The following is a 57,671-nucleotide window of genomic DNA, read 5'->3' as shown; positions in this document are numbered from 1 at the left end:
GTTTTCTCGGACTTCTTCGACCATCCGGCGGAAACGGTTTCCGCACTTTCGCGAATGAGTTCCGCGCGGCACGATGTCGTCGCATTCCAACTTTTCGACCCCTACGAACTCGAACTCCCGGCCAGCGGAGACTTCGAAGTCGAGGACGCGGAAACCGGGCAAATCCTCCGTCTCAGCGCGGCCGATGTCCGCACCGCCCACACTGCGGCGGTCGCGAAATGGCGTGACGATTTCAGCAAACGCTGCGCCGGCGCGGGCATCGAACACTTCACGGTCACCACCGACACGCCGATCACCTCGACGCTCGTTAGATTTCTGGAAGGAAGGAAAATCCGGTGATCATGCGGCCGGTTACCATCGCGCTGATTCTGGGAATGACCGCCTGCAAGGGGCAGGTTCGATCGACCAAAAGCAGCGTCACCACCTCCAAGGATGATGTCCGCGTGTTTGACACGGAATCGGGCAGTCCGATGCCTGCGGCACAGGCGTTGAAATCGATGAAACTGCCGGAAGGTTTCACGGCCACGCTTTTCGCCTCGGAACCGCTGGTGCGCCAGCCCATCGACATGAAGGTGGACGCGCGCGGCCGGGTCTGGGTGGCGGAGGCCTATTGGTATCCTAACGACAGCGGATCCATGCAGGATCGGATCACCGTGCTTGAAGATACGAATGGTGACGGAGCCGCCGACAAACGCACGATTTTCGCCGAAGGTCTGGATGGCATCACCAGCATCGAAATCGGCTTCGGAGGAGTGTGGGTTCTCGCGCCGCCGGCGCTGGTTTTCTATCCGGACGGTGATGGCGATTTGAAACCGGACAAAGCGCCGGTCCGTCAGATCAGCAGTTGGAACACCAGCGGCGGATGGAACATCGCGAACGGACTGACATTCGGTCCCGACGGCTGGCTTTACGGACGACAAGGGCAGATGGGGACATCGTCGCCCATTTCGGCACGCGGCTCGTCGCCCGGAAGATTCAGCAGCGGGATCTGGCGCTATCACCCGCCTAGCGGAAAACTGGAAATCGTCGCACAAGGCATGACCAACCCGTGGGGACTGGACTGGAATGACGACGGCGAGTTGTTCGCTTCGGGGAATTGCAACGGCCACCTCTGGCACATCATCGGCGGTTCGCTCTACGATTGGGGATTCGGTGCCCGCGAATTTCCCTCCGAATACGGCCGCACGCTGCCGATCGAAGCCGCTCCTCACTACGCGCCGGGCAAGGATTGGTGGGCGTCCTGGCAGGAACGTTTTGAAATGGCTGACGCCAATGACGCGTTCGGCGGCGGGCATTCGCACTGCGGACTGTTGATTTGCAATGGCAACTCGTGGCCGGAAACCATGCGCGGCCACACGCTGATGTCTAACATCCACGGTGGCCGGATCAACGAGGACACGATCGAAGCCGCCGGATCGAGTTATGTCTCCCATCGGATCGGCGATCCCATCAAGCCCGCTGACCATTGGTTCCGTGGCGTTTCCGTCGTCGCGGCACCGGATGGCGCGTTCTTCGTTTCCGATTGGTCGGACACCGGCGAATGCCATGACAAGAGCGGAATCCACCGCAACAGCGCCCGTATTTTCAGGATGGTACCCGCGCCGCTCCAGCCGGTGGCCGCAATCGACACGATGGATGACGCGGCCTTGCTCGATCTCCTAACAAGGGATCGCGAGGAACCCGCGAGAGACGCGCTGCGGACTCTCCAGCACCGGTCATTGCTGAAAAAGACCTCGCCCGAGACCATCGCGAAACTTGGGAAAATGCTTTCCGACGCTGATTTCAAAATCCGACTGCGCGCGCTGTCCACGCTCCAAGGTGCCGACCTGTTGGAAGACGCCCAGCTAACGGCCGCATCGCACGATGCCGACGAACGGGTCCGCTCGATGGCGGCGCGCTATTGGGCTGATCGGAAAGCCCCGGAAGCGACCGCCGCCCGATTTCTGGAAATGGCGAAAACGGATGCGTCGCCGCGGGTAGTGCTCCATCTCGCCTCGGACACCCGCCTTCTGTCCGCCGAAACACGCGATAATCTAACTACCGCTTTGATCGGCCGCGAGACCCGCCCGATCGATGCCCGCACCGCCCAACTGCTGTGGCATATCCGGATCCAGAACCCTGACTTCTCCAGCAGCGATGCGCGGAAACTCATTGCCGGTTGCAAGTCCGCCACTTTCGCCACGTTCCTTGCCCGCTACCTCGTCGAGAACGACGGGAGCGAAGGGCTCGATGCGATTTTCACCATGGCGGCGGCACAGGAAAATCCCGTGGCCATTATTTCGGCGGCCATCGAAACCGCCCGCAAGGGAAACAATTTCATGGCCGCTCCGAAAACGTGGCCGGAGTTGCGCAAAAAATGGCTGGCCTCCAGTGACAATGCCGTGCGCGGTCTCGCGCTTTCCGCCTCGGTTCTGTTTGGCGACCGTGAAGCCCTCGATGGATTGAGGGACCAGATCAACGATCCACAGGCATCGCTGGCGGACAAATCCGTCGCACTGGAAACACTCGCCGCGGCTCAGACCAGGGAGTCCATCGCGATTGTCAGCCAGGCTTTCCGCGACAAGAAACTGCGGATCCCGGCCATCCGCGCGATGCGGTATTTCGACCAACCCGCCATCGCTTCAAGCTTCATTCAGAACTGGCCCAATTACGACGAGGCCGAACGCCATGCAGTGATCGACACCTTGGTCACCCGCAAGGAATGGGCCTTGCTTTTGCTCGACGCGATTGGGGAAAAAACTATCAAATCCGATTTCCTAACTTCCGCCCAGGCACGGAATCTAGCCGAAAGCGGTGACGCCGCTCTCCATGCCGCCGTTCTCAAATCCTGGGGCGATCCCGCGCGCACGCAAACGCAGAAGGAAGCCAGCCTCGCCCGCGCCACCAAACTCCTCGCCGCGAATCAACCCGGCGATCCTAACAAAGGTCGGATCCTGTTCACCCAGAGTTGCGGCATCTGTCACACGCTTTACGGCGAGGGCGGAAAACTCGGACCGGACCTAACCGGCCGCAACCGCGCGGATCTTCCATCATTGTTGCAGTCCATCGTCGATCCATCGGCCCAGGTTCCGGAAGAAGGACGCCTGTCGATCGTCACCCGCAAGGATGGCACCATTGTCAGCGGCATCATCATTTCGAAAAACGCCTCGGGCCTCGTGATCCGCAGCCAGCAGGGCGAACAGCCGATCAAGAATGACGCGGTCGCCAACATCCAGACGCAAACGACGTCGCCGATGCCGGAAGGCCTGATCGACGGACTAACCGACGAACAGTTGAACAACCTTTTTGCCTATCTCCGCGCCGACCAGGCCGATCAAAAATGACAAGCCGCATCCTCATCTCCGTTCTCGCACTTTCCGGCGTTTCTCCTGCCGGAGAGATTTACACCGCTCCGTTCGGCGCCGGTGGCACGTGGAATATCTATCAGCTCGTCGGCAGCTTCTCCACTTGGGATGAGGCCAAACGTCTTGCGGAAGAGATGAAGGCGCCCGCCGGTGATCCGTCGCTGGCAGGACATCTCGTGACGCTCTCATCCATCGCGGAAAATCAATTCGTCCGGGAGGTCGCCAACCGCCAGTCCGTCTGGTGCGGGCTCACCGACGACGAGCGCTTCGGCGGCCATGAGGCGGGCGCGCACCCGCGCGACGGTTGGAAATGGATCACCGGCGAGCCGCTGACGTTTTCTAACTGGAAACCCAGCGAGCCGGACGATTGGTCCGCCGCAGGCGAGGACGCGGTGTTCATCGAGCGCTACGGCCACTGGTGCGACACCGGCAACGGCGTCGGACAACAGGCACCCACCAACCTGGGCTTCGTCGTGGAATGGGAAACCCGCTCGCCGAAGCCGGTGGAGGGAGCGATCGCGCTGCAGAAAACGTGGCCCGAAGGTGTGGTGATGCCGCCGCGTGTTTCCGGAAAATGGAATGCGACGTGGAAGTATGCCAGTGAGAATTCAATCTCCCGAGCTGCGAGGAGTCTCAACGGAAAAGCAGATGCAGATCCTTTTGCCGATCCGGCCGCCGATGCATCTCCTAACGAAAGCACTGCCTGTTTGCTTCAACCATGGCTGTGGACCTCAACGCCCGACGTCAACCGCCAAGGCTGGCTGATGTCGGATGGAGCCGCGCAACTTGGTAATTTTCCGGACTTCCCGCGAAGCAGCCCTTTCATCGCAGCCGTCGTCGGGAAAATCCATGTCGAGACCGCAGGCACCTACACTCTCGCCGTGTCCGCTGAGGATGCCTTCGCCCTTCGTATCGGCGGGCTGAAATGGAAGGCCGCACATGGCGACGGATTCATCGATCCGCTCGACCCGCTGACTCTCACCCAGCCTAACGGAAATTTCAGCACCAAGGCATTGGGCGTCATCGATCTACCCGCCGGCGACCACATCGTCGAAGGGATGTGGATGACCCAGACGGCGGGTTCAGAATTTCATGTGCTATCGGCTGCCGGAGTTTATGAAACCGAGGGCGCGACCACCGATTGGCGGCCGCTGGGCCATGTTCCTTCGGCGGAACCGGTGCCGGCGCTCGGTCTAACCGCCGCAGGCTGGACAGTCGATGCCTCGCTGCCGCGGGAAAAGAAAAAGGGCGAGCAGGAAATGAGTTTGCAGTCGGGATTGATGGAACTCGAACTCGATCTGGGCTGCGTTTCCGTGAGCGGCCTGCCCTCACTAAATTTCTCCGATGCGCCCGAGGTCAACACGACGCATTTCCCCGCCGCGCTGCCGTTTCCGAATCAGAAAGGCAAGCCCAAGGGCGGAGATTGGCCGCTGCGGGCGAAGGCCCGGCTGGTCGTCCCGAAAACCGGACTCTATCAGATCGGCATCCACGCCGCAGGCCAGGCGGCGCTGCGCATCAACGGCGGCGAAATCGCGGGCGTCGCGCAGGATGCGCAAGGCAACCGCGACTTCCACCTCAAGTCCGACTCCTTCGATTTCAACGGCCGGACCAACACCAATTTCGAGCCGAAAATCGTCACGACGTGGATGCTCGAGGAGGGTGAACACGACATTGAGGTGTTTTACGTGAAACAACTCGGCCCCGGATCCCTCGCCGTTTTCAGCAGCCCGGTCGGCCCCTACGGTCCCGGCCTGCTCGCCGCCGGCGGAGCAAAGCTTGCCAAAGATCTTCCCGGCCTCCCCCACGCCCGCTAAACCATGTCCTTCATCCACGCAGCATTTCTAGCAGCCGGACTGGCCGTCGCCGTTCCGTGGCTGCTGCATCTGACGAAGAAGCGGAAATACCTTCGGATCCGGCTGGGCTCGCTGCAGTTTCTCGATCCCATCGTCCGCGACCGCCACCGGATGAGCCGCATCGAGCAATGGCCTTTGCTGATCGCGCGGTGCCTTGCCATTTTGCTGTTAGCCTTCGTATTCGCCCGGCCGTTTTTCCCGAAGCCCGCGCCCGTGCCGCCGGCCGCCGGAGAATTCCTGGTCCTTCTCGACGCGTCGGGATCCATCACTCTCCAACAGGCGAATGTCATCCGCAAGCAGGCTCGGAAAACCATCGAGTCGCTGCCGAAAGCGACCCGTCCCGTCATCGCCGCGGTATCGGACCAAGTAACAGTCCTCAGTTCGCTGGACGACTACAAGCCGATCCCCGGCTCTCCCAGCGGATTCAGCCCGGCGGTGGACTGGATCGTGGACCGTGCTGCATCGGCTCCGGATGCGATGGCCGGCGTCCACTGGTTCACCGATCTCCAGCGCTCGCCTCTACCCGCAGCTCCGTCGCGCTTGTGGCCGTCCGGACTGAGCGTGGAAATGCATCCGGTCCTGCCTCCGACTGATAGAAATGTGGCGGTCGAGCAGGTGGATTTGCTCACCCCTTTCGGCGGCGACCATTGGGAAATCGAAGCCCGCGTCCATGTTTACGGAATGCCGGGCAACGAGCCGCTCAATCTTCTGCTCACCTCAGCGAATGGCAAAATGGTGACCGCCACCACACCCGCCGACGGCGGGAGTGTTAGGTTCATCTGGGATGGCGATGCCAAGGACGGGATTCTGGCAGGCGATGTCTCGGTGGTCCGCGCCGGGGATTCATGGCCGGCGGATGATCGACGTCCGTTCGCGTTTCAAACCTCACAACCGAAGCGGATTGCTTTGGTTGACGGTGATCCGGGAGACTCGCCGTTTTTGAGTGAAACGTATTTCCTCGAAAAAGCCCTGCACGCCTCCGCGGCGGGTAAAGCGCTTTCGCCGTTCCGCGCGACGGTTTCGACTTCGATCCCCTCCGCCGGTGAGCGCATCGATGCGGTCGCGCTTTGCAACATGCAGGGACTGTCGTCCGCCGAAGCGCGTTTGCTTCAGACGCATCTCGACCAAGGAGCGGGGCTTGCGATTTTCCTCGGCGACCGGACGGTGCCCGCCGAGTGGTCGGCCGCGGCGACTCTCGGAATTTTTCCTAACGGCTTACGTGCGTTTGTGGAACCGGCCCCGGCGTTCCTGCGGCGCAGCGATCTCACTCATCCCGGACTTGCAGGACTCACGCAGGAATCCGCACGCGGTCTGGGATTGGTCGCACTGATGCGGCGTTTCACCTGGCCGCCGGATGCCGGATGGAAATCGGCGATGGAGTTCGATGACGCGTCGCCGTTAGTGGCGTTTTCCAACAAGGGGAAAATCGCCGTGGTCACCCATCCGATGAATCGCGAGGGATCGGACCTGCCGCTGGATCCATCGTTCGTGCCGTTCGTGCAGGGGATTTTCGGTTACCTCGCCCGTCCGCCCGCAGACGGTGGACACGCCCGGTCGGTCGCCAATGTCACGCCGGGCCACGAGGAAATCCGCGAGCCGGGCATTTATGAAAACGGGACGGGAATCACGCTGGTCACGGCCGACGTGACGGAATCCGACATTTCAAACTCCGACGAAAAATCCTTCCGCGAGGTGCTCGGACTTCCCGCCTTGAATGCGCCGCCGCCGGAGATTGTTTCTCCCGCCGCCGAGGCGGACTCATCCCACCTGCGGGAGGGAGAACTCTGGCCTTGGATTCTTGCCGTCCTTTTGGCACTACTCACCGTGGAAAGTGTGCTTGCCGCCCGCCGTATCCGTCAAACCGCAACGCCTGACGTCCATGTCAACTAACATTCCCCCGCCGCGACCGTCCGGTCCGACTCCCCCACGCACCGCTTCGCTCGACGAATCGCCGCTTCACTCGCTGGTCGCAGCCACCCGGCGCTGGGTGAGACTGGCCGGGATCGGGCGGATTTTCGTTTGGCTCGGTCTGGTCGTTTGCGCGGCCATCGCGATCGATCTAACATCCAGTTTGGCTCCAACCCAGCGCGCGTCCGCAGGCGGTGTGATCCTCTTCGGTGTCGCACTGCTCGCGATCTGTTATCTCTGGCTTCGTCCGGGAAAAGTCACCGCCAACACCGCGACGCGGCAGGTCGAATCCGCGCATCCGGAATTCGGACAAATGCTGCGCACCGCCCGCGACGCATCGCTTTCCACGCCCGCGGTTTCACCCGTCCTGAAGAACGAGCTTTTCCGCCGCGCGGGCATCCATCTCGCGGGTTTGGATTTGAAAAAAATGCTCCCACGCAGCCCTGCTAGAAAATGGCTGGCGGCCGGGGCGCTGGCGCTGGCAGGGTTCGTGTTTTTCCTATCAAGCAACCGCGAGGCTCCCACGGCATTCGCCCGGCTGGTTTCACCGTTTTCCGGCATCACCTACACGCAGGTGAAAAACATGACGCCGGATTCCACGTTTGACCGCAACCGCCTTCCCCGCGCCGAAGCGCTGGTCACCGGCCGCACCGTCACGAATGTCACGATCCACGTCCTCCAACCGGAAGGCAGCGACCTTGTCTATCAGATGAATCCGTTGGGTGCCGGGCGTTATGACATCACGCTGCCTGCCTCCGAGAGCTCGTTCGATTTCCGGATCGAGGCCGGCGACAGCAAGCCCGCGCTCGGAACGATGGAATGCGTCGATCCCGCGGTATTTGTTTCATCATCCGCCGAGGTCGCGCTTCCCGAATACACCGGCCAAGCTCCGACCAAGCAGGAAACGGCGGACATCAATGCGGTCGAAGGGACCCGTGCGACGCTTCATTTCAAAATGAGCGCGCCGATGGCGAGCGCCTCGCTCAAGCTTCCCGGCGGCTCGCAGATTCCGCTCACGGTGGATGGCAGCGAGCTGACCACCACGTTGGAAGTCATGATCGGCGGCGATGCCGCGGAGCTCACCGGCACCGATGCTCGCGGCCATCAGATCGAGCCCACGCAGTTCGGTCACAAGGGATTTCCCGATACCTTGCCGGTTGTCGAGTGGATCGAGCCGACCAAGGACATCGATGCCACCGCCGTGGCCGAGCTTCCGCTTCGCCTCCGCATCCGCGACGATTTCGGAATCGCCTCCTACGGCGTGGTGCTTCAGGCACAGGGTGAATCGAAAGACATCCTGACCCGCACCGTCGAGGCCCGCGACCTGCGCGACCTATCGGAAATGACCGCCGCCGCGCTGGAGGCATTTCCTCTAACGATTCGCGACAACGTCCGCCTCTTCGCGTGGGCCAAGGATTACAAGCCGCGCGGCGACGCCCGTGCGGTCAGCCCGTTCCGCGGCGTGGACATCCGCCCGTTCAAGCGCAAATGGCAGATGCTGACCGCCGAGGAATCCGAGGGCATGACCATTCCGGAAGCCGATCTGATGGACGTCGAGAAACTCATCAAGGCCCAGCGCGAAATCCTATCGGACGCCTTCGCCACCATCCAAGGACCGACAGCTGCCAAGGAAACGATCACCGCATTGGGTGGTAGGGAAACCAAACTCCAGCAGGACGGAGCCGAGCTTCACACCAAGGTTGAGGATGAAGGGAATTGGCCGAGCGACGATGTGAACCTGCTGGGCGCGGCTGTAACACAAATGGGCGAGTCCGCCGCCGCTTGGTATGGCATCAAGCCACAGCCCGGATTCGACCGCGGCGATGCGGCGCTTTCCACTTTGTTAGAGCTGCGTAAGAACCTGATGACGTTGTTGCTCAAGGCGAAGGGGAAAGGCCTCGAAGCCAAGCCGGAGGAAGTTCCCAACGAACTAACCGATCTCGCGAAGGAAGCCGAGCGCCTCGCAGCAGAGGAACGCGATGTCGCCAAACAGTTGGGCTCTTCCCCGGACACCGACCGGCTCAACGCGATCCGCCGCCAGCAGGAAGTCGCCAATTCAGACACCGGCGAACTTCACGCCCGGCTGATGGACCACCCCGAGTCCACGCCCCTGATTCTCTCCCACATGGCCGACGCCGAAAAGCTCGTCCGCGAAGCCACCGGTTCCACCCGCTCCACCGATGCGGTAGCCGCCGCGCCGCCTGACTTGGCAAGCGCCGCCGACGCACTCGATGCCGTGGCCAAACACCTCCGCGCCCTCGATGAGGCGAACATGGACCAAACCCTGGCGGACATGGCGGAAGAAGCGAAGAAAGCCGCCGAAGCCGCGAAACCCGAAGACAAGGGAGACAAACCCGCCGAGGAGCCCAAGGAACAAGCCGGTGAAAAACCGGGCGACAAACCTGCGGACAAACCCGGAGCTGGCGAAAAGCCCGGCGAGAAACCTGGCGACAAACCCGGTGCCGGCGAAGGTGAATCCAAGTCCGAACAAGCCGACAAAGGAAAAGGCGAAGGCGAAGGCAAGGGTGAGGGCGAAGGAAAATCCGAGCAGGCCGGAAAAGGTAAAGGCCAGGGCAAGGGACAAGGCGAAGGCCAAGGTCAGGGAGAAGGCGCGGGACAGGGCGAATCGAAATCCGAGCAAGCGGGTCAAGGAAAGGGCGAAGGCAAGTCCGACCAACCGGGCGAAGGTGATTCAAAATCCGAACAGGCGGGCAATGGCAAAGGCCAAGGCCAATCACCCGGCGGAAAGAACGGAGATTCTAACGGAAAAGAACCCGGCCAAGGCGGTGGCAGTGGCGAAGGCGATCTTGCCAACAACGATCCCAACGCCGGGAATACTTCCGGCACCGGCGAAAAAGCCGATGGGAAACCGGGCGATGGCCCCGGCGCGAAACCCGGAAATGAGCAACCCAAGGATACCGCGACCGAGCGCAAGGAGGCACTGGAGAAAGCCGCGCGCCAGGCCGCGACCAACGACGACATCCTGAAATTTTTCGCCGACCGCGAGACCGAAGCCGGCAAAGATTCGAGATTCGACGAGCTGCGCAAGGAGACCGGCTCCAGCGAGCTTGAGAAAAAACTCAACAACGCGGCTAACGGAAAAACGGATGGCAAGGAAACCGCTGAAGATCTCAAGGCCCTCGCCGCCGCGCTCGAACAGGAACGCGAACTTCGCCGGCAAAGCCGTCTCGAAGCCCTGGCGAAAAACCGCGAGCAGGCCGCCGAGTTGAAAAAAGAAGCCGAAGCCCGCCGCGACGCCGGACGCAAGGCCGCTCAGGAACTCGCCAAAGCCAACGACGGCGGCTTCTCGTTCGATATCCCGAAAAAAGTCCTCGAAGACGCGAAGAAAGCCCAAGGCAAAAACGGCAAGGGCGGCGACAAGCCCGGCGAAAATGGTGAAGGCGCCCCCGGCAATGGTCCGGGCCGGCCTACCACCAAGGCGACCCAAGACCTTGCCCGCAACATCGACGCGCTCAAGGATCCCGAGCTTTCACGGATTGCCCGGGAACTGGAGAAAGCCGCTCCCAATACCTCCGACGTGAAGCCTCTCGCCGATGCGGAACGCCGTCTCGCTGACATGATCGCCGAAATTTCCGGCCTCGCCCGTGGCAATAACAGCGAGGGCAATGTGCCGCCCGCTTACCGCCGCGCCGTTGAGGATTATTACCGCGCGCTTTCCGACGACTTCGGCGACGAGGCGGCTCCCCCACCTTGATCCACTGTTCCCATGTTCCGCCCTAACTATTTATCCCTGCTCGCCGTCGCCCTCGTTGGTTTCGTTAGAGCGGAAGATCCGCCGTTCACCATCGACACGAACCCGCTTCCTGTTAGCGCGGAAACGGAGATGCTGGCCAAGGTCACTCCCGCCATCGTCAGCGTTTTCCCGGGACGTCTCGCGAAGGTCACGGAGAAGGACGACGACTCCGCCGAATCGCCGATGGACCGCTACTTCCGGCCTGACGAGGAGAAGGAAAAAGACAAACCGGTCATCCAGGGCGTCGGCTCGGGTGTGATCGTCTCCGCCGACGGGTTGATCATCACCAACCACCACGTCGTCACGCTGGAAACAGGAAACGCCGCGGACTCGATCACCGTCGAGCTAACCGACAAGCGGCGTTTCACTGCGAAGCTGATCGGCAGCGATCGTCTGACGGACATCGCGCTGCTGCGGGTTGATGCGAAGGACCTGCCGATCCTGCCATTTGCGGACAGCGCCAAAGTCCGTGTGGGCGATGCGGTGTTCGCCGTGGGGAATCCGTTCCGCGTCGGCCTCACCGTCACCCGCGGGATCGTTTCCGCACTGGACCGCTCCGGCCTCAATGTTGGCGGCACGAATACCTTCGAGGGATTCATCCAGACCGACGCGCCGATCAATCCGGGCAACTCGGGCGGGGCTCTAACTGACACGCTCGGCCGTCTCGTCGGCATCAACACCGCGATCTACTCGCAGGGCGGCGGAAACATCGGCATCGGATTTTCCGTCCCCTCCAATCTCGCACGAGCCATCGCCACCCGTCTGTTGCGCGATGGAAAAATCAACCGCGGCTTCTTCGGCGCGCGGAGTGAATCGGTGGACCAGGACATCGCCACCAAAGCCAAGCTTCCCGCCATCTCCGGAGCACAACTCGCGGAAGTGGTCGAAGGCGGTCCGGCCGACAAGGCGGGTTGGAAGAGCGGCGACGTGATCACTTCGATCAACGGACAACCGGTATCCGACCGAGGCGTGTTCCGTTTGATCCTGTCTCTATCATCTCCAGGCGAGGTCGTCGCTTGCGGCGGTTTCCACGAAGGCGCGGCGGTCGAACACCCGGTGACGTTGGCGGATGAAAACACCACCGCTTCCGGAGATTTTGAAATCACCGAAATCCCCGGGCTGCGGATGAAGTCCGTGGAGCAGGGATTGGAAATCACCGAAGTCACGAAGACCTCTCCCGCTGCTAGAAAATTCAAACCCGCCCAGATCATCCTTACCCTCAATGGTGAGAAGGCCACCAGCGCTCCCGCTTTCGAATCAGCCATCCGCAAGGGCGTAAACACCTTCACCGTTCTCGCCGACGGCAGCGAGATCACCGTCATCCTCCGTCTCGAATGACTTTACCCAATCTTCCCGGCCTGGATTGGCACCCGTCTCTTCCCACCCCGGTCATCTGGACGCTCGCGGGCCTCGCCGCCCTATCAGCCGTCGTTTTCATCCTGTTCGCCCGCAATCTGCGGGGCTGGGCGAAGCCGCTGGTGCTGGTCCTGCGCTTCGCCACGATCGCCGCGCTTTGCGCGATCGCGCTGAATCCGGTCGCCACCGAGAAAGCTCCCGAAACGCAACGGTCCGCCGCTATTTTATTAGACACCTCCACCAGCATGGCGCTTGGCACGCGGATGACGGATGCGGCGGAGTTTGCCGGCTCCAGCGCGAAGGCATTCGGTACCGGCCCGCTTCAGCGCTACAGCTACGGTCCGGAAACGAAAACCCTCGGCGCCACCGCCACACCACCCGCGCCCTCCGGACACAACACGTTGTTAGGAAACGCCATCCGCCGCGCGCTCGACGCCCAACCACCGCCGGCTTCATTGTTAATCACAGGCGATGGCGGCAGTGACGATCGCAATGAACTCGATGCCGCTGCCCGTCTCGCGAAGGCCCGGGGCATTCCGATCCATGTTCATCCCGTCGGTGGAAACGATCCGGTGACAAATACCTGGATCGCGGGAATCCGGGTTGCCCGCTCGGCGCGCCCGCAGGCCAAGGTGCCGGTGCAGGTGTGGGTAAGCAGCCGTGGTGTTTCAAAACCGCTGACTCTTCGTTTGCTCAACGCGACAGGAACCACGCTCGCCAGCACCAAGGTCGAGGCTGCCGACGAACCGGTGCCGGTCTCTCTCGATTTCACCGCCGGGATCCGTGCCGAAACCTTCAAGCTGGTGTTGGAGAAACCCGACGAGGACATCATCGCCGAGGACAACGAACTTACCTTCCAGTTAGAGGTGACCAGTCCAAAGATCCGCGTGCTCTACATGGAAGGCACCCACATTTCCCACCCCGTTTACAGCGCGACGCAGACGGCGGTTTGGAACACGATGGAACTCAAGACGCGGGCATGGGACGCCACCGGCGAAATCGAAACCGACATGCTCAGTCCGATCACGCAGTATTCCAGCTCGAAGAATTTATTCAAAGTGCGCCGCTTCCTCGGTGGCGGCATGGAGTACGATATAACGCACGGATTTCCGAAATCCCGCGACGAGCTTTTTAACTACGACGTCGTCATCTGCGGTGACGTCCCGCGCGGAAATTTCACCGATGAGGAAATGCAGTGGGTCGTCGATCTCGTCACGCGGCGCGGCGGCGGCTTCTGCATGATCGGCGGCTACACGTCCTTCGACAGCGGCGATTTCGACCAGACGCCTTGGGAGAAAATCACGCCCGTTGACATGGTTGAATACGGCCACGGCTATTCTAACAAAGCCACCGAACTGCTCATTCCGGAAGCAGCCCGCACGCATCCGATCTGGCGGATCGTTCCGGACCCGACGGAGAACGAGGAAATCATCACCAATCATCCGACATTTTACGGATACCACGACATCCGCCGCGCCAAACCCGGAGCGACTAACATCGGGCTCCACGCCGACGGCGGCGGACCGCTGATCACCGTGCAATCTTACGGCCGCGGGCGTTCCATGGCATTTCTCAGCGACACCAACGGCGGCTGGGCCAAGGACTATATCCATTGGGGCGAGGAAAAATCAGGAGCTCACATCGGCAGCACTACCGAACTCGGCCATGGCCCGGAAATCCTCCAAAGCACGGCCGGCATGACGGACGCGGACGCAGTTCCCGCAGGCATGATCCACCCGTCGCCCTATTTCGGCCAATTCTGGGTCAACACCGTGCGCTGGCTTGCGGAAAACAGCATCCGCCGGCTGGGCGAGGGCATCAGCGGTCGGCCGGCGGATTCGGTCGCCCGACCGGGTGCGGAACTCGCCATTTCCGCAGAGATCACCGCCGGAGTTTCCGCCGAGGAAATGCCCGGCCTGCCGGTGACTGCACGGCTGTTGCTTCCCGGCAGCAAAACCCAGCGTCTCAAGTGGAATCGCGACCGCCGCGAATTCACCGGCTCGATTAAAATTCCTGCGGAGATCGATGCGAAAAACATCGGACTCATTTTCGAATGCGAAACCAACACCCGCACCATTTCGGACCGCGTCAACCTGCCGGTACTCTCACTGAATCCTGAAATCGAAAAGGTCGAAGCCACACCCGACCTGCTTCGTGACCTTGCCGCAGCGACGGGTGGACGCGAGGTTTCCACGCCACAGGACGCTGCCGACGCCCTTCGCGCCGACATTGACCGCAGCGAAAAGTCGGACGTTATCCTGCTGCGCCCGGCATGGGATCGCCCCGTTTTCTGGGCCGCCCTGCTGGCTTTGCTGGGCGCGGAATGGCTGATCCGCAAGCTGGCCCGCCGCGTCGCCTGAGGATTTCGTGGAAAATTTCGCCGCCGCCTGAAATCTGGCGATTCTCCGCCCTTGCCACGGGGCGGATCACCGCATTGACTTCCCGCCACTCTATTTCCTCACCGTGAAAGCCCACGAACTCTACACCGCCGTTGACCCCGCCATTGTTACGCAAATCCTCGATTGGTTCCGCGCCAACGACCGGAATGTTTATCGATCCGCCGTCGCCACCCTTGCCGGAAACCGCAAGCTCCGCCCCGTTTTCATCGAGAAAAAATCCATGGTCGAGCAATACGCCTGGATTCACAAAACGCTGAAACTGAAAGCCTGTGACACCATCGGCGAGCACATCCTGCAAGCCTACCTGATGGCCGGTCAGCAATCCCTGCTCGCCATGTTTTGCGACGGCATGGGAATCGCGCACGATGGCAAGGGCTCCGTCGTCGGCGACCTTCCGAAGAAACTCGATCCCGAGCGCCTCGCCACCACCATCGACCGCCTCGCCGACGTTTTCGAAAACAAGCTGCTCAGCGTTTACCTCCATTGCTTCAACATGCAGGTGGACGGCGGCTGGCCTTCGCTCAACGAAAAGCTGGAGTCCGACGAGCGGCTCAAGCTGGCTTGAAGAAAGTTGAGAGTGGATGGTTGAGAGTTGAGAGTCGTATAAAGACTCCGGCTCTTCTCTTCCAACTCTCAACTCTCAACCATCCACTTTCAACCTCTCCAAATGCCCAAAGTTTACGTCAAAACCTACGGCTGCCAGATGAACGAGCGCGACTCCGAACAAGTCGCGAAAATGTTCAGCGAGGGCGGCTACACGGTGACCGCTGACGAAAACGAAGCCGACGCCGTGCTCATCAACACCTGTTCCGTTAGAGATCAGGCGGAGCAGAAGGCGCTCGGCAAGATGGGCACGATGATGCACAGGGGCCGCGACCGGAAACACGTGGTTTACGGCTTCATGGGCTGCATGGCCCAGTCGCGTGGCGAGGAGCTTTTCAAATCCGTGCCGAACCTTGATGTCGTCGTCGGCACACAGAAATACCACAAGGTTTTCGAATACGTGGACGGCATCCTCCAGCGTCGGTTGGAGGCACGGATGGACGATCCGACTTACTCGCTGCGCGGCACAACGGTTTGCGATACCGCCGAGGAGGAAGGTTCGCAAAACACCATCCGCGACCACGTCCCCAAAGCCCGCGAGGCATCGTCGTTCGTCTCGATCATGCAGGGCTGCAACATGCGTTGCTCGTTCTGCATCGTCCCCGACACCCGCGGGAAAGAACGCGGACGGCCCATCGCGGACATCGTTGGCGAGGTCCGGCATCTTGCGGCGCACGGGGTGAAGGAAATTACGCTGTTAGGCCAAATCGTCAATCTCTACGGGCGCACCGAGTTTCCGAAAATCGACGGCAAGTCCCCTTTCGTCCAGCTCCTCGAAGCCGTGCATGAAGTCGAAGGCATCGAGCGCATCCGTTTTACATCGCCGCATCCGATCGGCTACCGGGACGACCTCGTCGCGGCCTTCACCTATCTGCCGAAACTTTGCTCGCACATCCATTTCCCGATGCAAAGCGGCTCGGACACCATTCTCAAAGTGATGCGCCGCCCGTATAAGAACGAGAAGTTCGTCGAGATCTGTGAGAAAATGAAAGCTGCCCGGCCCGGCATCGCCATCACCACCGACATCATCGTCGGCTTCCCCGGCGAGACCGAAGAGGATTTCCAAGCCACCATCGACACCGTCGAACGCCTCAAGTTCGACAATGCTTTTGTCTTCCGCTACTCGAAGCGCCGGAATACTCCCGCCGCCGAGATGGACGGACAACTCGATGAATCCGTGAAGGAAGAGCGCAACCAGCGCTTGCTCGCCGTGGTCGATCGCCTCGCCATTGCCAGCAACGCCACGCTCATCGGCACCCGCCAGCAAGTCCTTTGCGAAGGTCCGTCGAAGAACAACGCGGCAAGACTCACCGGCCGAACGACACAGAACAAGATCGTCATCTTCGACGGTGATCCAGACCGGCTAACGGGACAGATGCTGGACATCCAGATCGAGCACTCGACGGGGTTCACGTTGTTTGGGACCGCGTGTTTGGAGGGCTGATATCAATCTCCCGCCGCACTTCTTCACATTGGCCAATGAAACTCAATAGATGGCTAAAGTTCCCGCCGTTTAGTCTTTTGCGACGATTTCACACCATTGAAAAATGTCCTTCTGACCACGAATACGCGAAGGAACTTCTATCGCCCAATTGGGAAGCAGTTGAATCCCACTACGGGACAAGCGTCCCCCAAATATGGAAGGATTTCTATCTGGATCCCAAAAAGATCCTGCAAATGGATTTTGAGCTGGCGGTCAAAACTTCAGAGATCCCGGAGGGAATCCATGTTCAGTTCTTTACTCCGATATCCGAACTGGCGGTCGATGGGTTTTTCGAAGGACTGGAGCAGTATATCGATTTCGCCTCCGACGGCGGAGGAGGCCGGTACGTCATCGATATCAGGGAAGTGGATCCAAAGGTCTACATGCATTGTTACGACATCGGGCGTTTCAGATTTACCGGTTTCACGCTATCACAATTCCTCACGACCCGATATCTCAAGGCATTGCCATTTGATGAGTTTGACGGGTGATCATGTTTCACCCCAATCCCTGTGCGAAAGGTTCAATAAGGCGATCACTCCTCTAAACATTTTACCAACCCAATGCCCCACGTCCTCATCATCCACGAAGTCGCCGATTACGGGGCTTGGAAAATCATCTTTGATAACGCCGCCGGAATTCGCAAGGAAGCCGGTGAGCGCAGCTATCAGGTCCTGCGTTACGAGAGCGATCCGAACAAAATCGTGCACTTCTCCATCTGGACCTCGACTGCGGACGCCCGCGCCTTTTTCGAATCCCCGCGTCTGGTGAAGATCCGGGAGGAAGCCGGTGTGAAAGCCCCGGATTTCATTTATCTGGAGGAACTGGCGGCAGGGATCTTGTAAAGGCCGCCCCTCCGCAAAAGATTTCCGACTGACTTCCGGCAATTTCCTGCTTAGATTCCGGCCATGAGGATTGCCCAAGTGCTTGAGGAACTTCCCGCCTTCACGGTGGCGGAAAGGCAACTGCTCGTCCTCAGGGCCATTGAACTCGACGATCCCGGCCTCTCGCCGGAAAACGAGAAACTCATCGCCTCCCGACTTGAAGATCACCGCCGCGATCCGTCGTCAGCGGTTTCTTTGGAAGCCATGAAAGCATCCATCCGCTCGCGGCTCGAAAGATGAGCTGGCGGCTCGAATTCAGGCCCGAGGTCAGTGACGATGTCGTTGAAGCCGCCGAGTGGTATGAATCCCGCGAACCCGAACTCGGCGAAGATTTCGTGGATGAGATCGTGAGTGTCTGGGAAGCCATTTCCGTTTCCCCTCTGCTTGGCTCACGGCGGCACCCGGAGCAAGACATCCGCTGGCGTTATCCAAAGCGTTTTCCCTACCGCGTCATCTACTCCATTGATGAGTCCGTGGAAACGGTTCTCGTCATTGCCGTGCTCCACGCCGCCCGTCACGACACACGATGGCAGCAGCGAATTCCATGATCACAACTGCGAATGTTCTCCAAACAATACATCGCCGAGGTTGGATTGAAACGCGAGGAGGTGGAGTCCTTCGACCGCTATCCATTCTCGCTGGCCGCGGTTAGGCCGCTTGAAAAACTGGAGCTGCATCCGGCGGTCACGTTTTTCGTCGGAGAAAACGGTTCCGGGAAATCGACGCTGCTGGAAGCCATCGCCGTGGCCAGTGGTTTCAATGCGGAAGGCGGATCGAAGAATTTCAATTTCGGCACTCGGGAATCGCACTCGGAGCTACACCGCTATCTGCGGATCTCCAAAGGACTGTCGCGACCGCAAGACGGATTCTTTTTCCGGGCGGAGAGCTTTTTCAACGTCGCTACCGAGGTCGAGAGTCTCGGCGTAAGTGGCTACGGGGACCGATCCCTTCACGAGCAGTCCCATGGCGAATCCTTTCTCGCCCTAATGCTAAATCGTTTCCATGGACACGGCCTCTACCTGCTAGACGAACCGGAAGCCGCTCTATCACCACAACGCCAGCTCGCCATCCTCACGCGGATTCACGATCTGGTGCGGCAGAAATCCCAGTTCATCATCGCCACCCACTCGCCGATCCTGATGGCTTATCCGGATGCCATCATCTACGAGTTTTCCCAAGAAGGCATCCAGCAGGTCGCCTATCAGGAAACCGAGCACTATCGTATCACGCGGAACTTCCTCTCCAATCCGGAGAGAATGATGGGTATCCTTTTCGAGCCTTGATCGTGAGGAATTCCGGAGTTCACATCTTCAGCGTGTCTTCCATCAAGACAAGCTGAAGCTTGAACTCCGGGCGAAAGCCGGGGATTTCGCCACCTAACATAAATCCTCACATATGGATCGTTCGCGGAAAGAATGGAGTTTCACCGGTTCCGTTTTTTCTGATCGTCGTCGTCCTTTTGCTGCTGTTGGCGGGATTGTTCCTGTTGGCGCTGACGTGCCTCCTCCTGCTGGCGGGATTGCTCCTGCTCGCGTTGCTGGCGGGCTTGTTCCTGTTGACGCTGCTGGGCTTCCTCCTGCTGGCGTTGACGCGCTTCTTCCTGCCGTTGTTGGGCCTGCTCCTGTTGGCGCTGCATCTCGCGTTGTTCCTGCTGTTGGCGACGCGCTTCATCCTGAGCCTGCTGTTGTTGCTGCTGGCGGGCCTGCTCACGTTGTTCCTCCATCGCCTGTTTCCTGGCTTCGCGGGCCTCATCCTGCTGACGTTGTTTCTCCTGCTGTTGCTGGGCCTGATCTTCCTGCCTGCGGCGCATCGCGTCGTTCTGTGCCTCGCGAGCCTGCTCGGCTTGGCGTTGTTGTTGTTGCGCTTGTTCCTGCTGTCTGCGGTTGGCTGTGTCTTTTTCGTTATTGGCAGATTGCTCGGTCTGGCGGTCATTTGTGACCCGGGGTTCCGGCTGCCTGCGGTTGTCGGGTTTCTCCTGAGGAGTGGAAGGCTCCCTGGCGATGACGCGGGGGCCATCAGTTTTTCCGTCGGCGGCGACCTGCTCTTTCGGTTCCGGTGTTCTGGGGGCGCGCGGCTCAACCCTGACTTGAGAATCATCCTGGCGGCTCGGAATTCCGGGACGTCCCGCGTCCGGCTTGGTGCCGCGGGTGACGCCATCCGGCAGATTTTGCTTTTCCCTTTCAGGCGGGCTCACCTTGGGGTCATCGCGATTGTCGACCATGTCACGTTGCGGACGATCGGGATTTCTCGCGACTCCGCGGCGCTCGGGTCTCGGGAGTGTGCCTTCCACTTCGCGACGGTTTTCCCTGAGTTTCTCGCTCCGGCTTTCTTCAAACCGATCGTTTCCGCCGAGGTCGGCAATGGATTGTTCCGCACGAGCGCGTCCTTCTTCACGGGTCTGGCGAAACTTGTCGGTGATTTCATTACTAAGCGGGCCACTGCGCTCGACGTTGACCGTTTCGATACGGCCGCGCACCTGTTTCGGACGAAGGCTGTCATTCCAAGCGGCATCCATGTTAGGCGCGGCGATCCTGAGCCGTCCGCCGTTGACTTGCGGGCGCATCGCCAGCTGATCGCGGGCCGGGCGAGGATGTTGGTCGATCTCCAACCGATAGAAAGGCAGCGGCTTGCCAATGCGATCGCTGATCCTCTGATAGTGCGGCCCGCCGCAAATGACCTGGCGGTTCTGGATGTGGATATAGGTGATGTTGATCGTTTGACCGAACCATCCGCCGTTTCCGGAAATCGGCAGGCAGTAACGGTAAAGCGGGCTGCCGAAATGCCGGATTTCGACGAAATTGAAACAGGCCGCAGCGATGCCGAATTGAACATCCACCGTCGCATCCCAACCGCGTCCGCGATAGGCCATGGTCTCGGGAGGCAGCGGTGCCCAGCCGATGTGGCTGTCGTTTTCACGCCACGAAACCCAGCAGGGAGCCCACTCGGTGCCGGGCACCCAGACCCAACCGCGGCCGCCGATCAATGCCCAACGTCCATAGTGATAGGTCGCCCAGCCGAACGGTTCTTCCGAAACCCAGGTCCAACCGCGGTCGCTACAAGCCCAGCGCCCGCGACAATAAGGCCGCCAATTGACTTCCCTAACGACCGCCGGCTGCCAGACGTAGCCGTAGTTGGAAGTTTCAAACCATGACCCGTATGAGGAAAGCGAATCGTAAAAATTCCCGTAGTCACCGACCGGTACGTTCTGCTCGGTCGAATCGAAATCCAAAGCCTCACGTCCCGCCAGTTCCCGATCTCGATCGGTTAGGTTCTGATCACGCTGGCTGAGCGTGTCCTCCTTTTCATCCAACAATTCCTGACCTTTCTCCAGCTTGCCTTCCCGTTTGGCGATGGCTTCCTCTCGCTGGCGAAGTTCCTCATCCTGGTCGGCGGCGGCCTGTCCCTGCTGGCGTTCCAGTTCGGCTCGATCGTTTTCGATCTGCGCCCGCTCGCGCTCGATGGCATCACGCTCGGTGGCGAGTTTCTGGTCTTCGAGCTGTTGTTCGAGTTCGCGCTGGCGGTCGGCGGCCTCGCTGTTTTTCTGTTCGAGCTCGGCGATCTTTTTCGAGTTCTCGGAAGACTGCTTGTTGCAGCCCGACGCCGCGAACAGGACCACGACGGCGATGGGGAGAAGAGATGGGGTTTTCATGGTGTTTCGTGTGCGACCGTTTCGACGGGAAAGGCACATCGCGCATTCAGGGAAAATTTCTCCTCAGCGGATTGCGGGGATCGGTATTTCAAAGATCACCCTCGGCTGGCCCGCACGTCCGCCGGCAAGCTCGCGGCGACCCACCCGCATTCCTAACAATTCTTCGATCATCCGATGTTCCATGGCCACTGCCCGCGGATAACGATCGAATACCCGTTGGAGGGGATTGTGGAATTCCTCAATGCGGAAACCACTCTCGGGATCGTGCGTGCAGCGGATGAAGCAGCCCGCCTTTTCTCTCAGAGCCACGAGCTTGGTCGCCTTGTCGGCGAGTGATTCGGCCTTCGCGAGCAGCGGCTGCCATTTCGCCTGCTGCTTCTGGAAGTGCTGGAAAAGCAATTTGTCGGGAGTGCTTTCGCCGAACAGTCCCTTCAATTCATCGAGCACATCCAGCGTGAAATCCGCACCCGCCTGCGGAAACAAGGCATCCGCCTTGGCGCTGAGACTGTAAAAAATCTCAGGACGACCCACCGCCGTCCGGGGAATCCGCGAGCGATCCAAGTAGCCGATTTTCTTGAGTTCCTCGCAGTGTTGCTTCACCGCCATGTAACTGGCGTTCACCTGCCTGGCCAACTCGCTGACAGGCAGTCCGCCGGAGAGCTTGAGCTCTTCGAGGACCGCTCGCCATTGCGGTTTGATCAAGTCTTGGAATACCGGAAGAAGCATGGCTAACCATTTGACCTTCGGAGGATTCACCTAATCAGGCAACCCGCAAATTTCAGCCTCCGTTTTGTTGACTATCAGGAAACTTGAATCAGCCGCTTTAGCGACGGACTTTAATCGGCACCAGGACCGCCGCGCGGAGCGGGATGGCTTTCGCCGCCTCCTCACCCACCCGCTTCAGCAGCGCGATCAATGATGCAGTTAGAAAATATTCCTTCAGAAGAGCCTCGCGATGCTCACCATTCTCGGATTTGCGGGTAATTTTCATGATACGGTTTTCGTTTTCAACACGAGCGGAACATTTCCACCCGATCGGTAATCCAGCGCTACGCTTGCAAATCACGGCATGCAACCGGTAATCCGCGAGCCCGCTCCGTCCTAACGCCAGCAGGCCCGGGCATAATTTCGGAAAACCGGATAAACTTCTCGATTCCGGCCCGCCAATGGTTTCTACATCCTGCCCCCATGTCCGCACGCACCGGCATTCTCCTCGTCGTTTCCGGCCCCTCAGGTTCAGGTAAAACCACGCTTTGCCGCAAACTGGCCGACTCGGGTGAGGCTCATTATTCGATTTCCTGCACCACCCGCCAGCCCCGCCCCGGCGAGGTGAACGGTAAGGACTACCATTTCCTCTCGAAAGAGGAGTTTTATCACAAACTCGAAGCCGGCGAATTCCTCGAACACGCGGTGGTCCACGGCAATCTTTACGGCTCCCTGAAAACCGAGGTGATCTCCTACCTCACTGGCGGAACCGACGTCGTCATGGACATCGACGTCCAAGGAGCCGATCAGGTCCGCAGCTGTCCGGATGCCGACATCCAGCGCGCTTTCGTGGACCTTTTCGTGATGCCTCCCAGCGAGGAAGAACTTCACGAGCGCCTCTCCGGCCGCGGCACCGACAGCCGGGAAATCATCGACCTGCGCATGGCCAACGCCCTTGAGGAAATGCAGCACTGGGGGCGCTACGCCTACCGCCTTCTTTCCTCGTCACGCGAGGACGATTATGCGAAATTCCAAGCCCTCGTCGCCGCCGAACGCCTGCGCGTTTCGAGAATTTCGTGAATCCGAGGTTGGCGCTTGTCGGAGCCCGGAGGCCTGACATAGTCGCCGCCGTTCAAAGGGCCTGTAGCTCAGCGGTTAGAGCAGGGGACTCATAATCCCTTGGTCCAGGGTTCAAATCCCTGCGGGCCCACTCGTTGAAATTGTGACACTTGCAGAAATTAAAAACCTATCAGTTTCTGGAGATGTTGCCCTCATGGTGCCCGAACGCGATTTTGACACCAATTGAATCATTACTAAATCACTAATGATTTGCTTGATGCACGAAAAAACCCCATCCGTGTGAAGGATGGGGCCGTGAAGGTGGGCGCGGGCGGGTTACGCCACCCCTCCACTCAAAGCCTCAAGGAAATTTTCTGCTTCCTTCAGGGACGCCCTTTGCGGTGGATTCTCTACGAGGTTGGCGTTGTAGGCCGCCGCGCACAGGAGCCAGTCGCCGGCGGTGACCTTCAACCGCTCGCACAATGTTAGAGCGCTCGTCCAATGGTCCGGAGCAAACTTGAGCGTGATCGTTTCGCACGGGCTCGAATGGAGTTCCGCGAGCACGGTAGGGAGGGCTTTTTTCCCCGCCGGGCAGGATCCTGAGATTCCTACGCGGTGGGGAGAGTTCCATTGCTCGACGCGGCGGGTGATGTCGGACATTTCCGGACCCACGCTCGCCGCGTTGATCCAGTAATACCCGTCTCGCTTTGGCAGAGCGGCGGCGATGCGGGCAGGAACCACCAGATCCACAATCACGACGGGTTTGTGGATGATCTCGGTGGAGGAGCGGAAACTGGCAAGGTGACCAGCGACAGCGGCTTTCTTCTTGGTGGCCTGTGGGGCCTGTGGGGTAGGTTTCATATTCTCAATTTTTCCAAAAAAGAAGCCCGCCTTCGGAAGTGCTGAAACACTTTCCCCGCGCACCATCACGTGCGCCAGGTATCCAAAGACGGGCCTCGATTATCAGTTGGTTTCCACGTCCGGCTTGATTGGCCGGGGCTGAGAGTGTGGGAAGGTGTTTCAGCACCTTCAAACGACCAATGACACGGCCGATGGAAGGCGTCAAGCTGGGAGCTTCACCACCTGAGCGTGCCGCCCTTTTTGGCTTCCTTCATGTAGCCGACGAGAGTGCGGAGGAGTTCCGTCTGCTCCTTCATGTCCGTCCCCGCGACCGATCCGGCGGTAAGCATTGGTGCCGGGTTTGGGCGCGCCATGGCTTGGCTCATGAAATCCGCATTCGGGACGACGGCGGCACCCTGCATCGCCCGGAGCATGCCTTGCAGCTTGAATGGGTCTTGCGCCGTTTTCCGTGGCGCGGCCTTGTTGTAAATGACGCCAATTTGCTGATCAATATTGTCGATTTCCCCTTGGAAGGGATTCTTGATGTCATTGAATCCGGCCATCTTTTCCGCCATGATCCGGTCGAATGCTTTTTCGCCGGCCTCGCTGCCACTGAAAACACTGGTTAGAAGGGTGCGGCCCCGGGCTTCGGCGGCGGCACCCACCATATCAACCGCAAACTTTCCCAGCCCGGCGATCTTGCCGAAAATGTCGAACGCCTTCCGGTCAAACTCAAGGGAAAGGACATCCAAGAAACTGCCATCCCGCAAAACTGATAGGCCGCTGGCCACAGCATCACCCAGGTTCTTGCCAAGGTCCGTGAAATCGAAATTATCCACCTTTTCAAGATCCGGCAAAATCCCTCCGACAATGCCAGCGGTGAAGCCGGTGAAAAACTGGTCTGACTTCACGGGAAAATGGCCAATCAGGTCATTCGCCTTACCCATCTGCTCGGCAAACTTTTCGGCAAGCTCTGGCATTTTGCCAAGGGCTTTGGCGGCGGCGTCGATGCCGGGGAACACGCTGGTTAGACCCATGCCACCCTTGCCGAAAATCTGCATCGCCTTTGCCGTGCGCTCTGCGGGATTTTGAATCCGCATGATGGCCGCGCCGATGTCCCGGAACTGCTGGGAGGGATTCAACCCCATGAGTGCCCGCGCGGACAGCCCCATCTCGGCAAACGGATCATTCCCGCCGCCGGCGGCATCGGCGAGGGTCTTTTGCATCTTGCCGATGTCCTTGCCGGTCATCTCGGCAGCTCGTCCACCGTCCTTGTAGGCGCGCTGGAGGACCATCAAGTCGGCAACAGCCACGCCGGTCTGCGCGGAGAGGTCGCCAAGGGCGTCCACCTGATCTAGGGTATGGAGCGTGCCGGTGGCGAGTCCCGCCGCGGCGGCACCGGCACCGGCGGCAAGCCCGGCGGCGGCATACTTGGAGGATTGCGCGGCAAAGCGTTTCATGGCCATGCTCGATGCCTTGAGACCCGCCTTGAATTTCCCATCTCGCAAGGAAAGCTCGGCATAGATGCCGCCGATGGATCTGGATTTCGCCATTAGGTGTTAGGGTGCGGTCCAGAAGGTTTCATCCTTATCGACGAGGACTTTTTTCTCGCCGGTCCACTCGATGTCGCGCTGCCATTTTAGCTGGCCGCCGCTTTTTACGGAGCGGTCGGTTGCACGGACCCACTCGTAGCCGGTGGGGAGGTTGGGGATTCCGCTGGGGGTCTCTTTTTGGCCCGCGTGGCCGACCGGTCCGGGGCCGTTGACGTAGGTCATGGACACGCGGGCGATGGGGGCCTTATCGTCGTAAGGATCACATCCAAGCTCGATTCCGCGGGCGAACATCCTCGCGTTCGTTGAAAGCGGAAACCCGATTGGCAAGCCGTCGTCCCCACGATATTGATAGATCGATTTCGTTTCGACATTGGTCTCGGCTTCCCATCTCTCAATCTCGTTCTTGTCCTCGTTCGTCAGTTCGTAGGTTCCACCACCGCCAATGATAAATTTCGGGTGTTGGTATAGCGAGCGCTGCACGGTGAGCCAATCAATTTCCGTAGTGACTTCTTGCAGGGTTCCATTATCTCCGCCGCTCGAATCATTGCTGAATTTCCGCTCAACGGTGACGGTTAGTTTCCCGTAATCCGTGCCTTCCTCAGGCTTGATGCTCTGGTCAGAAACCACGCCGGGATGCTCGCCCCAGGTGGTGCCATTCGGTGGGCTGGCGGCGGAGAGGTCCGCAATCAGGCCGACGTATTCGATGACGGTGAGATAGGAATCCTCGCCGAGTCTCTCTTCCGGGAAGCCGGGCCGCATCAGTTCGTAAATGGATTCGTGAGCCATAATAATTTGTTAGTTTTAGAAATTTCCCAGCCCGCGGATGCCGGGCCTCGCTGGGTCGAGGGTATGAAACCTGTTGGTTCCGGTCTTTGGGCGCTCTCACGGGTTGCGCCACTGCAAGAAATCAGAGGGGGGCGGCAAGTAATTCGAACATGCGCCGGGCATTGGTGACTGTGGGATCTTCGCCGGCCGTTGGTCCCGTCGAACGGGCTTGTACGGTGGTTCCGGAGTAGGCAGGGAAAGCCACCGGGGAAACGTCGAAGATGGCTTCGATTTTGGTGATGGTGCGCAGGACGGCCCCATCGGGAAGTTTCTCCCATTTGTCCCCGCCAGGGGCCACCGTGAATTGGAAGCTGGATTGGTCGATGTCGCCGCGTTTGATAGATTCGAGCAGGTCGTTCCCGGCGGTCGTTTCCGGGGCTTGAAATGAATATCGCAGACCTTCCGTGTCGGTTTCCAGCTTCAGCGTCCCGGTGCCGCGTTTCGATCTTGCGAGAACCATCCCGGAATCGTGGTTGGCCAAGGCGCGGACGTCTTGCGTGACAAGGGGCGGGAGAGCATCGCGGGCAATCACCTCGAACCAAGGGCGGTCACGGGTGCCTAAATTTTCGGAGCGGGTTTCAAAAAGCAGGGCTGTGCCGCTGACAGTCCGGCCGGTGGCCTCGGGTGCGGCGGCCGGAAGAAAGCGGCGCTCATTGGCTGGCAGTTCTGGAATCTCGAAATTCATGGCTTGGTGTTAGTGGGAGCCGCCCCCCTCATTATTGAGAGAGACGGCGGGTGTTATGGTTGCCCAGAATCAGGCGGATAGCGCATCTTTCATGGCCGCAAAAGAGGCCGCACGACGGACGCCGACGTCGCAAAGCGAGTTGACGACAACGCGGGTTTGCGAACTGGTCGCCAAGGTGAACGGGTCGACAATGACGTCGACGCCTTCCCCGAAGCTGGCAAGGATCAAGTCCGCCCAGTTGCCGAAGATGATCGCGGAGCACACACCGGAACTAGAGCCTTTCGTTAGATTGTCGGGCGCGTTGTTGGAGGCATACCAAGGATTGCCGACGAGCGTTGCCTGTCCTTCCTCCAGAATCATTTTCGAATCTGTGCCGGAAACCTTCACCGTGGTGCGGAGCTTGCTCTCGATCTTGGTCGAGAACAGAAATCCGGGATTGCCGCCTGTGGCGTTGACGTTGGCAATAGCGGCGACGAGCGCGGCAAGGTGAGCGAAAGACGGAGCGAGTCCGTTAGTGCCGCCAACAACCGCGCCGATACCGGAAGTTGCGAGAATGCCGCGGGGCTGGTCAGATGATCCGAGGCCGTTGATGGCGGCGGAGTCGAAACCGACCGCAATTGCCTGCATCAGGTCATTGCGTACGAATGCCTCAATCGAGGGACTTGATTGCGCAATCAGCTGCTTCGAGTATCTCGTCCACGCTCCGCAGCGGCGTGGTTGAAGTAAAAGCTGTTCGAGCGCCGGTGAGGACTCGTCATGGTCCGCCAATTCCGATTTCCAACTTGCCGTGGAGGCGGCAGCGTGGCGGGGAATGCCAACGTCTGAAGTTAGGCCTGACATCAAGGTAGCCCCTGCACGAGCAACTTGGAGCATCGGGCGAAGAGCATCGATGAAACCACGGATCTCAGTGGCTACGGTGTTCCCGCCGTTAGCGCCGCTGTTGACGGTGACACCCATTCCGGAGCGCCGTTCCATCAGGGCGGCATGTGGAACATAAAACCCGTCCGCGGGCTTGCCAGAGCGATGGGCGATCTCAGCGCTTATTTCAGCCTCGTATCCGTCGAGACGGCCAAGGGAAGCGCCGCGCATGGCACGGGTGATGGAGTATTGCGAAGCGTCGACTTGCAGGCTCTCGCCGCTCTGCTGCTGGCGGGAATAATTCCGCAGCTCCTGCTCTTCCCTTGCGATCTTGAAATCGATTTCGAGAATTTCACCTTTGATGCTGCCGAGGCGAATGTCTTCGGTGTTGCTGATGGCCCGCTTTTCCGCTGACGCTCCCCGGATGATTAGATCGCTCTCTTTCATGAGAGCGCCACGTTTTTCTTTGAGTGCTTTGAGGTTCATAATATTCGTCTGCTTCTCAGCAGTCAGTGACGGAAAGTTATCTAATTTATGGGTGCGATGGAAGTAATTGATTCGCGACTTGAGGACAGTTAGGGACACTGAGCATCCGCTTCCCCGTCCACCAAGCAGCCGCTGCTTTGCTTGATATTAAAATCACCCGAGAATTCTGCTGATTTGCCTGAAGATCGCCGCGCTTGATGGCTCGGAGAATTCGCCTCGTGCTGCACCCCAGCTCTAAAGCAAGGGATTTGGGCGAATAGATATCGATCGGCCTGCTCATGGCTTCCACTTTTTCAGGGTGTCGAGCCAGGCGTCCACGTCCCCGCCTTCGATTCGAAAGACACATCCTGAGATTTTGGCGATTTTCAGCTCTCCAGACTGCCCAGCGCGGAGGACTGCGCGAACGCTGATTTTCAATTCGGCGGCGAGTGACCGCGGGGTATAAACCGTTCCTGTTCTGGTCATGTGTTAGTTTCTGTTATGGTTGTTTTGACTCGATTTGCTGCGGATCGGCGTGGGTTGACCCGCTTTCCCCCAAAAATTCCAATTCCGTCCACGTGGAAAAAAGAGACAGGGAACGGTGGGGAAAGTGAACTGCTCAGACTTTTGACCCGCCCCCCGGAGTGGGGGAGTCGGTCATGACTCGGGCGGCGGAGGTGGTGGCATGCCTCGCGGCTGGCGGCGGCCCGGAGGTAACGGGGCGGGAGCGCATTGATCCGCGGCCAGCCAGCCTGACCACTCCTTGGTGATGGGCACGGCGTCCAGCTTCACGACGAGATTCCCGGCCTTGCTGCGGAAGATGGCTCCAACCTCGATCCGGACCTTATGCTTAGTTCCGTCTCCATCCACCCACTCGCGGGTGGTGGCGTGCAATGTGTGGGTTCTGGTCATGGCTTTGATCGTTTGGATAGAAATTCATTGAGCGCTTCCTTGTCTTCGTCCGATTGCTCTGGCGGCGGCACCAGCCGGATCGGCGCCGCGCTTCGATCCGACTGGTGCCGCTTCCAGGTGTCAGCATGAGCTGCCACGTCTGAGCAAGTTTCCAAAAATTTCAATCTCTGGCGGGGTTGCCATGAGGGCACACCTTGAGGAATCTTCGCATAGAGGTAATCGCGGAGCGTCAGCCATCCTTCTTCTGAGAGTGCATCCAGACAGCGAGCGCTTCCGAGCAGAGCTTGCTGCTCAGTGTAAATGAACGGCAGTCGCCACTCTTTACGAAGTCCTTGAACCTTTCGCTCTAGATCAAGGAGGCGCGGCTTGTTTCCGGTCGGAATCGCTTCGTATCCATCCAAGTCGCTCTCCTCTGCTAGACCCATGGGAACCATATGGTTCCCATTAGGTTCACTAATAGGGTAAGAGGAAGGAGATGAGGAAGGAGATGGTTTAGAAGATCCTCTACCTTCAGGATTGAGAGACCAGAGGCGCACGACCTGTCGCTGATGTTCGTCGAATCCGTGAATCGTGAATGTTCCATCTGGATCGGCATCGAGCCATGGCGCATCCCGATCGGTGAGAACGGCGAACAGCTCATCGGGATCGCCTTTCCATTTGGTTTCCATGGCTAGGCGCTTCGGGGTGAAATCCAAGCCGGAGAACTTCCTGCGGATCTGAGCACTTCCCCATAGCCTGAGAACGGCGACAACGCCGGCGGAGCCGAGCTGGTCGAGCAGACGCTCGGTTTTCCAGTGATTCAGGAATCCTGGATCGATTTTCATAGGTTCCCGCCTTCCTGTTGAAGCTCGTCCAGGATAGACAGAAGCTTTCTCACGTCGGTCGCTGATCTCCGCCCCGGCGGCCGGTCCAACGGGAGCGGATCGGCGCAGGCCTCGTCGATCTCGTCGTAATGCCGGCGTTGGTCACCGGTTAGGATCTTTTCCATCTCCAGTTCTGTCCGGCGTGCATCACTGCTTTCCGGCGTGCTCACGCCTTCCCTCCGTCCCATTCAAAGCCGAGGGCGGCGGCGACAGCCGCCGGATTGAAACGGACGCATTTTGGACCGATCCGGTTACACGGAATGCGGTTCTGTTCAGCAAGCTGTAGGATGTATCTACCAGTCACCGAGATCTTGCGGCCAATCACAGCGGCGGGAACCAGAGCGGCCTCCGGGTCGATTACCTTTGGGCTGGCCACCCTCTTCTTCTTTTCCGTTTTGTCGGGCTTGTCGTTCACCCTTCCGACTATTCACACAAACTGCGGGCCTGCAAAAGATCCCGTTAGCCAGTTTAAACGGTTTCTAAATGGCTAAATCAGCCGATGCCAGTCAGCGATGCAAATCCTTCCTTCACCCATTCCCGAACCGCGGCTTTGCAGCCCCGAGGGGATTTGGAATACTTTGTGGGATTCGTTGCAGCTCGCTTCATAATTCCCGCCGGCCATGGGTATTCATCCCATTCGCCAACGCACGCGGCTTCGGCCCAATGCACTCCCACCTTCACCCACTCCGACAGAGTATCCTTTGTTATGGGTTGCAACTTTTCCGCGAGATCATACACCGCCCCGAATCGAGAAATCCTTTCTGAATTCTGACTCTCAAACTTTACAAGAACCGCGCTTCCCCAATCTTGAGTGAATATCATTTTCGATAGATAGACTTGCGCGCTGGCAAACATCGTTCGATATTGCCTTGGCTGCACTTTGCGAGCTATTGGACCTAGTTCCAAACCTTGCGGGAAAACGAAAACGGCGTCGTGAATTGCCGATAGAATCCATCGCGCGAAGCTGTCTCTGGAATTCCTTTCGAGGCTTCTTGTTCCACCGCTCCCGGATGTTGGGACCATTTTTACCGGCAGAGCGGCTCCAAGGCCACCGGGTATCGAATGTTCAATTTCAAACGCGCGGAGTTCTACCATGGCCGGCATCAACAGGGGCCATTCATCAAAAAGGGTCGCAGCATAGTCAACGGCCGCCATTCCTTCATTGTTCCCACTGCCCCAAGAAATCATTTTCAGTTCCCCGGCTGCCTTATTGGCTGCCATCAGCAACAATACGGCAGCCGACCGATCGCCGCCTCGTGTCAATTCCGCCAGCGCGCGAATAGCATCAAGAGCCTTGACGCACTCTTCAGCGGCGGTCATGCAGCCACCTCAGCTTTCTTCCGCGCGGCGGTGGCGGGCTTGATGTTGAAAAACTTGGTGGCCTCGTCCTTGGTGATGGCCCGCTTGTAAAATCGCTCGGTGGTCTTGAATGAAGAGTGCCCCATCGCCTGAATCGTTTCGCTCTCCGTGTGGAGGCGATAGAATGCCGATGCGAAGGTGTGGCGAGGAACGTCCTGATCGGTGATGCCCGCCGCCTTTCTAACGGCCTGCGACTTCCGTTTCCAGTTCTCCGGAATGATGTCGTGTCCCTTGCAGGAATCCAGCCAGCGGCGGAGGTTCGGCATGATCGGGATGTGCCGGTCATCCTCCGTTTTCGATTCGTCGCCGGAAATGTTGATGTGATATTCCCGGATCGAACCCCACGAAATCCGATTGAGTTCACCAACCGGGCGGACGCCGGCGAAAAGCAGCAAGGCGAAGGGCAAGGCGCATCCCTCGGCAGCGGCGAGTTTCATCAGGTTTTCAGCCTGAGCGGCGGTAAGGATCGTCGGATCTTTCCTCTTCACCTGCGCGGGTTTGATTTCCGTCCTGAGCGCCTCCCGAAGCACCGCGCGGGTTTCCCGGAGCTTCCGGTTCCATGCTTTGCCGCGGTTGCGCGTGGCTTCGTCCAGCGCCTTTTCAAGCATGGCCTCGGTGGCATTGCCGACAGTGAGCGCGAAAAACCAGCCGGGAATCGATTTCCGGTCGCGCTTGTAGTCCTCGATGGTGGCATCTGAGCGGTTCTTTTTGACGAGCTGCGCCTCATAAGCCGTCCAGGCATCTCCCACGGTGATGCGAGCGCCTTCGTGCTGGTTCCGCTTCACGTAGTCCCTCACAGCCTCCAGCAGCGATACGTGGAACGGCTCCAGCAGCTTCTCGGCTTCCAGCGCGGCCGCCGCCAGCGCGGGATTGATCGTCCCGGCCTGGGTTCCCCGTTCGTGGTAGGCTTTCAGGATGCCGGCCGCGTGTTTCTTCGCGGCCTTGTCGTCCTGATAGAAAAACCGCTCTCGCTTCCCGGACGCGGAGAGCGACGCGGGAACGTCAACTTTGTGGCCTTTGGCGGTTTCGATGATCTCCAGTTTGGGGCGTCGTGGCATGGCTCCAGTTGCCCACAGTTGCCTTAACCTTTCAAGGAGTATTATGAACAGTGTGAACAAAACCCTTAATAATGCAGCATTTCAGCCGATTCCTAACGGCCATTTGGGGACTCATAATCCCTTGGTCCAGGGTTCAAATCCCTGCGGGCCCACCTATTGAAATAACTGTATTGCGCAATAGGATCGCCTTGGTGCCAACGGCTCGGCTGCGCTGGGTTAAGCGCATGCCACTTCCCCTCCGGGGAAACGTGTTTCAAGCATGATCCCCTGACACTAACAGAGGCTTTATTGAAACCCGATCTGTCCAAACTAAAAAACCGGCGGTTTCGGTTTAAAAACTGCCGGTCTACGGGAGCCATCAAGTGATCAGCGCTTTCTACGAACCACAAAACCCATCCCGCAGAAACCCAAAAGCAGGACGGATGATGCTCCGGAATCGAAGTGATCGAGATATTGTCAACGGCGAAGGTCTCGGGGGCCGACGCACCAGGCAATCCCGAAGCTGAGCCGACATTCATGGGCTGGACATCCGGCGGAACGCCATTGCTGCCGGTTCTGATTTTTTCGACCTGGGCCTCCCCGATAGGCGGCGCGCTGTCAGAGCCGGATGATGCCGCGTTTCAGGGAAACCGAAACCGCCTCGGCGCGGTCATGAACGCCGAGCTTCTGGAACAGGGCCTTCATGTGACTCTTCACGGTTTCCTCGGAAACGAACATGGCGGATGCGAGTTCCTTGTTTGTGCGGCCCTTGGCCACGAGACGCAGCACATCCAGCTCCCGCGGGGTGAGTGTGGGCCGGACGAGGCGATCCGCCAGCCGCGAGGCGATGGCATGCGGCATGTGGCGCTCGCCCGCATGCACCTGGCGGATGGCCGCCACGAGTTCCTCGCTGGTCGTGTCCTTGAGCAGGTAGCCGCGGGCGCCTGCTTCCAGGGCGCGGAAGACGTCCTCTTCGTTGTCATAGGTTGTTAGAACGAGCACCTTGCACTCGGAATCCCGCTCTCTCAGTTGGCGGATCACGTGAACGCCATCGCCTTCCGGCATGCGCATATCGACGATGTAAACGTCCGCGGCTATGGTGGATTCCAAGGTTTCGCGGCCCGATCCCGCCTCGCCCACCACTTCGATGTCGGGCTGGCTGTTGAGAATGGCGGCGAGCCCGGCACGCAATGCCGGGTGGTCATCCGCAAGGAATATTCGGATCGATTTTTTCATATGGGAAGAGTGACGGAAACTTCGGTGCCTTCGCCTGCGGGGCTGTCGATGGACAGGCTTCCGCCCAACGCATCGACGCGCTCCCGCATGCCAGTCAGGCCATAGCCTTTTCCCACGCGGCCAGCGACATCAAATCCGCGACCGTCGTCCTTGACGACCAAAGTCACCCAGCCGTCGCCGAAACGCAGGCGCACCAGAATGCGCCGCGGCGCGGCATGACGCACGGCATTGGTGAGGGATTCCTGGCCGATGCGCAGCAAAGCGTTTTCGTATTCCTGCGGCAATGGCCGTGGCGAGCCCTCGATCTGCTGCTGGCAGGAAATCCCGTTGTCGCGGGTGAGGTCGGCTGCGTATTTCTGAAGGGCGGAAGCGAGATCGGCCTCACCCAAAGCAAGCGGGCGGAGATTCCAAATGGTGCGCCGGGCCTCGCGCATGCTTTCGCGGACCAACTCGCGCGCGGTTTCCAAATGTCCGGCGGCCAGCGCAGGCGAGTCGGTGATCTGGTTGCGAACGCACTCGAGTTGCAACGAAATGGAAGTGAGTCCCTGCGCGAGCGAATCGTGAATCTCACGGGCAAAGCGACCCCGTTCCGCAAGCACGGCCTCGAAGGACTTGCGCTGGGATTCCTGCCTGCGCTTCCGACGCAGGCGCGAGCGCTGATAGATCGCCACCAGCAGGACGAGGATGGCCGTAAAAGCCGATGCCAAGCGCTGCGGCGTCCACCATGGCGGAGGCCGGAGCAACACGAGGTCCGACGGAGACCGAAGTCGGAGCAGCAGTTTGTCCTCCACTTGCATCGGAGTGTATTCGGCCAATGCGGTGATTTGGGCGATGCCGGAGACTTTCAGTTTCGAGCCTGGCAGAAGATCGGGCGGGAGGCCGTTCGCCAGATCCAGCCAGCCTCGGAACACAATCGTACCATCACGCAATTCGAAGGTGGTGCCATCGGCTCCGCGGAAGATGTTGAGCAGTTCCGCCTCGGTGGAGACGAGTTCGGAGTCAAAGCGCGTGTCCAGCAACTCCACCGCGCGCCGGTTGATCGGTGCTGGCGCTTCCTGCCTGCCCATCATCCGAATCACGGATGCGTGGATGAACGGTCTCATCCTGCCGGAGCGCGGCCTGCCTTCGATTTCCACCAGTTCACCCGGACGGGTTTGCGGAGCTCGCGCGGTCTGAACCCACAATCCGCCACCATCCGTTCGCAGAAACACGCCGCGCCCCGGCATGTCGAAAGTCACCACGCCCTCGACCTTCACACGGTCGTTCGGCCCAGGGCCATCCAAGCGCAACAATTGGGACGAACTTACCAGACGCGCCTCCTGCGAAAGTTCGGCGGATGGCAGTGGCACGACATCCGACGGCGAGTTGACCCGCAAAAACCGCCGCGTCATCTGCCCGTTGGCATTGAAAACCGTAGCCACGACGCCCCGGATGCGAACTCTTCGATCCGGCAGATCCCACAGCGCTTCCTGGTCCGGAGGCAACGGACCTTCAATCAGCACATGGAAATCGGACGAACCCGCGCGGCACTGGATCACCAGAGCGTTTCCATTCATCATGACGTCGGTCACATAGGCGTCCACCGTCACCCAGTCGCAATCGAGCCCGGGTTTTGCGAGCTCCAATCCATCCACCGCTTTGGGAGCCGGCAGAGCGCCCTTGGAGATGATCCTGAGCGGCGACGTGCCGCGGATGACAGGAGCGAAAATTCCATTTCCAGAGACCCCTGAGACTTCCACCTGATCACCAAGCTCGGGCCATACTGCGAGTTTCCGAGCTTCCAGATCCCCCTGATCGACGTAAATGCCATTCGTGCCGTCGTGGATGAACAAGGTGATCTCCCTCTTATTGGAAAAGGTGACCACTCCACGAACGTTGACGGGCAACTCCGAAGCCGCCTCCTCGGGAGTGAGCGCGCGAATGGCGGCGATATTGGTGATAGGTTCGCGGGCCTGCGCGGGCAGCCAGGAAACCATCATCCATCCCAATAAGAGAAACACACCCCTCATTGGCAAAATATGGAGCGGTTGAATCCCATGTGTAAAGCCCGGCGCGGAGTGTTTCCGTCAGGGTTCTCCGACGGTGTGGTTGCTTCAGGAAACCTTGCTGTCGAGAGGGTTCGCCGCCGGTTTCCAGGAAGCGCCGTTACGAACGCGGCCGATCTTCACCGCCACGTTCCGGAACAGCCTTTTCTTCTGATTGCGCATGAGTGAAAAAATGTGAGCGTGCCATCGTTAGAGTTCAATAAGCGAGGCCGAATCCCAGCGGGAACAATGGACTCTCCGCGGCTTCCGTGGGGTGACTGGCGGGAATCTGTCTGATAGACCGGGGCCAGGCAAACGACAGCTTGCCGGAAGGCGCGTGGTCACCGAAGAGCACATCCGCCACACCGGAGCCTTCCGTGCCCGGAAGCCACGCGGCGAGCAGAGCGTCCGCCTGATCCGCGGCGGAACCTAACAAAATCGGCCTTCCCGATAGAACCACGACCACCACGGGCGCTCCCGTTTTCTTCGCAGCCTCAATGACGTCCGCATCCTCTTTCGCCAGCGCGGGCGACTCTTTGTCCCCATCCATCTCGGCATAGGGTTCCTCACCCACAACGACAACGATTGCATCGGCACCCGCCGCACCGGAAGCGTCCAAGTCGCGCGTGACCTTGGTCTCCTCGCCCGCAGCCTCGCGGATGGCATTGAGGATCGTTGTGCCGCCGGGCGTGACCTCGCCGCGTTTTCCCTGCCAGTCCACGGTCCAACCGCCGCACTGCATGCCGAGATCGTCGGCTCCGCGTCCGGTCACATGAATGCGTCCGCCCTTGCGGGTGAGAGGAAGGACGTTCTTTTCATTTTTGAGAAGAACCACCGAACGCCGCACGGCCTCGCGCGCCACCTTGCGGTGCGCCTCGGACCCGAAGTCCGCCACCAGCGCCGGATCGGCCATGAGTTGCGCGCCCTTGTCCATCATGCCCATCGCGAACTTGACGCGGAGAATGCGGGTGACCGCGTCATCGATTCTCGAAACAGGCACCTTGCCCTCGTTCACGAGTTCCTGAAGCTGCCGGACGAAATCCCGGTATTTGTCGGTGACCATCACCATGTCCACCCCGGCGTTGATGGAAATCTCGATGCACTTCCGGTAATCCGCGGAATTCACCTGGCCGGAAGCGTTGTTGCTTTCCACGGTCGTGGCGCTTGGAGCTGGCGGAATAATCTGGTCGATGGCGTTGTAGTCGGAAATCACAAAGCCGTTGAAACCGAGTTCGCCCTTGAGAATATCGGTCAGGAGACGCTTGTTGCCGGTACACTTGACGCCGTTCCAACTGCTGTAGGATGGCATGACCGTGCCCACGCCTGCGTCGATCGCGGCGGGATAGCCGGCCATGTGGATGGAGCGAAGGGTCGCCTCGTCCACCCTCGTATCGCCTTGGTCCAGCAAGCCCCCGCCGGTGGAGGAGCGAAAGGCTGTGCCCCCGTCACCCACGAAATGCTTCACGCAAGCCAGCACGGTTTCCCGACCGGAAATCCTCTCGCCCTGCAATCCACGGACGCTGGCTTCCCCTAGCGAGGCGACCACCGAGGGATCTTCGGAAAATCCCTCGTAGGTGCGTCCCCAGCGGATGTCCTGCGGCACGGCGACGCATGGAGCGAAGGTCCACTGGAAGCCGCTGGCGCGGGTTTCGCTCGCGGTGACCTTGCCGATACGGGCCACCAACTCGGGATCACGCGTGCAACCCAGACCGATGTTGTGGGGAAACACGACGGCTCCCAGCACGTTGTTATGGCCGTGCACGGCATCCACCCCGAAGACCAGCGGAATCGCGAGGCGGGTGCCGAGCGATTGTTTCTGCGCGTCTTCGTAAACACCCGTCCAGTCCTTGAGTGTGTTTCCCGATTCGGGATCCGAACTGCCGCCGCAGAGCAACGAACCGAGAAACAGCGCGCCGACATCGTTCCGGTCCTTCAACGCTCGCCAGTCCGGCTGGGTCATCTGCCCGACTTTCTCGGCAAGCGTCATTTTTTCCACCAGCGCCTTCACCTCCGAATCGCGCGCCATCATCCAGTCTGGCGACGCCGCCATGCAGACATGGGACGACAAAACAACTAACAGAAATGCGGTGGGACGACGGAGATTTGGGTTCATGACAGTGATGGGTGTTTGTCGGCGGGACCAGATTCCGCCACGTTATTCGGGCTCAGTATAGAAATCGGGAGCTATCACACCATCCCCCGATCTAGTGATAATCATCTCCCCGGTCTGGTGCCACCTGCCGGCCGCCATACAGGAACACACCGCTCATCAAGAGTTCCAGACCGCGGATAAAAAGGAAGTTCGCCCCAGGAATCCACCGGTAATTTCAGTGGTAACGAGGGTGACATCCATCAATAGGAAAGCCCACTCTGCCGACGATTCCGCTACTCGAACGACCATTGATCGCTTCGGCGGCGTCGCGCATGGCGCGTTCGCCTGCCGGGACTACGGAGCGGATTGTCTTGCCACAACAATCGCAAAGAGCTTCCCGGGAATCGCCCCGCTGATCGTCGCGACAACGCTGGTGGTTCCGGAAACCGGATCGTTCACGCTGGGTGAAAAGGCCACCGTGGTGCCAGCGGCGGTGGAACCGTCGGCATGAAAATTCGCAAGGTCGGTGGACCATTGATAGACTGTGGTGACGTCGCTGGCGGGTGACGGGTTTTGCGGGTGGCGGAAGGTGATGGTATTGCCGCTCTTCGCGATCTCTGTAATTCCGGCGTTGGGAGCCGATGGGTTTGTGCCGAAGAAGTTCTCCACACCGTTCTTGATGCCGTCACCATCCGGGTCGTCGGAGAATCCGCTCTGTCCTCCGAGACCTGGAAACCCGTTGATCCAACTGGAATAACCAGGAGCCGGCACTTTCACCAGATCGGCGTGGAAGACGCGGTCGCCGGTCAGGAGATTCACACCCGAGGCGATGTTTCCGGCGTCGGTTCCGGAATTTCCCCGGAATGCCTTGCCACCGGCGTAGTCCCCGGTTTTGGAACCGTTCAGCTCGAAGTAGGGGCCTCCGGAAGCGGGCGCGATTTCGAAGTAGTAGGTGGTGTTGGGAGACAATGGGGCGAGGCCAGCTCCTGATAGACTGAAGGTCAGGAACCGCCCGGAGCCGCTGGTCCCGCTACCGGAAATGGCCGTGCCGGAATACTGGCCCACACCGGTGTGGATCGGCGTTTTTACCGTGTCGAACACCGTCCCGAACTGGAACGCGAAAGTATCGCCGGGCTGGATGTCATACCAGGTGCCGTTGGTGAGAAACGTCGGCCAAATCACGTGCTGGAAGGTGAACGACTGGAGGGTGTATCCGGCGGGATTGGATCCGGTGGTGAAAGTCTGGCCCTTGCTGGGGCGGTCCGGCGCGACGTAGGTGGAGTCATCGTTATCCGCGGACTTGATGCCGGTGCCGTCGATGTTGTCGCCGTCGTTGAGGTTGGAGGCGAGGAAGAAACAATCGTCGCCATCGGTGGCCGGAGCCGTTAGACTGGAAGTAACCGGTGCCGGAGGCGGTGGATCGTTCAGGGCGATGCTGCTGAAGCTGGCGCCGACAGGGGCGCTGTTCGTGTGGGAGGCGAGCACGAGGCCGAAGTAGGCCGTGGCGGGCATGTTGGAAAGAGTGGCCGAAGCATGCTGCGTCCAAACGGAGCCATCCGCCGAGCGGTATGCGGTGAAGGTATTTCCCGTGCGGGCGATTTTCAACCAACACGGCGCGGTGATGCCCGTGGTTTGGTTGAATGCGGTGGTACCACTGGCGGTTGTCCTATATTGGAAAGTCACACCGTTGGCCGGGGTCACCGCTAACAGACAATTCACCGCGTCGGCATTCAGGCTGCCGCGAATCATCAGGCCCGCTTTCGACCATGGGTCCGCGGCGTCCATCGCATCGACGCGGGTGATGAACTCGGTGTCGCCGGAGCGGGATTGCCAGGTGAAGCGGCATTGATCGGAGGTGCCCCAGATATCCGCTCCGGAAGCGGTGAGGCGAAGGGTTGCCACGCCGGCGTCGCCGTTTCCGCTACTGCCGGGAATCGTCGGACCGCCGATGTCCTGGCTGGTCCATGGTGCAAGCAGGGCTCCAGCCGGGCCATTGGCGAGGGACAGGACGTCCGCTGCGGGCAAGGCTCCGCTGTAGATGCGGAAATCGTCCACACGGCCGTTCAGATAGGGATCGGAGGAAGATTGCGAGCGGCCGATCCAGTTCTGGGTACTTGCGCCGAGATCGAGCGGCTTGAGCGACATGCTTTCGTTGCGTCCCACTTCGAGTCCATTGACATAGAGGATGCCAAGATTTTCCGAGAGGGTCACGGCCACATGGGTCCACACACCAGTAGGCAGCGCGGAGGAGCCGCTGATGCGCTGTTCGCCGGAGTTTCCGGATGTGGTGATGGAGAAACGGACCGAGTTCGAGTCACCATTCGCCGGAGTTAGAAACATGTAGGATCCGCCCCCGCTGCCGAAGTCGAAAATTCTCGATCTGGTGGTCGCGGCGTCCAGATGGACCCACGCGGAAATGGTGAAATTGTTGAGCGTTCCAACCACGTTTGTTGGCAGGCTCACATGATCATCCGTGCCGTCGAGGTCCACGGCATTGCCGCCCTTGCCGGCGACCCGGGTGGGGCCGTTGACCAAAGTGGCGTGCCTGCCATTTCCGCTGCCATCCGCCGCGACGGCACAGGAAGCTTCGTTGAACATCAGCAATGTCCGGAGCGCGGCGTTGCCATTAGTGGCAGAAATCTCGCTGGAAACAGGGCCCTCGCCCGCTGCGTTGATGGCTGAAACCACATAGTAATAAGTGTTCCCGGCTTCCACATCGGTATCCACGAAGCTGGTGCCGATTACGGGATTCGCGATGGTGACGTATGGGCCGCCGCTTTGAAGGGCGCGCTGGACGTGATAAACCGTGCCCTCCGCCGGGCCGGTCCATGAAAGGGAAATCCCGGCTCCGCTCGCAGTGGCGGAAAGTCCGGTCGGCGCGGCGGGAAGAGCGGGCAGGGCCGGACGCGTGACGGTGACGGCGCTGCCGTCGTAGTTCACCACCGCGTCCGTCGTGGCACTTGTGTTGAGACCCGCTCCATGATTGGGCGAAACGAACACCACCTTGAAGGTGCGGTTGACGGGCATTCCAGGGAACGAGCCCTGGCGCGCGCCGATGGTCAATTGCCCGGAAGCTTCATTCCAGGTGAAAGGAATCGTCGCACGGGTGCCGGACTCGTAGTTGTAGTTGTCTCCCTCGTCCTCGTAGAGCGTGAAACTTCCGTCAGCTCCGGGGTAAACGCGCAGCTCGATCGGGTCCACGCTTTGCATCGCGTATTGGATCGACGGGCCGTAAGGCAGAATCGAGCCCGCGCGCGCATACAGCGGGAGCTTTCCGATAGGCGCGTCGGCTTGAATTGTTTGTCCGCCGTTTTGCTTGAGGCCGGTCCAGAAATCGAACCACTGCGTGCCGGCCGGCAGATAGACGCTGCGTTTCGTCGCGCCCGCCGAGGTCACCGGGTTCACCAGCAACGAGGGACCGAACATGAATTGATCGCCGATGCCCTGAGCCTGCGCGTCCGTGCGGAAATCCATCACGAGAGGGCGCATCATCGTGTAGCCTTCGTTGGTGACTTTCCATGAGGTGGAATAAATGTAGGGCAGCAGGTGATAGCGCAGGTTGATAAAGTCCTTCAGGATCGGCTGGGTGGCGGTGGGGAAACGCCAGACTTCCTTGGCGTAGTTGGTGCCGTGCACGCGGAACATCGGGCAGAACGCGCCAAACTGGAACCAACGTGTGAACAGCTCGGCATAAGAAGCGGTGGCGGGATCGCCGCTGAAAAAGCCGCCGATGTCGGTGTTCCAGTAAGGGATGCCCGAGGCGGTGAAGTTCAATCCGGCGGGGATCTGTTTCACAAAGGTGGCCCAATCGGATGCGATGTCACCGGACCAGGTGATGGCCGCGTTGCGCTGCTGACCGGCATAAGCCGAGCGGGTGAGGATGAGGGCGCGCTTGGCGGAGGTCTCGGCGCGCTGCCCCTGATAGACGGCGGTGGTTTCCATCAGCGGATAGGCGTTGAAGACCTTCGCGCCGGATCCCAGCGCGGTGTTAAAATTGCGGAACTCGCCCCAGTTTCCGCTGAACTCCGCTTCCGAGGCATCGAGCCACCAGCCGTCGAGTCCTTTGGAGAAGATTTTCTGCGAGAGCTGGTTCCAATAGATCTGGCGTCCTGCCGAGTTGAACGGATCGAACCATTTCCCCTGACCGGCGGGAAAGACATACGGGATGGCGGGGTTGAACGCCGCGCCGACCGCTTCGAGCTGCTGGAGATTGGGAATGCTGACACCGGAGTTCGTCACGTCGAACTTCGCCCAGACGGAAATGAGCGCATGAACGTTCTGTGAATGGAGGGTGCTCATCATCCCGGCAGGATCCGGATAGCGGGCGGGATCAAACTCATGCGAACCCCATCCGCCGGCCGCGGTGGTTTGATTCAGCGCGGGCCAGTATTGCCAATCCTGGATGATGCCATCGATCGGAATGCCGAGCGTGCGGTATTGGCTCACCACGCCGAGAAGCTCCGACTGGCTGGTGTAGCGCTCCTTGCACTGCCAGAACCCCCAGGCCCACTTGCCTAACATCGGCGCGGCTCCTGTCAGTTTGCGGTACCCGGCGACAGCTTGGTCCGGCTCCGGACCGAAACAGAAATAATAGTTCACCGCGTCACCCGCCTCGGAGCTCCATGACAATTTCCCGGCCGTCGTTTTTCCGACGTCCACCGTGGTCACCGCAGGATTGTCCCATAACAGCGCGTAGCCTTTGTTGGACATGGCGACGGGCACCGCGACATATTTGTTTTGCTGCAGGAGGGTGACGCTCTGGCCCACCCAGTTCATGACGCCGCCCTGCTGTTGTCCAAGTCCGTAGATGGCCTCACCGGCGGGCAGGTCGAACTTCTGCGTCACCACATAACTGGCAGTGGCCGGGCTGCCCACCGTCGTCGCCGTCAGGGTCGTGCCGCCGGTGGATTCCGATAGAACCTGGGCCGAAGCGGAATCGAGAAAACTTACCTGCCCGCTGGAAGTCTCCACTCGCGCGGTGAAATTGGGGGCGATCAGCAGCACATTCGTTCCGTTGTTCTGGAACTGCCAAGCCACCGACGCAGGACTGCCATTCACAGCCAGGCTCGAAATCGCGGGCATGCTGGCGGTCGGAGCGTGAAGGACGCGGGCGATGCTATCACCCCAGATTTCAACACGCGTGAGACCGGAGCCCGTATTGACAGTGACGCCGGTGGCATCAGTGGAAATCGTTTGCGCGGAGACGCGGCAGGCCGCCACCGTCAGGGCGGAGCCTATCATCCATCGCCACATCAAGCGGCCTATCATTCTTGTTTCAATCATTGACTCGCTGCTTGTTAGTCATTCGTCCGCTTTCGAATTGGCAAAAAATTTCCCGGTTCCCAGAGTTTCGAGAACCGGGAAACTGGTTCCCGCCAATGACGGCCGGGAAATTCCCCTCCTTGAAATCACGCCCCGTTCTGAAACCCATTACAGAATCCGGGACGTGAGTCACAAGGAGGTGATTCTTCATCAGGGAGCGCCATAGATCGCCTTCAGCGCGAAGAAGAGCTTTGCCGGTGTCGTTCCTGAAATCGCCGCGGTGACGGTCGTGGTTCCTGCCACCGTGTTAGTCGCAAAGCTCACCGTGGTCCCTCCCGCGCTCGCTCCACCCGCGTTGAATGTAGCGAGGTCGGTGGACCAGACGTAAGCTGCTGTAACGTCGCTTGCCGGAGTGGCGTTTGCCGGATGTTGGAAGGTCACGGTGTTGCCGCTCCTGGCGATCTGCACGATGCCTTGGTTGGATACGCCCGGATTCGTGCCGAAGAGGTTTTCCACGCCGTTTTTGATACCGTCGCCGTCCGCGTCATCATTGAAACCCGTCAGACCTCCCAAACCGGAATAGCCACCGATCCATGCGGCGTAATTGTTGGCCGGGGAGGAACCGAGGGTCACGCTGTTGAAGGTGGAACCCCAACGGATTTCGTCCCATGCCGCCGAGTTGCCATCGTAGTCGGAAAGCGCCAGGCGGTCCCAGTTAAGATTCACTCCGGAGATCGTGGTGCCGCCAGTGGGTTCACCCGCGCCGAGGGTGGGATCCACCCAGACGGTCACATTGTCGCCATTTGCCGTGGCGCTCAGATTAAACTTCACGACCAGCAGATGGACATTTGTGTCCGCCGCGACGCCGGTGCCGAGGTAAGTCCCTTCGGCGCTGAAGTCATACTCGCTGCCGGTCATTCCGCCATTGTTGCTCAGTCCGATGTCGAAGCTGCGGTTGAAATCCGTGTGGGTGCCGTTCTTCAGCTCCAGCATTTGATAGACCGTCACCCCGGTTTCCTGGCCGCTCTGGTAGAGAAGGCTCAGGTAGCGTGTTCCCGTGGTATTATCGCCGACCACAAGTGGAGAGGCCAACATCCGATAGACCCGGCCGCTGTTGGCGGCGGTGATTTCGCCGCCGGTGATATTGGAGGGAACACTCGCCTTGTCTCCTGTCGATCCGAGGTAGCTGGCACCCGCGTAAGTCAGGGATCCGGCGGAAACGGCGGGCTCGGCATTGCCGAAATCCACATCCGTCCAGGCGCCGCTGAAGCCGCCAGTGGTGGGATTCTGCCCCGGCAGCATGCCCACCGCATATCCCGCGGCGATATCAAATGGCTCGTGACTCACCAAGCCGGACCACGCTTCAAACACGCCGACGGTCGCCGGGGCAGAGAAGACGGAGGTGGCCGCTTGGCCGTCGGCTTCCGCAGCATGGTCCGTGACCTCCACCGCATACTGACCGCCGTTAGATATCTGGATATTGGTTAGTCCCAAGGTAGCCGATGTCGCCCCGTCGATTGGCTCCGAGTCCTTGTACCATTGATAGGTCAACGTTCCAAGTCCGGTGGCAGCCACGGACAAGGTGACATTCGAACCCACTTGCGCGGCGATGGATGCCGGCGGGGTAATGATGGTAGGAACCGGATGAGTCAGGAACACCTCCACCACGTCGCTGGTGGCGGGGGGAGGATTCCCGTTATCGGCGATCACGCGATAATAGCCGTTGGCAGAAAACGCCGCGGATGAAAACTGAAGTGTGGCTCCGTTGGCTCCGGAAATTCCAGTCCACCCCGTGGAGCCATCCTCCGATTTCTGCCACTGGTATCCCGGGGCCGGAGCGGATTCCGCAAGCGCTGTCAACGTGACGGTATTCCCCACGCTGCCGTTGTATCCCAGCGGCTGGAGCGTGAAGGTGGGAACGGCGGGAACAATGGTTTCGGTCGTCACGCTGTTGAAGGTGGCTCCCCAACGGACTTCATCCCACGCACAGGAGTTCCCATCGTAATCAGATAGAGCGACGCGGTCCCACGCCAGGTCTCTTCCGGAAACCGTCGTGCCGCCTGCCGGTTCGCCGGCACCAAGTGTAGGATCCACCCACACGGTGACGCTATCGCTCAACGCCGTGGCGCTCAGCGTGACTTTGACAACGAAGAGGTGGACGACGGTGTTTGCGTTCACGCCGGTGTTTTGATAGTCCTCCCCGGTTCCAGCCACATTCTTCACTCCGAAGTTGTAAATAGTGCCACCATTGAACCCGATGTCGAAGTTGCGATGGGCGTCCGCCGTGTCCGTGTTGAAAAGCGCCAGCGTCTGATAGGTGGTGGCCCCGGTTTCCTGGCCGCTTTGGAACAGGAAGCTCAGATACCTGACGCCTGCCGTCGAGTTGGTGACGGTGAGACTGCTGTCGAACAGCCGATAGACCCGGCCACTGTTGTTTGCGGTGATCTCTCCGCCCGTGGTGTTGTTGAGTACGGTCACCTTGTTACCGAGGCCGGCGGCATAATTGGCACCTGCGTAGGACAGGCTTCCCGCGGTGACCGCAGGTTTGACATTGCCAAAATCAACACCCGTCCAATTGCCGGAATATCCGGCGACGGCGGGGCTGGTGGTGGATTGAATTTGACCCGGCGTGTAGCCCGAAAAGGAGTCCTGGCTGAGGAGTGCGGCCGAAATGGTGGATGGAAGCAGGATTACTGCGGAAAGCAGTGTGAATAGTGTGGGTTTCATGGGTTGTGGAATCGAGTTTGGAAATTCAGAACCCGCTAGAATCGGCGGGCGGGCAATGGCTTTGGGAACACCCGGAAATCCGGATGAGGGAACGATCGCCGCGGGAAAGCCCAATATCCCGCGGCGACCACGAAGAGAAAGGAATCAGGCCCTCCGGCGGCGCAGCAGGGACAACATGCCAAGACCACCTAACAAGGCGGCTCCGGGCTCGGGAATGGTCACGCTGTTGAAGTCGGTCCCCCAGCGGATTTCATCCCATACGGCGGAGTTGCCGTCGTAGTCAGCCAGGGACAGTGTATCCCAAGCCAGATTCAGACCTGAAGTGACAATGCCGCCAGTTTCGGTGGTCGAGTCGAGCCAAACCGTCGCGCTGTCGCTGCCGACAGTGGGGGAAAGATCAAACCTCACGATGAACTGATGCACTGCGGTGTTGGCGGCACCCAGGCTTTGGTTTGCGGTCGGGCCGCCCACTCCAAAGTTGAAATTGCTGCTTCCCGACCCGGCTTCGAAAGCGCGCGTCGCGTCGCTATTTAAATTAATCGTATTGATACCGTTGTAGAGTTCCAGCATTTGATAGGTGGTGGCTCCGGTTTCCCGACCGGTCTGGAACAGAAAGCTCATGTAGACCGTTCCAGTGGTTCCAGCGGTTACGGTGAGCGAACCATCTAACGAACGGGCCACGCGACCGCTGTTGCCTGCGGCGATTTCGCCTCCAGAAGTATTATTCGGCACCCCGGCGCTGCCACCGGTCGTGGACAGACCCGAATAGCTCAGTCCGGTCGTGCTGGTCAGGATATCCTGTGTTCCGAAAGAAGTGTTTCCATGCACCCAGTCCCCGGTGTAACCCGCGACGGCGGGAGCGGTTTGGGCATTGAGTTTGGTCGCGTTCGTATAGCCGGAAAACGATTCCGTGCTAATCAGCGCCGCATGGGCTGGGGTAAACGCCAGAGAGGCCAAAAGCAGGACGGAAGGGAGAAGTTTTGTGGGTTTCATGGGGCTTTGCGTAGGTCATTGGAAACCGACCTCTATTCAAGAACCGGAAAACCACGCCCGAAACCGGACACGCTCATCGATTTTTTTTGAATCTCTTACAAATCCCCGAAAAACCAGTCCTTGCCACTCCGCTAGAACTACCGCGACTTGCCGAAACCGGCCAATCCTTCCGCCTCTCTCAGAAGCACGCCCGCGTTCACCCAATCGAACCAATAGCCGCCACGCTCACCATCGAGCGGTCCCGCCAACCTTTCACGCACAATGGGTCCCGACTTCAAGAGATGAAGCCGCGCTTCATCTCCCCTCCCCAAGCGGGTTTCCGCCATCGCGAGAATAATCCGCGCCGTCAGGCTCCGTGCCGAGTCTTCCGCAGCCGAATCCAAGCACCGACCACACCACTCGACCGCCTTTTGATAATCTCCGCTGCGGAAATGGAGCAGGGCCAGGGCAACGTAACTCCACCCGCGGAGTTCCGGATTACCGGAGATCGGCCCGCTTCGGCTTTCGTGCGCCTTGAGAATCACCAGCTCCAGCGACCGGTCCACGGCTAACACCTCTTCGCCCCCTGGACGAATCAGCGTGGACTTCACGATCTGCTCGGCCACGACGGGATGGGTCGTCTTGCCAAAACGCGAGATCGCCAGGCGACGGAATTTCTCGTAACCCGCCTCGTCGCCGACATAACACAGGGCCGCTGCGGTATTGAGCAGATTGTGGGAAACACTGTCCGAATCGGTTGGGTCCACGCTGATCAGTGATTCGGTCAGGCCGGTGAAGGCGTGGGCCGCGTCATTCCATCGTCCATGGCGCACATGCCACTCACCCACCGTCCGGAGGGTGTTCGCCGCCTCCAACGAAGGCGGAATCTGATCGCTGGAAACCGTTGCAATCAGGGCTGCCGCGCCCTCCATGTCGCCGTAAGAAAGTTTCACCGCAGCCTGAGCGATCACGCCTTGGGATTCGGCCCGCTGGCGCAGCATGCGCTCGATCGCCCTCGAACGATCGGCCTCCCCTCTCAGTCGCTCCTGTTCCGTGCGGGCCTGCTTTTCCCGAAGAAACAGCCAGGTGGAGGTTCCGAATCCGCCAGCGAGCGCCAAAAACACCAAACCTCCCGCGGCGAACGTCACACGATTTCTTTGAATGAGTTTCCTCAATCGATATCTCCGTCCCGGTGGACCGGCGGACACCGGCTCACTGGCCAGATGCCTCTCCACATCGCGAAACAGGCCGTTCGCCGTCTCATAGCGGCACTCCCGATCTTTCGCGATCGCCATCATCACGATCCAATCAAGATCGCCCCGCACCCTGCTCACCAGACGATCGGGTTCACAGCCTCGGAGACGGGCCACTTCCCGCAGCCGGCCTGCTTCCATGGATGCTAACAAAGCCGACGGTTTCGGAGGCTCCTCGCTCCCCAGAACTCTCCGGACTTCATCCAATCCCATCGATTTCAACCGGTTGGGGTCAAAGAGCGGAACGCCAGTTAGAAGTTCATAAAGCAGCGCTCCAAGACTATAGATGTCCGAACGGGTATCAAGGTCGGTCCTCCCCATCGCCTGCTCGGGACTCATGTAGGCCGGCGTTCCCAGAAACTGCTCGGCCACGGTGAATGTCTCATCATCCATTCCTCCGGCGGAGGTCGCTTTGGCGATCCCGAAATCGATGACCTTTGGAAATGCCCGCCCGTCCTCCATCCTGACCAGAATGTTGGAGGGTTTGATATCCCGGTGGATCAAGCCCTTCTGATGCGCATGGTGGATTGCCTGGCATACTTCCAGAAACAACCCAAGACGATCCCCCACACCGAGCCGGTGGGTGTCGCAAAAATCTGTTATTTTCTCTCCATCCACCAACTCCATCACGAAGTAAGGCCGCCCCGAGGCAGTCGCACCCCCATCCAGAACCCGCGCGATGGCAGGATGGTTCATCGAGCCCAGCGCCTGACGCTCCATCTCGAAGCGGGCGACCACGTTTTCCGTGTCCATCCCCAGCCGGATGATCTTCAGCGCCACCTTCCGCCGGATCGGTTCGAGTTGCTCTGCCAGATAGACGACCCCGCAGCCACCCGCACCGATCCTTTCTATCAACTGGTATCTCCCGATCCGGGCGCGGATCGCCTCCTCTCCCGTTGAATCCCGGGGCGAGTCCGATGCATTGCTAACACCTCCAGCCTGGGAGCCGAAGAATCCAGCGGCAGCATCGCGCATTGCCAGCATTTCCTCGATCAATTTCCTCAGCGCCGGATTGTCGCCACACGCATGATCCAGCAGAATCCGCCGCTCCTCCGCATCGGTCAGCGCGGAAGCCGCTTCATATAGAATCATGTCGAGGCCGTGAGTCATTCGCCGCTCGTGTGTCCCTCCTGAATCAAGTGGAAAAGCCGCACCTTCGCGAATTCCCAGCGTCGCCGGATGGTTCGCTCCCCCACCCCTTCGCTGGCGGCGATCTCCACGTCGGTGAGCCCCCCGAAGAACTTCAAAGTGACCAGCCTCGCACACTCCGGATTTTCCAACTCCAGATGTTCGAGCGCCTCGTCCACCAACAGCACGCGCTCGTCCTGAGGCACCTCCAAAACCTCGATCTCGTCGAGACTCAGAAACGCCTTTCCCGCGCCACGCTTGAGAGCCGACTTCGTCCGCGCGCGATCCACGAGGATCCGCCGCATCGCCTGCGCCGCCGCACGGAAGAAATGAGCACGGTCGTTCCAGCTCTTGTCGTCGTTGCCACCCAATCTGACCCAAGCTTCATGCACCAACTCCGTCGCTTGGAATGTCGCGCCTCCGGCACCGGACAGCCTCCGCGCGGCCAAATCACGCAACTCGTCATAAACGAGCGGCAGCAGCTCGGCCGATAAGGCCTCACCGTCCCGGCTGACATTTCCAAGGATTCGTTCCAGTTCACTCAATTCGAGACTTCCTTTCCTTCTGTGGTTCGATGGACCCACATTGGCCTGTCCTGCTTTGCAAGATCAAGTGGGATCAGCGCCCGGGAGTTTGATGCCGCCCATAGGCAACCAGTTCCACACCGGCGGCCAGACCGGTCCGCAGGCAGCCAACCCGATGGTGACGGAGCCCTATCAGGGAACAGTTTACCTCCGCTTTGAATCCACCGGCGGATCGCGGGTCGTCAAGCCGGCCGCCGATTGAAGATTTCTCCTCTTTCCAACAAATTAGCCAGCCGCCGCAAAACGGCGACTGGCTGTTATTCGTCCCTCCCGCCCCCTCATCCTGAAGAAGCGGCTGGAAAGGAAAAAATCAGCGCCGACGGCGAAGCAGGCCGAAGCCGACGGCGAAGCAGGCCGAAGCCGCCGAACAAGCCAAGCAATGCGCTGGAGGGCTCCGGCACGGCCGCGACACCCAATCTAACTCTGTCGATGAAGTTCCCGAACGAAAGATCGTCGCCCGCCGAACTAACGACACATTGACAGCGGCGGCGGGATTGCGGGCAAAGACCATCGTCGTGAAGGCCGCAGCCACTCCGAATCCTGAAGCACAGAGTCTCAACATTCGCCTTCGCGCGGATGCAGTTCTCCCATGCCCCCACAAAGGGATGTATCTTGGGTTTTCACGATAGGTTTTTTCCAACGGTGCCGGAGTCCAATGGTCCCCGACGAATCAAGCTCCAACATCGCAACACAACCGTATTTCCGTCCACTGCATTGAGGAGTGATTTCTCCACCCCCCTGATCAGGTGACGAAAAAACCACTCTTCACCGCAGTGGACTAAATCGAAGCGTCCAACTTTGTTTGGCCACCGTCATTTTGAGGATCCGAGATCATTCAACTTGATGGAAAACCCAAACCCAAACCCATGATGACCCGAGACAGGCCCCTGCGCGGGGCCGGTGAAATGATTGCGCCGGTATGTGCCGACATGACGCGGAGCCGAGCCTACCGCCCCATATCGGGAGGATCCAACTTTCATAACTTTCATTAGCTCGCCACGCACGCCGAAGGCGCTCTGATCCATTCGTGAATTCAAGGCGGCGGCTACCCGCCTTGGGATTTCAACTCCCATGCAACGAGAACATGCAAATGGAACCCGTGTGGCGGTGAGCGTAATTGTTCCGAATTTGCCAAAAGCAAAACCAACTGTAACACGGCACAAAAGCCCGATGAAAAAACAACTCAACACACTGACAGCGGCGTCAACAACCAGCGTTGGACCGTGACGAACCGCGGCAACAATCAGAAGTTCACCTTCACTTCTACCGGCGGCGGGTATTATCAATCACTCCTACGCACGCGACCGGCTCCTGCCTCGAGGTCGACGCGGGATCGACAGCCAACGGTGCGCTGGTCCAATTGTGGACCTATGGAGGCAGCAACAATCAACAGAGGGCCCTCCAAACCCCGCAAGTTGAGAGCAGGCAAATTTCAAGCGTGCGGCAACGAGCAACTCGTTGCCGCACTGCTTAAAAACAAAAACCCAACAAAACGACAAAGATATCGATGAAAATAAGTTCCAAATTTACTGCCGGGGTGTTCTCCATTCTGGCCATTCTTACAATCGGCCTCACCAGTGCTCAAGCCCAATGGAGCTTTCAAGCTTCGGGCCCGTGGGTCCAGGTTCACTATGCCGACGGGTGGAGCGTTTACCAGAACGGATGGGGATCGCCAGACTATGCGCAACAAACGCTTTACTCCAACAGCCCCAGCAACTGGGCCAGCGCCGGAAGCTTCACCAACGGCGGCATCAAATGTTACCCCCATACCCAAAAGGACGTGGACCTTCCCCTTGACGGCAATCATTACTGCAATGCCACCTTCAACGTCAGTGTCCCGAACAATCCCTGGTACAACTTCATGTTCGATAATTGGACCACCAACATGCAGGACGAATTTATCGTTTGTGAGCAGTGGAATGGTGACGGGACTTGGGGTAGTCAAATTGCCGCAAACGTCAGTATTGGCGGAAGAACTTACCTTCATGTTTACCAGGCGAACAATGGCGCCAATAACGTGCTCATCTTCACGCCCACCAGCAAGCGAACCAGCGGCACAACGGATGTCATGGCGCTCATGATGTGGGCAAAAAACAATGGACACCTGGTCAACAGCAGCTCCTTTCATCAGTTATCCTTCGGAGTTGAAATCACCTACACCAGCGGCTGGCAGCAGTTCACCTGTAACTCATACTCGGCCAGCTTCGGCCAGAACGGCGGTAGTGCTCCCGGAAACGGCACTTACAAGATCGTGTCCCGGCTCAGCGGCAAAGCGATGGAGGCCTCCGGGTGGGGATCGGCCGATGGCACTCAAATCCTGCAGTGGACCTACGGTGGTGGCAATAACCAGCGCTGGATTCTGACCAATCGTGGCAGCGACCAATTCAGCATCATCGGCGTCCACAGCGGCAAGGGCCTTGACATCAACGGCGCGAGTTCGGCCAACGGCGCGAAGGTTCAACTGTGGACTTACGGCGGCAACAACAACCAGAAGTTCACCTTCACCGGGACCAGCGGCGGCTATTATCGGATTACTCCGGTTCACGCCACGGGCTCTTGCCTGGATGTGTCCGGCTACTCGACCGCCGACGGCGCGCTCGTCCACCAGTGGGCCTACGGCGGCGGCGACAATCAACAATGGGCACTCCAAACCCCTTGAGTTGAAATCAGGCACGGTGCGGCAACGGGCAACACGTTGCCGCACCTTTGCATTGTGCCATCAGGCAGCCTCCGCTCCGGCGTCACGAACCATCTCGAGTCCGATTTCAAAATAATGATATGATGAATGTTTTCACTATTGGAAAAAATTGCGCCGCAAAGCGAATGACCGCAGCTATCATCGCCATCGGCTTTATCGGGGCAGATTGCGTGCGCGCCGCACCTGAAGAATCATCCCGGCTGGAAGCCGTGCCCCGTCTGGCGGAAGTGGCGCCGGCAGATGAAAACACCGCGCTGGCGTGGCGGAAATTGATGTCCAGTGCCGATTCGGCGCTAAAAGAGAAAAAGTATGCCCAGGCCGAATCCCATTGCGCTGAGGCACTGAAGATTGCCGCCAAACTGGATCCAACCGATCTGCACGAGACGAACTCGTTGGTGCTTCAAGCCCAGATCTATCTGCAGGAGCAAAGACTCGACGTGGCGGAACAATCGCTCAAAGCGGCTGTAGCCAGTTGCGAGAAAGCGGTTGGAACAAACGCTCCCGGGCTGGTGATGCCCTTGGAGAACCTGGGGAATTTCTATGGCAGGGTCCAACAGCGGTTCGACCTGGCCACACCGGTGTTTTTGAGAATTCTGGACGTGGTGAAGAAAGCTTCGCCGCAGGACGAGGCCCCACTCCGGAGGTGGTCGCAAGCAGCAGGAGATATTTATCGCGCGCAAGGCCAGTTCGCCCGGGCGGAGTCGTATTACCAACAAGTCCTGGACCACGCGGGAACAAATGCCGCCGATCTATCGGCCATCATGCTGGGCATGGCCGGCTTTTACCACGACTGGGGGAAATCCGAACAGGCCGAGGCCCTGTGTCAGCGCCTGTTGGCCACGCGCGAAAAAGCCGCCGAAACCAACTCCGCCGCGGAGGAGCAAATAAATCTGGCCAAAGCGCTTTTCGGCCTGGCGGAAAATTACCGCCAATGGGGCATGCGCGATCGGGCGGAAACGTTCTATCGGCGGTCATTGGCCATTACGGAGAAAAGCGTCGACGAGGATCATTCGGACCTGGGCTGGCCACGCGTCGGTCTGGCGGCTCTGCTGGCGGAAGCGGGCAAAACCAACGAGGCCGTCGCGCTTTACCAGCGGGCCTTCGCTGTGGCCGATAAGAACGGCCCACCCGACAATCCCTTGCTGCACTCTATCTGCAAAGCCTACGTGGCGCTGCTCAAAACAATGGACCGGACGAGCGAAGCCGACACCATCCAGCAGAACTTTCAATGGAAGTCACTGATGTACGATTCGATGCGTGCCGCGCGAGGAGGCAAGCTGGATGATGCCCGGCAGATCGCCACCGAAGCCTTGAATCTATCCACCGCCTTCGGCCCCACCGACACATGCCGTTCGAAAACCCAGATGCTATTGGGCGACATCTACCGCCATCAGGCAAAGAATGACTTGGCCGAGCAGAATTATAAGGAGGCCGTCGCCAGTTGCGAAAAGGCCGTTGGGACGAACCATTCGGACCTGATTCTCCCGCTGGCAAGCCTCGCGAGCTTCTACTACAATGTTACGACCCAGTATGACAAGGTGGTGCCCGTTTATCAGCGGATTGTGGATATCACCCAAGGGGCGCCCACGGCTGCTCCGGTCGAAGTGGCCCGGTGGAAAAGAAACCTCGCTGACGTTTATCATTTGCTGAAAAAAGACGCCCAGGCGGAAGCCCTCTACCAACAGGCCTTGGCAACCGTCGAAGCCGCTGCGAATCCACCGGCAGATGAAATCGTCCAGCAGCTTCAATCATTGGCGGAGTTTTACCGGTCCACTAGCAAGTATCAGGAAGCCGAAGCCGCGGCCAAACGCGCGCTGACCATCCGGGAACAGGCCGTCCAAACCAACCCGACGCCGGATGCGCTTGGCAATGTGGCATTTTGTAATGATCAGCTGGGGCAAATCTACCTGGCCTGGAACAAGCCCGATCAGGCGGAATCATACTACAACCAGTCCGTGGCGATGGTTGAGAAAATCGGCGGGGCCGAGGGTCACGATCTGCCCCCTCGATTAATGGGGTTGGCCGCGGCCCTGCGCGCACAGAAAAATTACGCGGCGGCGGAAACGCAATACAAGCGGGCCATGGCAATTTTGGAGAAACACGTCGGTCCCCAAGGGCGGGAAATGGCAGGTGCCCTCGACCAGTATGCCATGCTGCTGACAGACATGCAGAAAACGGAAGAGGCCGGAGCCGCGCGGGATCGGGCCGGATCCATCCACAAACAGATTGACGCGCTGGCCAACCGGGTCGGTCCCTAAGCGATGCTCCGATTCCCTCATCAACCCTATTTCGAATGATACACCAATTGATTTGTCGGGCATTACTGCCCGCCCTGTTGCTGACGGCGGTTCCCGCCTACGCGGATACCAACAGTTCCCCCCAGAGTCTTCCGGCGCGCGTCCAAAAGGCGTGCGCCGAAAAGAAAATTGACGACCGGCTGGCCGCGCTAGACGGGTTTGGCAAGACGCTGGCCCTGGCCGAAATTCCCGAAGCGATCGCGGCGGCCGACGGTTTGAAGCAATTGCGCGAGCGCGTGGTGCTGACCCAGGCCGTCCTGAAATGCTGGGGTGAGTTGGCCCCTGCGGAAGCGTTCGCACATATCGCGGCAATGCCCGAAGGCACGGTCAAAGTGGAGTCCCTTCGCAGCATGGTTCCGTTGTACGCCAAAAAAGACGTTCGGGCCTTAGCCCATGCCGCCGTAGAAATGAAACCCGGCCGCGCCCGCAATGAGACCGTTCAAATGTTGGTCGAGACTTGGACCAAGGAAGACGTGAAGGCTGCGATTAAATGGGTCAACGAGCTGCCGGACGGATTTCCCAAGGAAGCCGCGCTGCGCAATTGTTATTTCATCTGGGTCCATCTGGACCCGGCGGGTATCGCTCCGACGGTGCAAGGTCTTCCTGCGGGCGATATGAAAAACGCGTTGATCATGAACGTCGCCGGAGACTGGGCGGCGAAGGACGCTGTCAGCGCGATCCAATGGGGGGAAAGCCTGCCCGTGTTAGAAGAAAGGGAAATGGCTCTCGCGACGTCGGCGGAAGCGTGGGCGGACGTGTCGCCGGTCGCCGCCGCGGAGTTCGCGCTGAAACTCGCGCCGTCCGAACTGCGCCAGCGGGCGGTTCTGGCCGTGCTGGAGCGCTGGGCCACTCAGGAGCCGCAGCAAGCGTTTCACTGGATCGCCACATGCAGCGACGAAACACTGCACGACCCAGGCATCGCGCGTGTCCTGAATGTCTATGCCCCGGTCTCACCCGAAGCTGCGGGAGAATTGCTAGATCAGCTCTCCGCCGGGCCGGATCGTGAGAATGCGATTGGAAATTACGTCGAAGCCGCCCTGCCGTGGAATCCCGAGGCCGCCATGCGCTCGGCCTGCAAGAGTGAGAACCTTGCGATCCGGCAACAGCGCGTCGCGCCGTGTTTCCAGTTGTGGCGCGCTTGGAATCCGGAAGCCGCCCAGCGCTGGCTCGCCGAAACGAGTTTTCCCGATGAACTTAAACAACGCTGGCTGGCGGAAAAACCCGCGCCGCAATCCTGAAGCCATCAAAATCGCAACTTTCCCATGAAGACAAAAATTCCCATCGCGATGATCGGCATCATCATCGCCGGTGCCGCCGCGACCCGGTGGAAGCCCGCCGACCCGGCACCCGCGAGCGTTTCCAGCGCCCTAACTGCCACGAACAAGCCGGCATGCCCCGCCAGCGAACTGACGATGCCGTCCAGCGTTTCACGGCGGGTGCGACCCAGTGTCAAGAACTCCCCCGCTCAACTTCTGGCCCGTATTCAGGAAGCGCTCGGCTCCACCGATTCCGACGAGCGCGAAAACGTCTTGGCCAATGAACTCGCGGCGCTGGTGCGCGCCGATCCGCTCGCAGCCGCGCGATTTGCCGAAACCAACGATTTGGGCGGCAGCCACGACCTAATTTTGCATCGCGTCGCCCAGCTTTGGGCCGCGCGGGACACTTCGGCCGCGCTCGACTGGGCGGCGGCGCTGGGCGACGCCCGCGAACGCGACGAGATCCTAACCGACGTCTTCCTTCAAATCGCGGAAAGCGACCCTGCGGAAGCGGTTCGGACCCGCAGTCGGTATGTGACCGATGAAAAGCCAAACCCCGGACTGGAAGCGCTCGCTCAGCGCTGGGCCGACAAGGACTTTTCCGCCGCGCGCGATTGGGGGCTGTCCCGCAGCGCCGGGGCGCAGCGGGATCAACTCATTGCCCGCCTCGCTTACGTCCAATCGCAAACCGCTCCGTTTGATGCCGCCACACTGGTTGTGGAAAATGTTCCTGAGGGGCAGGCGCAAACCGAAGCCGTCATGGCAGTGCTGCATCAATGGGGGTTGCGCGACCAGGCGGCGGCGGGAAAATGGGTCGGGAGCTTTGCCGAAGGCGATTTGCGCACCCGCGCCGTCAACGAACTCAGCGGCATCGCACAGTCGCACCCGGAGTCGACGCGGTGAACGCGGAGCGCGGAGTTGCTCCACGCCATTTAGCGGAAAATCCGTTAGCGTCCAATCGCCGGATTCCGGTTCGCGTTCCTCTCGTGGCGCGCTCTAACGCGCTTTCAGCTTGAGCACGACCACACTGTGCGGCGGCAGTGTGCAGGTGAAGCCGGGCTTGATGTCATCCAGCGTCGTGGTGACGGGCGCGACCTTCTTCGGTTCGGCGATCGAGTTGACGTCCTCGGGCTTTCCCGTGAGCGTGATCATCGTGGCTTTCGGATCGAGAGCGGTCACTCCCTTGATGTCGATGGGCAGCGACTGGGGCGTCGGCTCGGGATTCACCAGCTTGAGGAGGATTTCGCCGGTCTTGCTGTCGCGCGTGGCGCTGCCCTGGACCGCGGTGTCCGTGGGTGTCACCGACAGGATCTCGTCGCCCACGTTCGCGCTGAACATCTGGAAGGCGTAGTAGCTCGGCGAGCCGAAGGCCGACATCGCGTCGTAACCAATGAGGTCCGGCCGCCATTGATAGGCACCGGGATTCACGTTCACCAACAGAGGCGCGTAACATTGCATTTTGATGATGTCTGAATTGCGCTCCATTGCCGCCATGAATGCGGCGTCGCCGATCACGCACCTCAGCGCGGGCGTGGGCGACATCTTTTTCGCGGCCTCGCTCCATGGCGGCATGTCCTTGTCCTCATGCGCGGCCCATTCACCGACGAAAATCTCCGGCCCTTTGCGGTCCATGTCCGCGCCGTAGGTGTGCGATTTTTTGACGAAATCGTCCGAGGCACTGTAGTCATGCAGGTCCACCATGTCGGGCTTGGGGCCCATCGGAGGCGGCGGCGAAACGGAGGAAATCA

At 59.7% G+C, this 57,671-nt stretch carries 44 protein-coding genes and 1 tRNA gene (1 of these 45 running past the window's edge); 22 read left to right on the top strand and 23 right to left on the bottom strand.

Translation table 11 applies throughout. The features are described from left to right. The 14 genes from ABIQ96_RS11165 to ABIQ96_RS11100 form a co-directional block, all read left to right on the top strand. Positions 1–339, top strand: the 3' portion of a protein-coding gene (locus ABIQ96_RS11165) for a DUF58 domain-containing protein (RefSeq protein WP_348214667.1). It extends 552 nt beyond the left edge of the window; 339 of the gene's 891 nt are visible here — the last part of the coding sequence; its start codon lies off the left edge, out of view; its stop codon occupies positions 337–339. Positions 340–341: 2 nt separating this feature from the next. Then, positions 342–3,323, top strand: coding sequence for a PVC-type heme-binding CxxCH protein (locus ABIQ96_RS11160; protein WP_348214666.1), 2,982 nt, complete (start codon positions 342–344; stop codon positions 3,321–3,323). Continuing rightward, positions 3,320–5,158: a lectin-like protein gene (locus ABIQ96_RS11155; protein ID WP_348214665.1), complete on the top strand. Its 1,839-nt coding sequence runs from the start codon at positions 3,320–3,322 to the stop codon at positions 5,156–5,158. Before ABIQ96_RS11160 ends, ABIQ96_RS11155 begins: the two co-directional genes overlap by 4 nt. A 3-nt stretch (positions 5,159–5,161) precedes the next feature. After that, entirely contained in the window at positions 5,162–7,087 is a 1,926-nt protein-coding gene (locus tag ABIQ96_RS11150; protein ID WP_348214664.1) for a VWA domain-containing protein, read from the top strand. Then, positions 7,077–10,820, top strand: coding sequence for a hypothetical protein (locus tag ABIQ96_RS11145; RefSeq protein WP_348214663.1), 3,744 nt, complete (start codon positions 7,077–7,079; stop codon positions 10,818–10,820). Before ABIQ96_RS11150 ends, ABIQ96_RS11145 begins: the two co-directional genes overlap by 11 nt. A gap of 12 nt (positions 10,821–10,832) precedes the next feature. Then, on the top strand, positions 10,833–12,197 hold the full coding sequence (locus ABIQ96_RS11140; protein ID WP_348214662.1) for a trypsin-like peptidase domain-containing protein: 1,365 nt from the start codon (positions 10,833–10,835) through the stop codon (positions 12,195–12,197). Continuing rightward, positions 12,194–14,575, top strand: coding sequence for a glutamine amidotransferase (locus ABIQ96_RS11135; RefSeq protein WP_348214661.1), 2,382 nt, complete (start codon positions 12,194–12,196; stop codon positions 14,573–14,575). The genes ABIQ96_RS11140 and ABIQ96_RS11135 overlap by 4 nt, the downstream gene beginning before the upstream one ends. A gap of 103 nt (positions 14,576–14,678) precedes the next feature. After that, the gene (locus ABIQ96_RS11130) at positions 14,679–15,179 is read left to right on the top strand and encodes a hypothetical protein (protein ID WP_348214660.1); all 501 of its coding nucleotides are present in this window, start codon (positions 14,679–14,681) and stop codon (positions 15,177–15,179) included. A 102-nt stretch (positions 15,180–15,281) separates the two neighbouring features. After that, complete coding sequence (gene miaB, locus ABIQ96_RS11125) at positions 15,282–16,661, top strand: tRNA (N6-isopentenyl adenosine(37)-C2)-methylthiotransferase MiaB (protein WP_348214659.1); 1,380 nt, start codon at positions 15,282–15,284, stop codon at positions 16,659–16,661. A 35-nt stretch (positions 16,662–16,696) separates the two neighbouring features. Then, positions 16,697–17,191, top strand: a complete 495-nt coding sequence (locus tag ABIQ96_RS11120; RefSeq protein WP_348214658.1) for a hypothetical protein — start codon at positions 16,697–16,699, stop codon at positions 17,189–17,191. A 72-nt stretch (positions 17,192–17,263) separates the two neighbouring features. Next, the gene (locus tag ABIQ96_RS11115; protein ID WP_348214657.1) at positions 17,264–17,545 is read left to right on the top strand and encodes an antibiotic biosynthesis monooxygenase; all 282 of its coding nucleotides are present in this window, start codon (positions 17,264–17,266) and stop codon (positions 17,543–17,545) included. 63 nt (positions 17,546–17,608) lie between these two features. Beyond that, on the top strand, positions 17,609–17,824 hold the full coding sequence (locus ABIQ96_RS11110) for a hypothetical protein (protein WP_348214656.1): 216 nt from the start codon (positions 17,609–17,611) through the stop codon (positions 17,822–17,824). Further along, positions 17,821–18,132 carry a type II toxin-antitoxin system RelE/ParE family toxin gene (locus ABIQ96_RS11105; protein ID WP_348214655.1) on the top strand — a complete coding sequence of 104 codons (312 nt, stop codon included), beginning with the start codon at positions 17,821–17,823 and terminating at the stop codon, positions 18,130–18,132. Before ABIQ96_RS11110 ends, ABIQ96_RS11105 begins: the two co-directional genes overlap by 4 nt. 12 nt (positions 18,133–18,144) lie before the next feature. Continuing rightward, positions 18,145–18,867: an AAA family ATPase gene (locus ABIQ96_RS11100; RefSeq protein WP_348214654.1), complete on the top strand. Its 723-nt coding sequence runs from the start codon at positions 18,145–18,147 to the stop codon at positions 18,865–18,867. Between the two features lie 140 nt (positions 18,868–19,007). On the opposite strand, the gene ABIQ96_RS11095 is transcribed toward ABIQ96_RS11100, so the two are convergent. From ABIQ96_RS11095 to ABIQ96_RS11085, 3 genes are all read right to left on the bottom strand, one after another. Next, the gene (locus ABIQ96_RS11095) at positions 19,008–21,233 is read right to left on the bottom strand and encodes a DUF6600 domain-containing protein (protein ID WP_348214653.1); all 2,226 of its coding nucleotides are present in this window, start codon (positions 21,231–21,233) and stop codon (positions 19,008–19,010) included. Between the two features lie 63 nt (positions 21,234–21,296). Beyond that, positions 21,297–21,935, bottom strand: coding sequence for a winged helix-turn-helix transcriptional regulator (locus ABIQ96_RS11090; protein ID WP_348214652.1), 639 nt, complete (start codon positions 21,933–21,935; stop codon positions 21,297–21,299). A gap of 121 nt (positions 21,936–22,056) precedes the next feature. Next, the gene (locus ABIQ96_RS11085; RefSeq protein WP_348214651.1) at positions 22,057–22,224 is read right to left on the bottom strand and encodes a hypothetical protein; all 168 of its coding nucleotides are present in this window, start codon (positions 22,222–22,224) and stop codon (positions 22,057–22,059) included. Between the two features lie 197 nt (positions 22,225–22,421). Between ABIQ96_RS11085 and gmk the strand changes: the two genes are divergently transcribed. After that, entirely contained in the window at positions 22,422–23,018 is a 597-nt protein-coding gene (gene gmk, locus ABIQ96_RS11080; protein ID WP_348214650.1) for a guanylate kinase, read from the top strand. Positions 23,019–23,075: 57 nt separating this feature from the next. After that, positions 23,076–23,148 (top strand) — tRNA-Ile (locus ABIQ96_RS11075). Positions 23,149–23,333: 185 nt separating this feature from the next. Here the strand turns inward: ABIQ96_RS11075 and ABIQ96_RS11070 are convergent. From ABIQ96_RS11070 to ABIQ96_RS10980, 19 genes are all read right to left on the bottom strand, one after another. Further along, a complete protein-coding gene (locus ABIQ96_RS11070) occupies positions 23,334–23,858 on the bottom strand; it encodes a hypothetical protein (protein WP_348214649.1) in 525 nt (174 codons plus the stop codon). Positions 23,859–24,073: 215 nt separating this feature from the next. After that, positions 24,074–25,390 (bottom strand): hypothetical protein, encoded by a 1,317-nt coding sequence (locus ABIQ96_RS11065; RefSeq protein ID WP_348214648.1) that lies wholly within the window; start codon positions 25,388–25,390, stop codon positions 24,074–24,076. A gap of 6 nt (positions 25,391–25,396) precedes the next feature. After that, positions 25,397–26,176, bottom strand: a complete 780-nt coding sequence (locus tag ABIQ96_RS11060; RefSeq protein WP_348214647.1) for a hypothetical protein — start codon at positions 26,174–26,176, stop codon at positions 25,397–25,399. Between the two features lie 121 nt (positions 26,177–26,297). Further along, a complete protein-coding gene (locus tag ABIQ96_RS11055) occupies positions 26,298–26,900 on the bottom strand; it encodes an HK97 family phage prohead protease (protein ID WP_348214646.1) in 603 nt (200 codons plus the stop codon). A gap of 69 nt (positions 26,901–26,969) precedes the next feature. Beyond that, on the bottom strand, positions 26,970–28,244 hold the full coding sequence (locus ABIQ96_RS11050; RefSeq protein WP_348214645.1) for a phage major capsid protein: 1,275 nt from the start codon (positions 28,242–28,244) through the stop codon (positions 26,970–26,972). Positions 28,245–28,520: 276 nt separating this feature from the next. Continuing rightward, on the bottom strand, positions 28,521–28,709 hold the full coding sequence (locus ABIQ96_RS11045) for a hypothetical protein (RefSeq protein ID WP_348214644.1): 189 nt from the start codon (positions 28,707–28,709) through the stop codon (positions 28,521–28,523). 171 nt (positions 28,710–28,880) lie between these two features. Then, entirely contained in the window at positions 28,881–29,135 is a 255-nt protein-coding gene (locus ABIQ96_RS11040; protein WP_348214643.1) for a hypothetical protein, read from the bottom strand. Next, positions 29,132–29,959, bottom strand: a complete 828-nt coding sequence (locus ABIQ96_RS11035; protein WP_348214642.1) for a hypothetical protein — start codon at positions 29,957–29,959, stop codon at positions 29,132–29,134. Before ABIQ96_RS11035 ends, ABIQ96_RS11040 begins: the two co-directional genes overlap by 4 nt. Before the next feature lie 205 nt (positions 29,960–30,164). Then, entirely contained in the window at positions 30,165–30,413 is a 249-nt protein-coding gene (locus tag ABIQ96_RS11030; protein WP_348214641.1) for a hypothetical protein, read from the bottom strand. A 77-nt stretch (positions 30,414–30,490) separates the two neighbouring features. Beyond that, entirely contained in the window at positions 30,491–31,318 is an 828-nt protein-coding gene (locus tag ABIQ96_RS11025) for a hypothetical protein (protein WP_348214640.1), read from the bottom strand. Continuing rightward, positions 31,315–32,415 (bottom strand): hypothetical protein, encoded by a 1,101-nt coding sequence (locus ABIQ96_RS11020; RefSeq protein ID WP_348214639.1) that lies wholly within the window; start codon positions 32,413–32,415, stop codon positions 31,315–31,317. Before ABIQ96_RS11020 ends, ABIQ96_RS11025 begins: the two co-directional genes overlap by 4 nt. Positions 32,416–33,012: 597 nt before the next feature. Next, on the bottom strand, positions 33,013–33,630 hold the full coding sequence (locus ABIQ96_RS11015) for a response regulator transcription factor (RefSeq protein ID WP_348214638.1): 618 nt from the start codon (positions 33,628–33,630) through the stop codon (positions 33,013–33,015). Beyond that, positions 33,627–35,609: a sensor histidine kinase gene (locus tag ABIQ96_RS11010; protein WP_348214637.1), complete on the bottom strand. Its 1,983-nt coding sequence runs from the start codon at positions 35,607–35,609 to the stop codon at positions 33,627–33,629. The genes ABIQ96_RS11015 and ABIQ96_RS11010 overlap by 4 nt, the downstream gene beginning before the upstream one ends. 262 nt (positions 35,610–35,871) lie before the next feature. Further along, complete coding sequence (locus ABIQ96_RS11005; protein WP_348214636.1) at positions 35,872–37,767, bottom strand: glycoside hydrolase family 3 N-terminal domain-containing protein; 1,896 nt, start codon at positions 37,765–37,767, stop codon at positions 35,872–35,874. A 333-nt stretch (positions 37,768–38,100) separates the two neighbouring features. Then, a complete protein-coding gene (locus ABIQ96_RS11000) occupies positions 38,101–42,987 on the bottom strand; it encodes a TIM-barrel domain-containing protein (protein WP_348214635.1) in 4,887 nt (1,628 codons plus the stop codon). A 231-nt stretch (positions 42,988–43,218) separates the two neighbouring features. Next, complete coding sequence (locus ABIQ96_RS10995; RefSeq protein ID WP_348214634.1) at positions 43,219–45,735, bottom strand: immunoglobulin domain-containing protein; 2,517 nt, start codon at positions 45,733–45,735, stop codon at positions 43,219–43,221. A gap of 144 nt (positions 45,736–45,879) precedes the next feature. Beyond that, entirely contained in the window at positions 45,880–46,728 is an 849-nt protein-coding gene (locus ABIQ96_RS10990) for a hypothetical protein (protein ID WP_348214633.1), read from the bottom strand. A 137-nt stretch (positions 46,729–46,865) separates the two neighbouring features. Next, positions 46,866–49,052, bottom strand: coding sequence for a protein kinase (locus ABIQ96_RS10985; RefSeq protein ID WP_348214632.1), 2,187 nt, complete (start codon positions 49,050–49,052; stop codon positions 46,866–46,868). 14 nt (positions 49,053–49,066) lie between these two features. Beyond that, complete coding sequence (locus ABIQ96_RS10980) at positions 49,067–49,633, bottom strand: ECF-type sigma factor (protein WP_348214631.1); 567 nt, start codon at positions 49,631–49,633, stop codon at positions 49,067–49,069. Between the two features lie 91 nt (positions 49,634–49,724). On the opposite strand from ABIQ96_RS10980, the gene ABIQ96_RS10975 reads away from it, so the two are divergent. The 6 genes from ABIQ96_RS10975 (at position 49,725) to ABIQ96_RS10950 (ending at position 56,826) form a co-directional block, all read left to right on the top strand. Further along, complete coding sequence (locus tag ABIQ96_RS10975) at positions 49,725–49,874, top strand: hypothetical protein (protein WP_348214630.1); 150 nt, start codon at positions 49,725–49,727, stop codon at positions 49,872–49,874. 1,014 nt (positions 49,875–50,888) lie between these two features. Then, complete coding sequence (locus ABIQ96_RS10970) at positions 50,889–51,146, top strand: RICIN domain-containing protein (RefSeq protein WP_348214629.1); 258 nt, start codon at positions 50,889–50,891, stop codon at positions 51,144–51,146. Between the two features lie 33 nt (positions 51,147–51,179). Next, positions 51,180–52,331: an RICIN domain-containing protein gene (locus ABIQ96_RS10965; RefSeq protein WP_348214628.1), complete on the top strand. Its 1,152-nt coding sequence runs from the start codon at positions 51,180–51,182 to the stop codon at positions 52,329–52,331. Between the two features lie 164 nt (positions 52,332–52,495). Beyond that, positions 52,496–54,628 carry a tetratricopeptide repeat protein gene (locus tag ABIQ96_RS10960; protein ID WP_348214627.1) on the top strand — a complete coding sequence of 711 codons (2,133 nt, stop codon included), beginning with the start codon at positions 52,496–52,498 and terminating at the stop codon, positions 54,626–54,628. 35 nt (positions 54,629–54,663) lie between these two features. After that, positions 54,664–55,905: a hypothetical protein gene (locus ABIQ96_RS10955; protein ID WP_348214626.1), complete on the top strand. Its 1,242-nt coding sequence runs from the start codon at positions 54,664–54,666 to the stop codon at positions 55,903–55,905. A 24-nt stretch (positions 55,906–55,929) separates the two neighbouring features. Continuing rightward, complete coding sequence (locus ABIQ96_RS10950; protein ID WP_348214625.1) at positions 55,930–56,826, top strand: hypothetical protein; 897 nt, start codon at positions 55,930–55,932, stop codon at positions 56,824–56,826. Between the two features lie 93 nt (positions 56,827–56,919). Here the strand turns inward: ABIQ96_RS10950 and ABIQ96_RS10945 are convergent. Further along, a partial coding sequence (locus tag ABIQ96_RS10945; RefSeq protein ID WP_348214624.1) for an alpha-L-arabinofuranosidase C-terminal domain-containing protein occupies positions 56,920–57,671 on the bottom strand: 752 nt, incomplete at its 5' end.

The organism is Luteolibacter sp., from assembly GCF_039920825.1.
GTDB lineage: Bacteria > Verrucomicrobiota > Verrucomicrobiia > Verrucomicrobiales > Akkermansiaceae > Luteolibacter.
This window is presented reverse-complemented; position numbering and strand designations above follow the sequence as displayed.

Excerpts from the sequence above, each read along its gene's own strand:
- ABIQ96_RS11160 (WP_348214666.1), top strand. The coding sequence starts at position 342 with ATGCGGCCGGTTACCATCGCGCTGATTCTGGGAATGACCGCCTGCAAG.
- ABIQ96_RS11155 (WP_348214665.1), top strand. The coding sequence starts at position 3,320 with ATGACAAGCCGCATCCTCATCTCCGTTCTCGCACTTTCCGGCGTTTCT.
- ABIQ96_RS11150 (WP_348214664.1), top strand. The coding sequence starts at position 5,162 with ATGTCCTTCATCCACGCAGCATTTCTAGCAGCCGGACTGGCCGTCGCC.
- ABIQ96_RS11145 (WP_348214663.1), top strand. The coding sequence starts at position 7,077 with ATGTCAACTAACATTCCCCCGCCGCGACCGTCCGGTCCGACTCCCCCA.
- ABIQ96_RS11140 (WP_348214662.1), top strand. The coding sequence starts at position 10,833 with ATGTTCCGCCCTAACTATTTATCCCTGCTCGCCGTCGCCCTCGTTGGT.
- ABIQ96_RS11135 (WP_348214661.1), top strand. The coding sequence starts at position 12,194 with ATGACTTTACCCAATCTTCCCGGCCTGGATTGGCACCCGTCTCTTCCC.
- miaB (WP_348214659.1), top strand. The coding sequence starts at position 15,282 with ATGCCCAAAGTTTACGTCAAAACCTACGGCTGCCAGATGAACGAGCGC.
- ABIQ96_RS11120 (WP_348214658.1), top strand. The coding sequence starts at position 16,697 with ATGAAACTCAATAGATGGCTAAAGTTCCCGCCGTTTAGTCTTTTGCGA.
- ABIQ96_RS11115 (WP_348214657.1), top strand. The coding sequence starts at position 17,264 with ATGCCCCACGTCCTCATCATCCACGAAGTCGCCGATTACGGGGCTTGG.
- ABIQ96_RS11110 (WP_348214656.1), top strand. The coding sequence starts at position 17,609 with ATGAGGATTGCCCAAGTGCTTGAGGAACTTCCCGCCTTCACGGTGGCG.
- ABIQ96_RS11105 (WP_348214655.1), top strand. The coding sequence starts at position 17,821 with ATGAGCTGGCGGCTCGAATTCAGGCCCGAGGTCAGTGACGATGTCGTT.
- ABIQ96_RS11100 (WP_348214654.1), top strand. The coding sequence starts at position 18,145 with ATGTTCTCCAAACAATACATCGCCGAGGTTGGATTGAAACGCGAGGAG.
- ABIQ96_RS11095 (WP_348214653.1), bottom strand. The coding sequence starts at position 21,233 with ATGAAAACCCCATCTCTTCTCCCCATCGCCGTCGTGGTCCTGTTCGCG.
- ABIQ96_RS11085 (WP_348214651.1), bottom strand. The coding sequence starts at position 22,224 with ATGAAAATTACCCGCAAATCCGAGAATGGTGAGCATCGCGAGGCTCTT.
- gmk (WP_348214650.1), top strand. The coding sequence starts at position 22,422 with ATGTCCGCACGCACCGGCATTCTCCTCGTCGTTTCCGGCCCCTCAGGT.
- ABIQ96_RS11070 (WP_348214649.1), bottom strand. The coding sequence starts at position 23,858 with ATGAAACCTACCCCACAGGCCCCACAGGCCACCAAGAAGAAAGCCGCT.
- ABIQ96_RS11065 (WP_348214648.1), bottom strand. The coding sequence starts at position 25,390 with ATGGCGAAATCCAGATCCATCGGCGGCATCTATGCCGAGCTTTCCTTG.
- ABIQ96_RS11060 (WP_348214647.1), bottom strand. The coding sequence starts at position 26,176 with ATGGCTCACGAATCCATTTACGAACTGATGCGGCCCGGCTTCCCGGAA.
- ABIQ96_RS11055 (WP_348214646.1), bottom strand. The coding sequence starts at position 26,900 with ATGAATTTCGAGATTCCAGAACTGCCAGCCAATGAGCGCCGCTTTCTT.
- ABIQ96_RS11050 (WP_348214645.1), bottom strand. The coding sequence starts at position 28,244 with ATGAACCTCAAAGCACTCAAAGAAAAACGTGGCGCTCTCATGAAAGAG.
- ABIQ96_RS11045 (WP_348214644.1), bottom strand. The coding sequence starts at position 28,709 with ATGACCAGAACAGGAACGGTTTATACCCCGCGGTCACTCGCCGCCGAA.
- ABIQ96_RS11040 (WP_348214643.1), bottom strand. The coding sequence starts at position 29,135 with ATGACCAGAACCCACACATTGCACGCCACCACCCGCGAGTGGGTGGAT.
- ABIQ96_RS11035 (WP_348214642.1), bottom strand. The coding sequence starts at position 29,959 with ATGAAAATCGATCCAGGATTCCTGAATCACTGGAAAACCGAGCGTCTG.
- ABIQ96_RS11025 (WP_348214640.1), bottom strand. The coding sequence starts at position 31,318 with ATGACCGCCGCTGAAGAGTGCGTCAAGGCTCTTGATGCTATTCGCGCG.
- ABIQ96_RS11020 (WP_348214639.1), bottom strand. The coding sequence starts at position 32,415 with ATGCCACGACGCCCCAAACTGGAGATCATCGAAACCGCCAAAGGCCAC.
- ABIQ96_RS11015 (WP_348214638.1), bottom strand. The coding sequence starts at position 33,630 with ATGAAAAAATCGATCCGAATATTCCTTGCGGATGACCACCCGGCATTG.
- ABIQ96_RS11010 (WP_348214637.1), bottom strand. The coding sequence starts at position 35,609 with ATGATGGTTTCCTGGCTGCCCGCGCAGGCCCGCGAACCTATCACCAAT.
- ABIQ96_RS11005 (WP_348214636.1), bottom strand. The coding sequence starts at position 37,767 with ATGAACCCAAATCTCCGTCGTCCCACCGCATTTCTGTTAGTTGTTTTG.
- ABIQ96_RS11000 (WP_348214635.1), bottom strand. The coding sequence starts at position 42,987 with ATGATAGGCTCCGCCCTGACGGTGGCGGCCTGCCGCGTCTCCGCGCAA.
- ABIQ96_RS10995 (WP_348214634.1), bottom strand. The coding sequence starts at position 45,735 with ATGAAACCCACACTATTCACACTGCTTTCCGCAGTAATCCTGCTTCCA.
- ABIQ96_RS10990 (WP_348214633.1), bottom strand. The coding sequence starts at position 46,728 with ATGAAACCCACAAAACTTCTCCCTTCCGTCCTGCTTTTGGCCTCTCTG.
- ABIQ96_RS10985 (WP_348214632.1), bottom strand. The coding sequence starts at position 49,052 with ATGATTCTATATGAAGCGGCTTCCGCGCTGACCGATGCGGAGGAGCGG.
- ABIQ96_RS10975 (WP_348214630.1), top strand. The coding sequence starts at position 49,725 with ATGCCGCCCATAGGCAACCAGTTCCACACCGGCGGCCAGACCGGTCCG.
- ABIQ96_RS10965 (WP_348214628.1), top strand. The coding sequence starts at position 51,180 with ATGAAAATAAGTTCCAAATTTACTGCCGGGGTGTTCTCCATTCTGGCC.
- ABIQ96_RS10960 (WP_348214627.1), top strand. The coding sequence starts at position 52,496 with ATGACCGCAGCTATCATCGCCATCGGCTTTATCGGGGCAGATTGCGTG.
- ABIQ96_RS10955 (WP_348214626.1), top strand. The coding sequence starts at position 54,664 with ATGATACACCAATTGATTTGTCGGGCATTACTGCCCGCCCTGTTGCTG.
- ABIQ96_RS10950 (WP_348214625.1), top strand. The coding sequence starts at position 55,930 with ATGAAGACAAAAATTCCCATCGCGATGATCGGCATCATCATCGCCGGT.